The following is a 40,587-nucleotide window of genomic DNA, read 5'->3' as shown; positions in this document are numbered from 1 at the left end:
TGAATATCTACCAAAATGGAATTATCGTGCAGTTCCGACTATTTAGCAGACGCTAATGTTATTAAATTTTCATTCCTTAGAACTAGACAAGTCTGAAAAGGGATATCTAACTAAAATTATGTCATTTTTAGAGGAGCTGGGCATAGACATCATCCTCAGTATTATCCCAAACTGTATCTAGTGATGTTTGACTGGCTTGAAGCCAAAACTCAGCTTCTTCATCAGGTAAAACTGTTACTAATACTTTTGCCCCTTCGGGTAATTCTGATAACTCCAGCAGTTCAATTTTCCCTTGTCGAACAGTAGCCCAAAGTGTTTTTAGCATATCCACCTCATAAACTGTGCTTTATGCAATTTGCAGATTTCTGGTACATTGTCGCACTGAGCGACTAATTACAACCTCACACACATAGATCGAGGAAGTATTTAAGCCTGATTTAGGATCAATTTAACACAATTTCTGGCTGCTGAGTCTCAAACAAAGGACGAGTTACCTGACGCAGTAACACTGTTTCTAAACTGCCTTCTACTACATTTTCTGCTTCTATTTCCAACTCGCCCCACAATAGCCGATCGCCTTCATTTGGCATTTTACCCAAAGTGTGGATCACGAATCCGGCGATTGTTTGGTAAGCTTGGTTTGTCGGCAGGTTTAACCCGAGTTTTTCGTTAACTGCTGTCACTTCCCATACGCCAGAAATTAGTGCAGAATGAGCATCTTTTTGAAGGATAGTTGCCTCGGAAGGTAACAGCAGGGGTTGAGACTCTTTACTGGTAATCCAACCGGTCAGCAGCCGCACGGTACCGTTGAGAATTGCTAGCAGCGGCCACAGTAATTTTGAGCAGAGTTCGAGGGCCGGCATCAGCAGCAAAACGGTTCGTTCTGGGGCGTGGGTTGCTAATACTTTGGGGATTAGTTCTCCTAATACTATTTCTACGTAAGTTACTAAGATAAATGCTGCGGGAACTGCGATCGAATGAGCAGTCAGCACGGCCGGCAAATGACCGATCGGCAATTTGTCGATCCACGGTTCGATCCAGTGTACAGTCGCTCCCTCACCTAACCAACCCAACAGCAAACTCCCTGCTGTTGTGCCAGTTTGAGTCACAGACAAATAATGCGGTATGTTGTTCTGAGCTTGGTGGACGAGTTCGGCGGTTTTAGCGGTTGGGCGATCGTCCAACTGGGCAAGTTGGCGGATTTGATGGCGATCGGCTGATACTAATGCTAGTTCTGACGCCACAAAAAAGGCGATTAAAAGTGTTAAGCCCACCAACATTGCTAATCTCAGCGTTGTTTGAGCGACTTCTATTTCCAGGCAAGTAAGGTTGTTCAAGATAGATATCTAATATGATAGAGGTTTTAGGTTAATTCTTTTATTTTAGCTTGGGATTCAGATAGGTTTATCCCCCCACATTTCGGATATCCCCACTACCCTTATTCGTAGGTGCGCCTAGGCGCACCTTACCCATAGAACTTGTGAACTCTTTCTCTTCTCTTATCCTCCTTCGCAATAATAGGGCTAACGCGAGTTTCATCGGTTCGTTTAAAAAAAATCTAATTCACAACACCGGAACTCATTGCTGTATCAACTCTCCCTTACTCCCCGGAGCGAGTTAATTTCCGTAAAAGTCTGCACCGGATCGGACTTCAACCCGCCTTGAATGTAATTCAACTTCACTTCTTCTAACAAATCCGACAGCAGCGATTGCAATTCACCGAGAGTTTTTTCATCTTGCAATTCCCGCCGCAAACTTTGATTAAATTCTTGGCTGAAATTATCGAGAATTTTTCGACCTTTATCGTCTTCATAAGTAGTAGCTACCACATCCACAGCAGTTTGAGCCAAATAATTCGCTAGCTGTTCCGTCATCTCAGTAGGCAAAATATTAATCGGAGAGAAAGTTTGCAGGATTTGATAGAAATCCGACTGTTTGATTGTTGTTTCCAAATTGTGGTGCAGCAATTCTTCCAAATCCGGTTGCACCTGCGGCAAAACTTTGTAAATTGTCAGATCCAAGATCCGTTTGGTAATTTGTTCGATCGTATTTTCCTGATTGACGTGAAGGTACGGCTGCTGCGCCAGCAACATCTGCGCCGCGTCGCCCTGTTTTATCGAACTTTTAGCTTGATTGATAAACCGCACCATCATGTATTCCGACATCGTATTGGCTAAATAAGCCACCGGTTCGTAGGTAATTTGAGTAAATACGCGATCGAGATTCACCAAACCCGACTTGTGCAGTCGCACCAATACCGGCAGAATCCGCCACCCCTGCCAAATCGGGAGCACCAGAAACACCTCGTACCAGCGCCTCAGCACAAAATCAAACCAAGTTACCCCCGGCTTGCGGCGGGTGTGGAACAGACTTTTAATCAAAAACTCCGCCCCAAAAAAACCGATAAACAACGCATCAATTCGCCAAAACTGGTCAGCGCTTTTCAAATATTCGGGATTTGGCAAACTCGAATCAATGCCTTTAATCGGGTCATAAATTTTAACTAAACCCGGAAAATAGCTCTGATAAACAGGGCGCAACTGCAGGTAACTGAAATGGAAAATTACCAGCAAAAAATTGACCGCCGCTACTAATGCGCTCAGTTTTGCCCAAGAAATTGCTTTTTTGGACAACTTTACATCGGTGCTGTTAACAGTTGTGTTGGAATCTGACATAAAAGTAATTTTCCCAGTTTGCTAATCGATAAATCTATCTTGTGGCCGACGCTAAAAAACTCTTAACCTATTATAATCCCTTGGTGGACAACAAGTATAAGGAAACCAAATGCCGTGAACTTAAAAACAGTCATATCGCTGCTCAAACAAACTTTTACTGAATGGCAAGAAGATAAAGCGCCAACCCTAGCCGCGGCCCTAGCCTATTACACAGTCTTCTCCCTCGCCCCGCTGCTAATTATCGTAATTGCGATCGCCGGTTTAGTCTTTGGTCCAGACGCAGCCCAAGGTCAAATCGTCGCCCAACTCCAAAGTTTAATCGGCAAAGATGGTGCCCAAACCGTCCAAGAACTAATCCTCAAAGCCTCCGAACCAAAGTCGGGAATGATTGCTACTCTAGTCGGCATCGCTACACTTTTGTGGGGTGCTTCCAACGTGTTTACTAATCTTAAAGAAGCCCTCAATACTATTTGGAATGTTTCACCTCCTCCAGGACGCGGAATCTGGGGATTTTTGCAAGACCGCGTATTGTCTTTTGCGATGATTTTAGGCATAGGATTTCTCCTGCTAGTATCTTTAGTAATTAGCGCAGTTTTAGCAGCGGTTAGCTATTGGTTGAACGGCTGGCTGCAATTACCAATCAACATTTGGCAGATTGTGGACTTTGCTCTCTCCTTTGGCGTAGTTACGCTGCTTTTTGCCTTAATTTACAAACTTTTGCCCGATGTCAATCTTGCCTGGAATGATGTTTGGATCGGTGCCGCCATCACCTCAGTGCTGTTTACGATCGGCAAATCCATAATTGGAGTTTACCTCGGAGGTAGCGGTATCGCCTCTACCTACGGTGCTGCGGGATCGTTCGTGATTATCCTGCTTTGGATTAATTATTCCGCTCAAATTCTCTTCTTAGGTGCCGAGTTTACCCAAGTTTGGGCTAACCGATACGGCTCCAGAATGCCAGGTTCGCGAAACAATATCCTCAACAGCGAAAACGGGGAATCAGTAGCGCGCAAACAGCGGAAGAAATCTTAACATTAGACAAACGGGAAATTTGAGGTTAAACTCGCACTCCTAGTTTGACAGAAGAAGGCAGAAGGAAGAGGGAAAAAGGCAGAAGGCGGAAGGAAAGAAAAATTTTGAATGCAATAATTTTGCTTTTTTTTTCGCTTGCCCTGTAACATTGAGTCTTCGGGACGACCGACTTCTGCTTTCTCAAAAGCCCTACTTATTTATCCAGAGGCGTAAAATTCTACCGTCGGCTGACCTCGCATCTCTAGCAGCAAGCTGAAAGCAGGCTCTAGTTAGATATTGCTAGGAGGTGCGAGTTTGACACCGGGCAGAATACGGAAAATTATTCCCTTCACCCTCGTTCATTTATATTTAGATTATCTAGAGTTTGAGCTGCTGCACGTCTCTGCCAGCAGAAGGAACTCGTCTTTCAATTTTCCCCTACAACTTATCCCTGAAGGATGATTGATCGCTCCCGAATTTTGACTTTAATAAAAATGAGCTAGAAGATGCGAGTCCCGGCGCCGCAGCCAAAATTACACTTTCAATCTTCTCCTGAAATATTTGTAATTTTTGGTAAACAATCATGATTTCATTTACTAAAAAACGCATCGCTCTCATCTCCGTACACGGCGATCCCTCTGTGGAAATTGGCAAAGAAGAAGCGGGCGGGCAAAATGTTTACGTGCGTCAAGTAGGGGAAGCTCTGGCTAAACAGGGGTGGCAAGTTGATATGTTCACCCGCTCATCCGATCGGCAACAAGCAAGCATTGTACAGCACAGTCCCAATTGCCGGACAATTCGGCTAGTAGCAGGGCCGCAAGAATTTATTCCTCGCGACGAAATTTATGAATATTTACCAATCTTTGTTCAAGAATTTCAGAAGTTTCAGTTAGAGTCAGGCTTTGAATATCCCTTAGTTCACACAAATTACTGGCTGTCTTCTTGGGTGGGGATGGAGTTGAAAAAATCGCAACCCCTGCTGCTAGTTCACACTTACCATTCTTTGGCAGCAGTTAAATACAAGTCGGTTTCGACAATTCCCAGGATTGCCAAAACGAGGCTGCAAGTAGAAAAAACACTTCTGGAAACAGCCGATCGCGTGGTGGCTACCAGTCCCCAAGAAAAAGAACACATGAGGTCTCTGATTTCCTCAAAAGGCAATATTGACATCATTTCCTGCGGCACCGACATTGAAAGGTTCGGCTCGATCGCCCGATCGACCGCCCGCCGCGAGTTGGGAATAGCCCCCGAAACCAAAGTCGTGTTGTACGTCGGCAGTTTCGACCCCCGATCGGGCATCGAAACCTTAGTCCGCGCCGTCAGTCTGTCGGCCGTGTCCAAAGCCGATTTAAAACTCGTAATTGGCGGCCGGTGGCGTGCGGGGGAAAGCGACGGCAAAGAGCGCGATCGTATCGGCAGCATCGTTGAAGAACTCGGTATTAGCGACATTACCATTTTTCCCGGCGCCTTGAGCCGAGAACTTCTCCCCGCCTACTACGCCGCCGCCGATGTGTGCGTCATTCCCAGCCACTACGAACCCTTCGGTTTAGTGGCCCTTGAAGCGATGGCCTGCGGCACGCCCGTAATCGCCTCCGACGTGGGAGGGCTGAAATATACTGTAGTGCCGCAAGAAACAGGTTTGCTGGCGCCGCCGAAAAATGAAGCAGCCTTTGCCGATGCGATCGATCGCTTGTTAGTTGACTCAGTATGGCGCCAGCAACTCGGACACAGAGGCCGCCAGCGCGTCGAAACCTATTTCAGTTGGGACGGTATCGCCTCCCAACTCAGTCAACTTTACACTCAACTGCTCGAACAATCGGCCCTTGAGCTTGACCCCGTGAGCGCTTAGTAGTATCACTTAGTATAGTTGAAGCCAGTTTCCCTCGATCCCTGTTGCACTCATCCGTTCTAACTGGGAACCTTCAACTATAAGTGATATCAGGAGGTACTATTGTACGCGCCAGAACATCTGGGAAGCCATCTGCAACCCATTTCAGACATCGAGCTAATTCGCCTGTGGGTGGAGCGCAAATCCCCCCGCAGCAAGCGCTTTAGCTCGCAGGCGGCCAACCGTTTTCGGCTGTTTGTAGCAAAACCGCTGGCAGAAGTGACTCTGACTGATGTCGAGACTTTCGCTGCAGCAATGAGATCTCGAAAACTTCCACCCGGTTTCTACAAGCAAACTTTGCTAGCGCTGAAATCGCTGTTCGCCTTCGGCCAGCAAACGGGAATCTTGCCCGCAGCCATCCCCCTGCACGGGTGGCCGATGCGGCAGCGCAGGCAACTGTCCAAACGCCTCCGTTTTAGAATTTCTTGGACTTTGTTAATCTGTTTGTGCTTTTTCTTAGGTCGAATGACGCCGAGGCTGCTGTGGGCACAATCGGTCTCGCCAGAAAGCTCGCCCGCCTCGAAACGCCTGCCGGAAGTTGCGGCGATCGATTCACCAGACAAAGGAGAGGATAACATTGAGCGCGATCGATCGCCCGAAACCACAACTCTGAATTCACCAGAGCCCATACAGGATAAAAGACTCGATAGCATCGGTCCCGAACGTCGAGTGAAAGCCTTTCTCGACACGATTGCCACCGCCGAAGGAACCGCTAGCCCCGACGGCTACCGCACCCAGTACACCGGCACGAAATTTGTCAGCTTTCAAGATCATCCCAGGGAAATGAGGTGCGGCCGCCGCTACGGCAAAAAACTCTGTTCCGACGCAGCGGGGCGATATCAGTTTCTGAGCACAACTTGGGACAGATTTGCCAAAAAATTTGGCGTCCGCGATTTCAGCCCAGAAAATCAAGATTTGATGGCTATAGAGTTAATCCGAGAAAAAGGTGCATTAGAAGATATAGAAGCGGGTCGATTGGAGTCAGCAGTGAGAAAACTCGCTTACATCTGGCCTTCTTTTCGCCGTTATGGCGGTTCTGTAGAATCCTCTATGCCCACACTCGAAGCAATGTACCTGCAAAATTTGGGGATTTACCGGCAAGGATTGGTTGTTAGCAATTAGTCAACTGTTCAAGGACGAGTGGAGATTCGAGTTTGGGAATTTTGGATTAAATTTTGACATCCAAAATTGAAAATGGGGCCGTTATGGGTGATGTCTATTCTTCAGAAATTTAAAAATTAGGCTAATTTTCCATCTTCCATGTGAAGGATGCGATCGGCAATATCCAAAATTCGGTTATCGTGGGTTACTAACAAAATAGTACAGCCCTGTTCTTTGGCTAGTTGCTGCATCAAATTCACCACTTCGCGACCGGATTTGCTGTCCAGCGCGGCTGTCGGTTCGTCAGCCAAAACAATTTGCGGTTGACTTACCAAAGCGCGGGCGATCGCAACTCTTTGTTTCTGTCCTCCCGACAAGTCATCTGGATAATAGTTAATCCGCTGTTCCAGTCCTACTAACTCTAGCATTTTTGCAGAGCGATCGCGCATTTGGGAACGCGACAAATTGCCATGAACTTCCAAACCCATCTGCACGTTTTGCAGCGCCGTCAAACTGCGGTGCAAGTTGTGCGCCTGAAAAATATAGCCTATTTTGCGCCGCGCCTTTACCAATTGGTCTGCACTCGCTTTGCACATTTCTTGACCGAGAATCTTGAGACTTCCCGATTGACCGGATCTCAGCCCGCCAATCAAAGTCAAAAGCGTAGTTTTTCCAGAACCGGAAGGCCCCGTCATCAGCACTATTTTACCTGCATTAATTTCGAGATTAATGTCAAAAAGTACCTGTTTTCGCAGTTGACCTAGACCGAAGTAGTGGTCTAGTTGGTGCAGAGAAATTACCGGATCAGAAATCGGTAATTTGTTAGTTGTCGTGCTGATATTAGTGGATTTCCTAAGTTAAAAGTGAGGTTGGTAGTGATGACTAAAGTCCTCAATCAACATTTATCTGCGTTAATCTGCGTATATCCGCTACCATCTGCGGTAAAAATTCCCAACTATGCCATCTGCAGTAAAAATTCCAACGTAACTAACTGAGCAATTTCTTCCGTTGGAAAACCTAAAGCCATTGGTTTTTGCGCTGCGGGAATTATTTGCACGTCATAGAGTAATGATTTGGTTATTTTTATCTACTGCGATATCGTGAATGTCGATATCTCCTGTAGTATAGCCGATTCTTGGAATATATAGGCGATCGTAACCTGGATGTTCCCCACCCGCAGCTAGCACATTGTCTAGCCAAAGTTGATATTTTGAGCTTAAATAGAGGGGTTCGTACAGTAAAGCCCCATTGTGCGATCGAAGATTCGCCAAACAGCCTAGATTCTGTTGGTTTCTGGCTGAGCACCTATGTTTTGCTCGCATTGAGAAAATCCGAGAATTAATCACCGCACCCAGCCGCCAACCGCTCCCTTTCCCTCCGGTGCGATCGTCATTGTTGAACACCAATGGATTAATATTTACAAAATCTTTTAAGATCATTTAAATTTCATTAATTTAAGTAAACAAATCACTATTGATTTTGTAGTAAATGCTTGAATAGCAGTATAGGATAATTATTTACTGAGTCGGCAAAAGTTGTGAAAGATTGGATAAAATTATCATCCGGTAAGCAAAAAGTTTTGCCGTGAATGAGTTAGAACTTACGCACTAATCCGAGATTTCGTTGTTCTCGGCTTTTGGTATCACCAAAAGCCTCATCTCTTGTTGGTAATTGCGCTGAATGCCTAAGTCCTAGAATTAACAAAAACCAATAAGGTGATTAGCATGAACAAGGAAATCATTTTCGTTGACTCCTCTGTACAAGATTATCAAAGCCTGATTCAAAATGTCAATTCCGCTGAAATTGTCCTTTTAAATGAAAATTCGAGCGCGATCGCACAAATTACTCAAGCCTTGGCAGATCAAAAAGATCTTGCAGCCGTGCACATCCTTTCCCACGGTAGCGAAGGTAGTTTAAAACTCGGTGCTGACATACTTAATGGGAACAACCTAGAAAATTGCAGCAGTCAGATAAAACAGTGGGGAAATGCCCTAACTGAAAACGGCGATATCCTATTTTATGGATGCAATGTCGCCGCAGGAGAAACTGGCCTCAATTTTGTCAAGCATCTCAGCGAAATAACAGGCGCAGATGTAGCAGCTTCTAATAACATAACGGGTTCTGCGGCCTTTGGCGGCGACGTGGAGCTAGAAGTGAAAGTTGGGGAAATTGAAACCCAACCCCTGAATTTTGCCAATTATAACTACACTTTAGCCGGACTCACTGGCACCGCAGATAGCAAAAGCATCAATTTTAGTGCTACCCCTACTTCCACCGCGATCGATGTTTTAGCGAACGATACGGGAACCGGCAGACTCAGTGTTGATAGTATCGTCACCGGCCCTGCCCACGGCACCGCGACTATTGGTGATTCGATCTATGTCGCTGGCGGCTACCGTATCCGCGACCTGCCTCGCACCGGCCTTATCAAGTTAAACTCTGACGGGGCTGTTGATACTGCCTTTAACCCAAATGGGTATACGTATAGTGAGGTCAATGTGATCGCTCTCGATAGCAGTGGCAACCTCTATGTCGGTAGTCGCGGATACATTGCGAAGTTAAACCCGACGACTGGGGTTGCTGATACTACCTTTAACCCAAATCCGAATGGTTATCGTGTCTCTGCGATCGCCATTGATAGCAGTGGCAACCTCATAGTTGGTGGCAACTTCACCAGCATCGGCGGCCAAACTCGCAACAACATTGCGAAGTTAAACCCGACGACTGGGGCTGCTGATACTACCTTTAACCCGAATGCGAACCAAAATAGGCCAGCTCCGGGGACACCTTATGATAGGTATGGGAATCATGTCTCTGCGATCGCCATCGATAGCAGTGGCAACCTCATAGTCGGTGGCGACTTCAACACCATCGGCGACCAAACTCGCAATTACATTGCGAAGTTAAACCCGACGACTGGGGCTGCTGATACTACCTTTAACCCAAATGCGAGTGGTTATGTCCATGCGATCGCCATCGATAGCAGTGGCAACCTCATAGTCAGTGGCGACTTCAACACCATCGGCGGCCAAACTCGCAATGTAGTTGCGAAGTTAGACCCGACGACTGGGGCTGCTGATACTACCTTTAACGCAAATGCGGATGGTTATTTCAGTAATGTGCATGGTTATGTCTATGCGATCGCCATCGATAGCAGTGGCAACCCTTATGTCGGTAGCTGGTTCTCGGAGGCCGGGCAAAAGAGCATTGTGAAGTTAGACCCGACGACTGCGGTTGCTGATACTACCTTTAACCCAAAGCCGAACACTTCCGGCGGGTTTATGAATTCTGCTCGAATCAATGCGATCGCTATTGATAGCAGTGGCAACCTCATAGTTGGTGGCTACTTCAACACCATCGGCGGTCAAACTCGCAACCATATTGCGAAGTTAAACCCGACGACTGGGGCTGCTGATACTACCTTTAACCTAGATCTGGATGCTCCGGGTATGGTCGGTGCGATCGCGATCGACCCGAAAAGAAACATCCTTTACACCCCCAACGCCAACTTCAACGGCGTAGACACCTTCACCTACACCGCCAAAGACAGTAGCGGTGTCAGCACTCCCATCACCGTCACCGTCAACGTCAACGTCAACCACTCCCCCGTATTAGATAACAGCGGCACCCCCGCCCTCACCGCCATCAACCAAGGAGACAGCACCAGTACCGGCACACCAATTAGCACAATTATCGCGAATCTGGGGGGAACAAAAATCACCGACAGTGACACCGATGCCAAACAAGGCATCGCGATCACCAACTTAGACACAACTAACGGCACTTGGCAATACACCACCGACGGCACTACCTGGATAGATGCCCCCTGGCAAAATGCCCTCTGGCAAAATGCCCCCGACCGCACTGTGATCTCCAGAGTTAGTGCCACAAAAGCCTTACTTCTGGCCAGTGATGCCAACACCAAAATCCGGTTTGTCCCCAATGCCAGTTACAATGGCACAGTTAATAACGCCATTACCTTCAAAGCTTGGGACCAAATCACCGGCACTAACGGAGGCACAGCAGACGTAACAGCAGACTTAACTGCCAACGGTACATCAAGCGTTTTCAGCACCGCCAACGAAACCGCCAATATTACCGTCAACCCCGCCCCCGCACCCGCCATCACCAGTGTCAGCGCACCCACCAATAGCACCTATGGAGTTGGACAAAACCTGGACTTTACCGTTACCTTCAACGAACCGGTAACCATCACTGGCGGTGCCAACTTACCGATTACCCTAGATACTGGTGGCACTGTCAACGCTACCCTCAACGGTACAGGAGCCTCTGCCACCACCCATACCTTCCGCTATACTGTTGCTTCTGGCAACCTAGATACCGACGGCATCACAGTTGGTACGGCCTTAACTTTACCCACGGATGCTACCATTCAAAATGCCACCAATGCCAACGCGATCCTAACTTTAAATAGCGTCGGTAGCACCACAGGTGTATTAGTCGATGGGGTTGCTCCCATCGTCACCATAAGTCCTGTTGCTGATATTACGACAGCCGGAGGAACCAGTCAAAGTTTGACAGTTACTTTCAGCGATAATAATGCTGTCGATGTTTCAAGTTTGGACAGTTCTGATATTTTGATAAATTGGTCTGGCGGTGACATTCCTGCAAAATTTGTCAGTGTCGATACTAATAGTAATGGTACGCCTCGGACAGCCAATTATTCGTTTATTCCGCCTGGGGAAAGTTGGGATAATACTGACAATGGAACTTATACTGTTAAGTTGCAAGAAAGTCAAGTTAAAGATAGTCTTGGCAATTTCAATGTTGCTGGTAGTTTAGGGACTTTTAACGTTAATATTGCGGTGCCGGTTCCCAAACCAACCCCAATTCCAATTCCACCGGTAACACCGACACCAACGGTGACACCAACTCCCACAGAAACACCGACAACACCAACAGAAACACCGACACCAACACCAACGAAAACGCCGACACCGACACCCATAACGATCGCAATTAATACACCACCCGTCGGTAATATCGATCGCGGTGAACCAACTAATTTGCCACAAAATCAAGAAGTAAATGGCAACTATCTACTGACTGACGAAGATGATACCAGTATCCCACAATCAGCCTTTGGCAAACCGATATTCGCGTTATCAGGTAATGATAACTTGACGGGAAGTGACGAGAATGACACCATCTATGGCAACCAAGGTGCTGATACCATTGATGGTGGTAATGGGAACGATAACTTGTTTGGGGGTAAAGAATCGGATCAATTGTCTGGTGGTAATGGTGATGACTTCTTGAGTGGAAATAATGACAATGATACTCTCACTGGTGGCAATGATAATGATCTCTTACACGGCGGGAAGGGAAATGATGTCTTGATTGGTGGGAATGGGAATGATGAGTTATGGGCAGATAAAGGTTTCGATGTACTCACCGGTGGCTTGGGCAATGATACCTTTGTATTACAATATACGGCTACTAACCCATCTCAAGCTGATGTGATTACTGACTTCACTTCCGACGATAAAATCAAGTTGATTGGTGCCACTTTCAGTCAACTAACCTTTGAGTCGGTTAATGTCATCTTAGATGGGGTGATGCCTCTAACTGCAACGGCGATCAAATCGGGGAATGACTACTTGGGATTGGTTTATAATGTGAATCCAACTGCTTTTAAGAGTGGCTCTTTCTTGTAAGATTGCTGGGGAAGAAACTATAGGCTAGGCCATCACAGGGAGGCGATCGCACTAACCGGAGGTTTGAGCTTTGGCCAGTTAGCAATCACTCAAAATAATCAGGGAACAATTATTAAAAACCTCTTGACAGGGGAGGAGTTAGGTGTTAGAATTGTAGTGAGTGCGAATCTTCAAATATCGGCAAACTTTCGGCTTTAGGGTTTGACCTCCAAAATTGAAAATGGGGTAGTTATGGGTGATGTCTATTCTTCAGAAATTTAAAAATTAGGCTAATTTTCCATCTTCCATGTGAACGATGCGATCGGCAATATCCAAAATTCGGTTATCGTGGGTTACTAACAAAATAGTACAACCCTGTTCTTTGGCAAGTTGCTGCATCAAATTCACCACTTCGCGACCGGATTTGCTGTCCAGCGCGGCTGTCGGTTCGTCAGCTAAAACAATTTGCGGTTGACTGACCAAAGCGCGGGCGATCGCAACTCTTTGTTTTTGTCCTCCCGACAAGTCATCTGGATAGTAGTTAATCCGCTGTTCCAGTCCTACTAACTCTAGCATTTTTGCAGAGCGATCGCCCATTTGGGAACGCGACAAATTCCCGTGAACTTCCAAACCCATCTGCACGTTTTGCAGCGCCGTCAAACTGCGGTGCAAGTTGTGCGCCTGAAAAATATAGCCTATTTTGCGCCGCGCCTTTACCAATTGGTCTGCACTCGCTTTGCACATTTCTTGACCGAGAATCTTGAGACTTCCCGATTGACCGGATCTCAGCCCGCCAATCAAAGTTAAAAGCGTGGTTTTTCCAGAACCGGAAGGCCCCGTCATCAGCACGATTTCACCTGCATTAATTTCGAGATTAATGTCAAAAAGTACCTGTTTTCGCAGTTGACCTTGACCGAAGTAGTGGTCGAGTTGGTGCGCGGAAATTATAGGTGCAGGAATCTGTAATGTGTTGGTTGTTGGGTGGAAAGTAGTAGAGTTCATAACTTATTGGTTTGAGGTTTTAGATTTAATAATCAATTGCTTTAGTCGCCAAAAACGCAGAGCCCAAAGAAGAGAATGATTTTCCAGAAAATCGGTTTTTAGTCAAAAATTTATACAAATCAAGCTTTAATACCCCTTGCTTTTTTAGTTTCTCTATGCTCGAACTTCGTTTGTGTAGGATGGGGTTTTAACCAGTCTTCTAAAGGGGTTTGTCGCCCAGCTTTAGTGTATTTCCGACTCTATTCTTCATTTCCCCTTAAAACATATCTGCCGGGTCGGCTGCTTGCAGCTTGCGAGTGGCAATTGCTCCTGAAATAGTGCACATAATTACGTTCAAAAGTAATACTATAAATGCTCTAAGCAGCGTCATATAAAGGGGTAAATTTGTGGCTTTGCGAGTTAAAGAGTAAAGCCCGAAAGAGACTCCTACTCCGGGCAAAAAGCCGAGGACGGAAAGAATTAGAGCTTCTTCAAAAACGATGCCGAGTAAATAAACATTGCGGTAGCCCATCGCTTTAAAAGTAGCGTATTCTCCCATGTGGTCGCTGACATCGGTTGAGAGAACTTGATAAACAATAATCACACCAACTACAAAACCCATCGCGACGCCTAAATTAAATACAAAGCCGATCGCAGTATTCTTAGCCCAATAGTTTTTCTCAAAATCGATAAATTCTTGTTTGGTTAGTACCTTGACATCCGGCGGTAAATATGCTTTCAAAACTTGTTGAACTTCCACGGGGTCAGCACCCGGTTGCAGTTGAATTAATCCGGCATTAACACTCGCGGCGTTTTGTCTGGGAAACAGGCGCAGGTAATTTTGATCGCTAGTCATCAAAATACCGTCGGCGGCAAAAGATGCTCCAACTGTGAATAAACCGCTGACGTTAATCGTGCGTCGCTCGACCTCAGCTTTAACTGCTTTTCCTTCAGCGATTTGCGCGATCGTTCCTTGGTACTCTCCCCTAGAAGCTCGATCGAACAACACAGTATCCGGCAATTTAATCGCGCTCAAATTTTGGTTGACTTCTGGAAGCGCAAACGCAGGGCGATCCGGATTGAAACCCACAACCATCAGCGACGTTTCGCGCCGAGTTTCGGGATTTTTCCAGTTAGCAATTTTCACGTAAAGAGGCTCGGCTGATTTCACGCCCGGTACGTTCATTGCTTGATACAATCTGCGCCTGGGGAAGGAAGACAAATTAATCAAATTGCGCGCTTGGGGGTGAATCAAAACTAAGTCTGTTTGCAAGGTTTGATGCAGCCGCGTATTGCTGGTGTAAAGGGCATTTTGAAAGCCTAGCTGCATGAACATCAAAACGTCAGCAAAGGCAATTCCTGCTACTGCAACCAGCATTCGCCCTTTGTCGTGACTCAGTTGCAGCCATCCGAGGGGAGTTCTGCGTCTTAACTGTTCTAAGGGTTTTATTAGTCCAATCATAGGATTTTAGATTTTAGATTTTGGATTTTGGATTGAAGAAAGCGACTCTGCGGTTTAAGACTTTTTAATCTTTAATTTCCCGCTCAATCGATTTTAGATTTTAGATTTTGGATTTTGGATTGAAGAAAGCGACTCTGCGGTTTAAGACTTCTTAATCTTTAATTTCTCCGATCGCCACTTTGACTTGCAAATTGGTTAATCCCGCTACTTTCTGGCTGGAAGCTTCATCTAAGCGCACTTTTACTTCCACAATTCGACCATCAATATTCGCAGAAGGATCGGTGTTAACAATGTTTTGCCGCTGCACTTGCAAACCAATATGTTCGACAGTTCCCCGCAATTCGCCGGTCAAAGCATCGCTAGTAATTTTGGCGGTTTGTCCGAGGCGTACTTTGTCCACATCGCTTTCGTAGATTTCCGCAACAGCCAGCATCTCGCGAGTTTGTCCCAGTTCGACAATGCCGTCGTTTCCCACCCTTTCCCCCGGATGCGTGTGAATTTTCAGGACTTGGGCGTCTCTGGGAGCACGGATGTAAGCTAGATCCAGATTGGCTTTGGCTTGTTTGGCTGCTGAAGCGGCGGAACTAACTTCGGCGGCGGCTGCTGCTATGTCAACGGGACGCACTTCGGCGATGCGATCGAGATTTGCAGCGGCTTCATTAATCTGCTGTTGTCGAGATTCCTGAATTTGGCTGAGTTTGGCTTGGGCTTCGTTAATTTGTTGTTGGCGAGATTGCTGAATTTGATTCAATTTGGCTTGGGCTTCGTTAATCTGCTGTTGGCGGGATTCCTGAATTTGATTCAGTTTTGCCTTTCCTTCGTTGAGTTGCTGTTGAGTTGTTTCGGCGGCGAGGCTTTTGCTGTCGCTAGTTGAGGCGGAAATTGCTCCCTGTTCATAGAGTTGGGAGTAGCGCCGATCCTCGCTTCTGGCGTTGCGGAGTTCGGCTTGTAGGCGGGCAATTGCGGCTTTTTGAGTTTGAATTTCCCCTTGCTGTTCTGCCCTCAAGCGAGCAATTGTGGCTTGTTGCGCTGCGATTTCGGTGCTGCGATCGACTTCTAGCCGGCTGACGATCGCCTGTTGCGCTGCGATCTCGTTGCTGCGATCGGCTGATAAACGGCTAATAGTCGCTTTTTGGGCTTGAATTTCGCCATTTTTAGCTCCTGCTTTCACTTTTGCTAGATTTGCCTCGGCGACGCGCACTTGTTCTTGAGCTTGGTCGAGGGCGGCTTGCAGGCGATCGCGGCTGTCCAAAATTGCGATCGCTTGGCCTGTTTTCACCCTGTCTCCCTCTTTGACTAAGAGTCGATCGATCCGGTTTCCTTCCGCCGTACCGGAAGCGGAGACTTTAATTACTTCTCCTCTGGGTTCCAGTCGCCCCAAGGCTGTAACTGTGCTTAATTGCGATGCTGCGACGGCTGCTGCTGCGGCTACTGCGTTGGGATCGGGTATGCGCGATCGCCAGATCCTGTAGCCTGTTCCCCCAGCAGCCACGGTTGCTACTGCTGCCACAACTAGGAGTTGTTTAACTAGGGATGGATTTGAGGATAAGCCGTCCGCTGTTGCTCGGTGTACCATGACACACCTCATCTTTTAGGTTGATAAAACTAAACGGTTTAGTTCTTATTCAAGACTAAACCGTTCAGTATAATAATGTCAAGACCCCAAGCAAGAATTACAAAGACAAGCGATGGCCAGGACAAAACCCAGCGAACCAGACAGCGCCGCAGCAAGTGACAAAACCGAGCAAATCCTGCAAGGTGCGATGCAAGAATTTTTAACCCACGGCTACGCGGGGACGAGTATGGACAAGGTAGCGAAGACGGGCGGAGTTTCCAAAGCCACGGTTTACAGCTATTTTGCAGATAAAGAAGGATTATTCGCGGCCTTGGTACAGCGGCTGGCGCAAAAAAAAGTCCATTTTACACTTCTGGATGAAGAACCGGCCGTAGCGCTACGATTCGTTGCCACCACTGTATTAGAGCAGGTGACGCAGGAACCTGAATTTCTCAATTTTGTGAGGTTAGTGATTGCGGAGTCAGGGCGTTTTCCCCAGTTAGCGCAGACTTTTGTGAAAAACTTAGCTAAACCGGGTATCGAGCGGCTTACTCAATATTTGGCATCGCATCCAGAGTTAAAATTGCCCGATCCGGAGGCAACGGCGCGGATTTTTATTGGATCGCTGGTATATTTCCAGTTAACGCAGCATATGATGCACGGCAAAGATATTATCCCAATGGAGTGCGATCGATTGATCGAGGGTCTGCTGCACTTGATTTTAGGCCCGCAGTCCAATTCCTAAGTGCGATCGACAGAATCTAGGAATTTTATTGGATAATTATTTAAATGCCATAAAGAGCGAGATCCCTTTATGGCTGCGATCGCAGGTTTTAGTCAGGTGTTTTTCCTAACCTTTCCCTCAATTCATCAGCCGATAACTGTGGCAGTTGTTCTACAAACAATGTCAATTCTGCCACAGGCAATGCCAATAAATTAGTAACGGCTGCAGGCAGAATATCGCCCAATTCAGGCGAGCGAATTTGCAACGCACTTTCAGCTAACAATTTAACCGCTGTTTCGCGCCCTGTTTCATCAACGGTCAGCATCGATATTGCCAGCAACAGCACCGTAAATTCCGCCGCCTGCAACTTGGATATTGGAGATAGAAAAACAGTCATTTTTGGACTTAATTCTCCAAATCGGACTTGCAGAAAGTTTTCTAAAATTAAGCGCTGTTGTTCTTGTCTGCCTCGTTCTAGTCCCTGTTCTAGTCCTTCTTCTCTAGCTTGTTGCTGTGCTGCTTGTATTTGTTGTTGAAAAAGTGGTGCAATGGCCATAATTAACTCCCGCTCTTCTGGCTCTAATTCTTGTGGCGCATCGGTTACTAAATTTGACTGTAACCGATACAGCAATTCTAGCGCGATCATCCGCAACGGATCGTCCGTTGCTAAAGCGCTCAATTGGGAAATAGCCCTTTGCTGCACTCCCCCTTTGCCCAAAATCCTCAACCACAGAGTTTCTGGAGTTTCGGGCAACTGGTGAATCGCCACAATTGCCGATCGCAAAGATTCCCCCAAAAAATAAATTCCCTGCATCCAATTCTCTGTATCGGGTACCGCATTAAAGCTATCTACCAATGCTTTCGATGCTGTCGGCATCAAAATCCACAGTTTGGGTAACTGAGCGTCATCATAGCGAGTATTTTCTCTCCTAAATTTTCGCTCCAATTCACCTCGCACGTCCAATAACTTGCCCAGACAGCTACAAATTTCGCTGACGTTTGCCGGATTGCGAAAGGGTTCAAAAATTGCTGTTGTGTTTGCCATCTTTCCCAACAATCCCAGGGTTTCTGAGTATTCAGGAATTGCGGTGCTGGGAGTGAAGTAAACATCGATTTCTCGGACTTCGGAAGTTACATCGCGGCCGATATTAACCGTTCCGATCGGCGAAAGCAATTCTTCCAGAAATTCTTTGGCAAAGCGATCGTGAATAAATCGCGTCATAGAAATTAGGATGAGTTTTATGAGTGAATCCTAGCATACCTACACGCTTTTGATTTAGGTGAGTAAGCCTAGGCGCATCTAAATTTTACAGTCAAGTTTGATGAAATTCTTGTGGGGTGAGATCTCGTAGGCTGCCCAAAAAATACAACGCAAGGTGCGGGACAGCTTATGGTAAGGTGCGCATTACGACCCTACAGAATTAATTGATGCGTCCAGGAATGTTTAGGTTAATTTTCACTTTCCACACTAAATAGATCTTTGAGCCGTTTCCTTACCCACTCTATAGGATTTTCATCGTCTTCCGCTGCATCTACCAATTCCATTTCTCGAAGTTGCTGTTGCCTCTCGCTTAGTTCTTCTTTGTGTTTCACTATCTCTTGAATAATTTGTTCAGATAAATCCGGCTGTTCTGTTAAAATTTTTTGGAATCCTTCTTTATTGATAGCAAACAAAATTGTTTCTTCCAAAGCTCTCACCGAAGCAGTTCTAGGGATTCCCAACATCAAAGAAAGTTCCCCCAAAAACTGACCCGTACCGAGGTTATTCAGATGTTTGTCAATAGCTTCCACAAAAACTTCGACTGAACCTGAAAGAATCATGTAAAAAGCATCTCCAGGGTCGTTTTCGCGAAATAAAAATTCTTGCGATCGCAGCCGTTGGCGGTATCCAACTTCAATCAATTGCCGCAATTCGAGATCCGTGAGATTTTCAAAGTATTCCACCTCTCGCAGCAAACAGCTAAGGGACGATTGCTTTTTCATTCCCTCTGCAATAATCGGCCTTTTTTGCTTGTTTTCAGAGGAAGTGTTCGTGATGTCAATTCCACTTTTTTTGTTGTTGAACATTGACAAAATAACTTCGGGATTTTGCAAATAAATTTCTCTGTCGTTGAACGGAAATTCTATTTTATGCTGGCGGAAATTGTACTCAATCGCAAAATTCAAAGAACTTTTAATTACTTCTCTGTCTGTCGGCCTGTCCGTCCAAACTAAAAGTTCAAATTTAAAACTATCATCGCCAAACTCGACAAACAATACTTTCGGATTCGGTTCGCAAACAACTCCCGCCTCCGCGTAAGCAATATTTAACAGAGTTTCTGTCACTAACAGCGGGTTACTATTCTCGGCTACTTCTACGGGAACTCGCAGACAGAGTAGCGAGTTTTCGTAACTCCAGTTAACAATTTTGTTGCTAATCATTTTGCTGTTGGGAACTATGACGCTGGAGTCGTCATTGGTTTGGATGATGGTCGATCGAATCGAGATTTTTTTGACGATTCCCATTAATCCTTCTAATTCCACAAAGTCTCCGACTTTCACAGGTCTGTCTAAAAGCAGCGTTAAGCCGCTGACGAAATTAGTTGTTAAATCCTGGATTCCAAAACCAATTCCCACTCCCAATCCCCCCGCAACTACTGCAAAAGAAGCGAGGTTGAAGCCTATACTTTGGATGGCGACTATCGCTCCAAAAGCTACTATTAAATACCCAATAATTACTGCGATCGCTTCCCGGTTTCCCTCGTCAATTCCCAGTCTAACTAGCAAGCGTTCCTTAAGAAAGCCAGTAAAAGAACGCGATATGATGAGGATAGCTATGAACAATACAATCAGTTCCACAAGTGACTGCAGCGATACAGGACTCTCACCTATTGTAAATAAAGTCGCTGTAAACATTTGGGAGATTTTTATCAATAATTCTTCGGGTATTGTAGTCACTTTAGTTCCAGTTAATAATAAGTTTATTAAAGGTTAAACCTTTAATAATAAAGACTAAAATCCTTATTTTCAAGTAAAAAAAACCAGAAAAAAAGTCTTTTTTACGAGATTTGTATTTTTTTTGAGTATCCGAACAAACTGATTTTTTACAGAGCAGATATGGGGTTATTCAGACTACGCCGTTATGCGTATTGGCAATTTCTCGGATATATGGTCTTCCCCTGCCTGCGGTTAGTGTGCCACTTTTTCGCCATAGCGGAATCATCTATTATTCATGCGAACCCTCTACTAGCTTTAGTCAACTTTAACTGTCTTGGATTTTATCATACTTTCCGCTGATTTTTGGTTTAAGTCCCGTTATAAACTTAAGCAGGGATTATTCAATGACTAATTTAAGTAGACAAGTCAAAGATTGCAGTATTACAATGAGTTTAACTGGTGGGAGAGAGATTGCTATCACTGTGCCAGTTGCGTCCGTCTTGTGTATATCTAAGAATGTCTAGCTGAAAATTTAACGGATTTAGCTAAAATTGAGAACGTTCCAAGAATACTTGGCATTCTACCGACATTGGGAAAAAATTAAAACTTAATGGCATTTGTCAATCAGTAAAATTACTTAAAACACTGTTTGTTTAGGAGTGGAAAATGCGCGATTTGGGGGTGGGTGGGCATAAATATGGCGTGAGGCATGATTCCTCGATCGCCCAAATCTAAGTTTTCTACCCCCAACCTGAGTAAATGCTGAGCATAATTGTTGATTGACAAATGCTTTCCTAGCTTAAGTTGTCACCAATGTTCTAGCGATAGGGTTGATTAGCAATACAATTGATGAACAATAGAACTGCTTGGCGATACATCCGAAGAATTAACGGAAATAATGTCGCAAGGGATACATATATCGCCGATTGAAAACCTAATGGTCGCCCTACTGAACGTTTTCTTCAGTACCCAAATAGGAGAAAACGAAAACCTTGCGATCGCGTAATTGGAAAGAAGTTCTAGAATTATAGCTGAAAAGCACGATTTAATATGAGCAAATTGCCGCCAGATAAAAACCAACCGCCACAGCAAGAGAGCACAACAGCACAGATATTGCCACAGGATCGCTTCGACGCTTTTTTTGCAGGTGCCAACGCCGGAATGTTGATTTTTGACCGCCAACTCCGGTATGTCCAAATTAACGAAGTTTTGGCCCAGATGAATGGCGTTTGTGTGGCAGACCATATTGGTAGGTCACTGCGTCAAGTGCTGCCAGAATTGGCTCCGACTGTGGAACCGATGCTGCAAGGTATTCTGGACACGGGCAAGCCCATTCTGGATTATGAATTAGTGGGTGAAACGCCGAAAGAACCAGGTATTATCCGCTACTGGCAAGCATCTTACTATCCTTTGTTGGATGAAAATGGCATCGTTTTTGGTCTTGGTGGGATTGTAATTGAAGTTACCGATCGCAAGCGGGCAGAACAAAAGCAAGCACGACTGACGGCAATTTTGGAAGCAACTTCCGACTTAGTAGGAGTTTCTGATGCGGCTGGGCATAGCGTCTATCTCAACAAAGCCGGACAGGAAATGCTGGGGATGTCCCCAGAGGAAGCACGATCTCCGTTTACGATAGATTCTGTATTAGCTCCCTCGGCAAAAGCAAAGTTCCACAACGAAATAATTCCCACCGCCTTGCGAGAGGGTAGGTGGGCTGGTGAAATCCTATTTTTGTCACGCGATGGGGAAGAAATTCCAGTCTCCCAGGTTTTGATCGTCCACAAAACCGAAGCGGGTGAAGTCGAGTTTATTTCGACTATTGTGCGAGATATTAGCGATCGCAAAAAAGCAGAAGAAGAACGGCAATTGCTTGCTACAACGATCGAGACCAGCCGTGACTTTATTGGCGTTGCCTCAATGGAGGGTCGTCCAATATTATTGAATCAGGCTGGTCTGGATTTAGTTGGACTGAGTAGTTTGGACGAAGCTAGAACCAAACACATTACCGACTTCTTCATGCCAGAAGATCTGAACTTCGTGCAGCAGCGCGTTCTGCCTACTCTAATGCAAGAGGGGGGTTGGCGGAGCGATTATCGCTTCAGACATTTCGTAACAGGTCAACCCATCCTGTTAGATTACACTCTATTTCTGGTCAAACACCCGCAGACTAACGAACCCATAGGGATTGCCACTGTATCGCGGGATATTCGCGATCGCAAAAAAACCGAAGAAGCTCTCAAACAAAGTGAAGAACGATTTCGTTCTTTGATGGAAGCCAGTGCTCAAATTATTTGGAACTGCAATGCCGACGGCGAAATGGCGATCGAGCAACCTACTTGGAGTGCATTTACAGGACAGACATTTGATGATTACAAGGGAGGGGGTGGGATCAACGCTATCCATCCAGACGATCGCTCGTCTATGTTCACTGCCTGGTCAACTGCTGTTGCTAATCGCTCGTTCTATGAAGTTGAATTCCGTATGCGCCGCCATGACGGGGAATACCGCTACATGAGTTGTCGTGGAGTGCCTATCTTAGAAGCTGATGGCACGATTCGCGAATGGGTGGGAGCAAATACGGATATAACAGAGCGCAAACAAGCTGAAGAAGCTCTGCGCGAACAGCAAGCTGCGCTGCGCGATCGCAACTTCTTACTGAACTCTATTTTGGAAAGTACGCCAGACATCATTGTTGTTAAAGATCTAGAAGGGCGTTATGTTGCCATTAACTCCAATGTGGCAAACTTTTTGGGCAAGTCAATTGAGGAAATCATCGGCAAAGATGATTTAGAATTAATGTCTGCTGACAGTGCTCGTGAACTTATGGCAAAAGATCGCCAAGTCATGGCAGCAGGAATCACTGAGACTTTCGAGGATGAAATCTCTGCTGATGATGAAACCCCTACAACCTTTTTAACGACAAAAGCTCCTTGGCGGGATGCTAATGGCAATATTCTGGGCATCATCGCCACAAGCCGAGATATTAGCGATCGCAAACAAGTCGAAGCGGATCTGCGCGATCGCAATGCACTTTTAAACTCTATTTTGGAAAGTACGCCCGACTTTATTATGGTTAAAGATCGGGAAGGGCGTCATGTTGCCCTTAACTCTAATCTGGCAAACTTCTTTGGCAAGCCAATTGAAGAAATCATCGGCAAAGACGATTTGGAACTACTGCCGCCTGATATTGCCCGTGAAATTATGGCAAAAGATCGCCAAATTATGGCAGCAGGAATCACTGAGAGTTATGAGGAAGAAGTATCTAATCATGAAACCAGTGCGACCCTTTTGACTACCAAGGCTCCTTGGCGGGATGCTAATGGCAATATCTTGGGTATCGTCGCTACAACGCGAGATATTAGCGATCGCAAACAAGTCGAAGCGGATCTGCGCGATCGCAACGCACTGCTAAACTCTATTTTGGAAAATACACCCGACTTCATTCTCGTTAAAGACCGGGAAGGGCGTTATGTTGCCCTTAACTCCAATTTGGCAAACTTCTTTGGCTTGCCAATTAAAGAAGTCATCGGCAAAAATGATTTGGAAATACTGCCGCCTGACATGGGCCGTGAAGTTATGGCAAAAGATCGCCACATCATGGCAGCCGGAATCATTGACACTTACGAGGAAGATATCTCTTCTTATTCTGAAACTACTAGGACCTTTTTCACTACCAAGGCTCCTTGGCGGGACAATCAGGGCAATATTTTGGGCATCATCGGCATAACACGAGATATTAACGATCGCAAACAAGCTGAAGAAGCTCTGCGCGAACGCAACGATCTGCTGAACTCGATTCTGGAAAGTACGCCAGACATCATTGTGGTTAAAGACCGGGAAGGGCGTTATGTTGCCATGAACTCCAATTTGGCAAAATTCTTAGGCAAGCCAATTGAGGAAATCATCGGCAAAGATGATGGGGAATTACTGTCGCCTGAGAGTGCTCGTGAAATGATCGCAAAAGATCGCCACATCCTGGCAGCAGGAATCACTGAGATTTACGAGGAAGAAGTCTCTCAGGGTGAAACCACTAAGACGTTTTTGACGACAAAGGCTCCTTGGCGGGATGCTAATGGCAATATCCTCGGCATCATCGGCACTACACGAGATATTAGCGAGCGCAAAAAAGTCGAGCAAACACTCCGTCAAACCCTAGAAATACTGGACTTAGCTAGCGATAGTATCATTATTAGAAATATGGACGATCGCATCATCTACTGGAACCAAGGTGCAGAAAAGCTCTATGGTGTGACAAAAGCGGAAGTAGCCGGGGAGTACATTCACGAATTCTTAGAAACCATCTTCCCTAAACCATTAGAAACCTTATTGGCAGAGTTTTTCGAGCACGGAAGTTGGGAAGGAGAACTGCACCACACTACCCGTGACGATCGGCATATTATTGTCGCCAGTCGCTGGACATTACAACGCGACGCAGAAGGAAAGCCTTGTGCCCAACTCGAAATTAATACCGACATTACCGATCGCAAACAAGCGGAAGATGCTATAAAAAAAAGCGAAGAACGCTATCGTTCGCTAATCCTTGCTACGTCCCAAATGGTCTGGACAGGCGATGCTGAGGGGCGATGCCCGGATATGCCGGCTATGAGAGCTTACACCGGACAAACCGAAGCTGAGGTTGTTGGTTTTGGCTGGTTAGATGCAATGCACCCGGACGATCGCGAACGAACGGCTCAGGTCTGGATGGAAGCAGTGCAAACGAAAAGCCTGTATGACATAGAATATCGAATTCGCAGAGCAGATGGAAACTATCGCTATTTCCAAGGTAGAGGCGTACCCATTCTGGATGAAGATGGCAGCATCCGGGAGTGGGTTGGCACTTGCAGCGATATCCACGATCGCAAACAAGCGCAAGATGCTATAAAACAAAGCGAAGAACGCTATCGTTCGCTAACCCTTGCCATCTCCCAAATTGTCTGGACAACCGATCCTGAAGGAAGATGCCAGGATTCACCGAGTATGAGAGCTTACACCGGACAAACGGAAGCTGAGGTGGTTGGTTTTGGCTGGTTAGATGCAGTTCACCCGGACGATCGCGAACTAACAGTTCAGGTGTGGATGGAAGCAGTGCAAACGAGAAGCCTGTTTGACATACAGTATCGAATGTGCGGAGCGGATGGAAACTATCGTTATTTCCAAGCTAGAGGGGTGCCAATTCTGAATGAAGATGGCAGCATCCGGGAGTGGGTTGGCACTTGCAGCGATATCCACGATCGCAAACAAGCCGAAGATGCTATCAAACAAAGCGAAGAACGCTATCGTTCGCTAATAGTTGCCACATCCCAAATTGCTTGGACAGCAGATGTTGAAGGAAGATGCCCGGATCTACCGAGTTGGAGAGCTTACACCGGACAAACCGAAGCTGAGGTAATTGGTTTTGGCTGGTTAGATGCAATTCACCCGGACGATCGCGAACGAACGAATCAGGTGTGGATGGAAGCAGTGAAAACGAGAACCCTGTATGACATAGAATATCGAATCCGGGGAGCCGATGGAAACTATCGTTATTTTCAAGCTAGAGGGGTGCCAATTCTCGATGAAGATGGCAACATCCGGGAGTGGGTTGGCACTTGCACCGATATCCACGATCGCAAACAAGCCGAAGAGGCTATCAAACAAAGCGAAGAACGCTATCGATCGCTAATAGTTGCTACGTCCCAAATCGTCTGGGCAATGGATGCTGAAGGAAGAGGCACGGAGCTACAGAGTTGGAAAGCTTACACCGGGCAAACTGAAGCTGATGTGCTTGGTTTTGGCTGGTTAGATCCAATTTATCCGGACGATCGCGAACGAACGGTTCAGGTGTGGATGGAAGCAGTGCAAACGAAAACCCTGTTTGAGATAGAATATCGAATCCGGAGAGCGGATGGAAACTATCGTTATTTTCAAGTTAGAGGGGTACCCATTCTGAACGAAGATGGCAGCGTCCGGGAGTGGGTTGGCACTTGCACCGATATCCACGATCGCAAACAAACAGAATTCGTACAGGCAAAAGCCAGGGAAGCCGCAGAAGCAGCTAATCGGGCTAAAAGTGAATTCCTTGCCAACATGAGCCACGAATTGCGGACTCCGCTTAATGGCATCATGGGATACGCGCAGATTCTTCAGCGTTCCAAAGTCTTGAATGAAGAAGAGCGATCGCGCATTGATGTCATTTATCAGTGCGGTTCGCATTTACTGACGTTAATCAATGATATTCTCGATTTGTCGAAGATTGAAGCGCAGAAAGTCGAACTCATGCCCACGGATTTTCATTTCCCGGCGTTCCTGCAAGGTGTAGCAGAGATGTGTCGCATTCGAGCTGAACTTAAGGGAATTCACTTCCATTTTCCATCAAGCCCCGAACTCCCGATCGGTATTCGTGCAGATGAAAAACGCTTGCGACAAGTATTAATTAATCTTTTGAGCAACGCTATTAAATTTACGGATGAGGGCAGTGTCACTTTTATAGTCAGTTTTGCAACAGAAGGAAAAATTCGCTTTGAAATACGCGATACAGGTACCGGCATTGCACAAGATCAACTCCAAGCTATCTTTGAGCCCTTCGAGCAGGTAGGCGATCGCAGGCGGCAGACGGAAGGTACGGGATTGGGACTGGCAATTAGCAAAAAAATTGTAGAACTAATGGGCAGTACCATTCAGGTTCAAAGTGAGATGAATGTTGGCAGTATTTTCTGGTTTGATGTCGATCTGTCTCCAGCCGACGAATGGGTAAAAACGTCTCAAATCGACAATCGCGGGCAGATTATCGGCATCAAAGACCGCCAACCTAAGATTGTGGTTATCGATGACAAATGGGCTAACCGTTCGGTAATTAGCAATTTGCTCAGTCCGATCGGCTTTGAGGTGTCTGAAGCCAACGATGGGCAGGAAGGCTGGGAAAAAATTCTGGAGGTACAGCCAGATTTAATCGTTACCGACTTACTAATGCCCGAACTAGATGGCTTCGAGCTGATTAAGCGGGTTCGAGAATCGGAAAATTTCAAAGACATCATCATTATTGTTTCTTCTGCCAGCGTATTTGAAACCGATCAATACAGAAGTTTAGAGGCAGGAGGCAACACCTTTATTCCTAAACCTGTTCAAGCAACGGAACTCCTGCAAAAATTACAACAGTATCTTGATTTGGAATGGGTTTACGAAGGTAATGAAGATCCACTGGCGATCGCCTCAGACACCAATGAGCTAATTGCCCCGCCTGCTACAGAAATGGAAATGCTATACGAGCTGGCTCTGAAAGGAAATTTCCTAGAAATAGTTAAGCAGGCGTCATTACTTGAAGAAATAGACCCAAAATACATTCCCTTTGCTAAAATATTGCATCAAATGGCAAAAGACTTTCAAGACGAAGAGATTTTAACTTTTATTCAGTCCTACAAGTAAGGTTTATGAATTCAGCAATTCAACCAAAGAGTACGATTCTAATAGTTGATGACAATTCAGCTAATCTAGGTGTCTTATCTGATGCTTTAAGTCAGGCAGGATTTGAAGTTCGGGTCGCCAAATCTGGAAAAATGGCACTAGAGCGGGTCAAATATGCTCTACCAGATCTAATCTTACTAGATGTCATGATGCCCGAAATTGATGGATTTGAAACCTGTCGTCGATTACAGGCTAATCCAGAAACTAAACAGATTCCCATTATATTTATGACTGCTCTCTCGGATACGGCTAATAAAGTTGAGGGATTTCAGGTTGGGGCTGTAGATTATATTACCAAGCCCTTCCAACAGGAGGAAGTATTAGCTCGCGTTAAACTGCATTTAAAGCTTCATGTTCTTACAGACAAGTTAGAGGAAAAAAATACATTATTGGAGCAAAAAGTTGAAGAAGTCAGCCAAGCCTATGATGCTTTGCAAAAAATGCAAATTAAGTTAATCCAAAACGAGAAAATGTCGGGATTAGGGCAAATGGCGGCTGGGATTGCTCATGAAATCAATAACCCTATAAATTTCATCTCGGGGAATCTGGGTTATGCCCAAGAGTACGCTCATAACTTACTAAAAATTATACACCTCTATCAAGAAGATTATGTAAATCCCACCCCTCGGATTCAAGCAGCAATGGATGAAATAGAACTGGAATTTTTGGAGGAAGATTTTATAAAAGTTCTTAACTCAATCAACTTAGGAACGCAGCGCATCCAGGAGATTGTCAAGTCTATGCGAATTTTTTCTCGCCTGGATGAGGCAGAGGTGAAAGCAGTAAATATCCATGAAGGAATTGATAGTACACTCACCATCCTGCATCATCGTTTAAAAGCAAAACCAGACCATCCAGAGATTGAACTAATAAAAGAGTACGGTCAGCTTCCACCAGTAGAATGCCATGCCGGACAACTCAATCAAGTGTTCATGAATATTCTTTCCAATGCCATTGATGCTTTAGATGAATCGAATCAGCAGCGTTCCTTTGCAGAAATCAAACAAAACCCGAACCGCATTCAAATTTCTACAAAAATAATTGACGATAATTGGGTTGCTATTCATATTAGTGACAACGGTCGGGGAGTTTGCGAAACTTTACAAGCGAAACTATTTGACCCTTTTTTTACCACCAAACCTATCGGTAAAGGAACGGGGTTGGGGTTATCTATCAGTTACCAAATTATTGTTGAAAAGCATGGGGGCAGATTATACTGCCAGCCTATACCAGGAAAGGGAATAGAATTCGTCATTGAAATTCCAATTCGGCCACAAGCTAGTCAAGCTGCTTAGTTTCCCGGTGCAATGTCTCTTACGAACTTTGCTTAATTTCTCGCCTATAGCGCGGATGACAGGGATTACCCGTACAAACAAAGCCGGCAGGCATATTTTTAAAGACACTACTGCGAGCTCCAATTAAAGCGTTGGCACCGATTTCGACACCTGGGCCAATGAAGCAGTCGGCGGCAATCCAAACGCCGTTATTAATGAGAACAGATGCTGTTATTAAGCCAAAGGCTGGGTCTTGGGGGTCGTGAGTGCCGGTGCAGAGGTAACTTTTTTGAGAAATGACGCAGTGTTTGCCGATCGCAATTCGATCGAGACTGTACAATACAACATCATCTCCGATCCAACTGTAGTCGCCGATTTCAATTTTCCAAGGATAGGTAAAACGAGCCGTAGGGCGGATAATCACACCACAACCTATTTTCGCTCCAAATAACCGCAGCAAGCCGCTTCTGATGCCGTTAAAAGGGTGTGGAGTGAGGGAAAATGCGATCGCCTGCACGAACCACCAAACCAAAATTAGCCAACCAGGTCTTCCCCGATCGAAATTTGATTGGTTGTACAGCCGCAAATCAACCAAAGATTCCCCTGTTAAAGTATTTGGCTGATTGTCGCTAATTGGACGATCGTTTATTTCAGGATTTTGGGAATTTGCGATCGGCTTTTCCGGTTCTTGGTTCGGATTTGGTATATTATAAGTCATTGATAGTTAATTTAATGTTTAATTAAAAATCGAGTTTAACCTGAAGGACTGCTGCATGACATTTCCAGTTACGGACAATTTTGAATCTGAAAACGCCAAAGAGCTCGTACATTGCGAGAATACAAATCCCAGAATTGGCAAAGTGCGACTTTTACAAACAGCATTGGTACTGCTTAGCAGCTTTTTTGTCGCAGAGTTAATCGCCGCACTTAATTCTCATAGTTTGTCCCTATTAGCAGATGCGGGTCACGTTTTTTCAGATGTAGCAGCTTTAGCAATAACTTTGACAGCGACTTGGTACTCCTCAGTCAAACGCAAAAGTAAATCCGTAGATTGTACGATCGCACAATCGCCAATCCCTGAACGAGGAGAAATCATTGCTGCTTTAATTAATAGTATCAGTTTAGTAGCGATCGCCCTTTGGATTGCCGCAGAGTCGATCGACCGCTTGCAGTCCCCAACTCCCGAAGTAGAAGGGCTCCCGATGTTAATTACCGCCATAGTCGGTTTAAGCATCAACTCAATCAATGCTTGTTGCTTGCATTCCTGCTGTCACGGCGACTTAAATCTCAAAAGCGCCTTTCTGCACGCAGTTGCCGACATATTTTCCTCGGTTGGAGTAATTTTAGCTGCGATCGCCGTGGCGTGGCTGCACTGGAATTGGGCGGACGGCTTAATTAGCTTGCTAGTTTCGGCATCAATTATTTTATTAACTCTACCATTGCTAATCGAAAGCATCCAATTGCTGCTAGGAAAAGTATCAGCAATATCCGCAACTCAACAGCCTTGCGACTGCGAAAAAGTGAGCGCAGAAAAATTGCTTTTTCCATCCCTCGAAGAACTCATCAAATAACATCTCTTCATCTGCGTCTATCTGCCACCATCTGCGGTAAAAATCAAAATATTGTGAAGTGTTCGGGAGAACCAGCCCCTAATTATGATAAGATAAAGAGCGGTGTAATTGACAACTCCTCACAATAAAATAAAACCGCGCTCAAGCCTATCTGCCATTAATTCATACCCTGCTGAATTGCCTCAACGGTGAAGAAACCCAGATTTGACAGGCAACTCAGAACGGCTGGATTGGGTGGGGGTTTCTGCAAGTTTCAAGAAAGTAGCGGCACAGTTGGCAGAGACCGGAAAGGAAAAGCCAAGAACGAGCAGTAGAGGTGAGATTACAGGGCATTGTGATAAACTAAGAATTATAGTCCATATATAATATTTCCTATGACCAACGACCGCCTGGAATCCTTCCGAACAGCCTTCCAGAATCTTCAGTTACTTCCTTTGATCACCCCCGAGCAACTGAATAAATTTCATGTGGAATATGGTACTGAGATTTTAGAAGAATTGGAGCATTTGGTTGAAGATTGCTCACAGGACAATAACAAAATTATTTTTACGGGGCATCGTGGGTCAGGTAAATCAACATTGCTGGGTCAGTTTTGTCAGCACACGCAGAATCGCTACTTTGTCGTGTTCTTTTCCATCTCTGACCTGATTGAAATGTCAGATGTGAATCATGTCAATATTTTGTTTGCTATGGCAGTACAGCTTATGGAAGCAGCAGAAGAACGCCATATCAAAATCGGTTCTCAAACAAAAAAAGCTTTTTATAAGTGGTTTAGTAAGCATACTCGAACTGAGGGAAGTTCACTTGATTCTAGCATTGAGCTAGAAACAAGTGGAGAAGCTGGTGTAAATGCTTGGTTTGTGAAATTTTTTGCTAAGTTGAAAGCAACTTTGAAGGCAAACTCTGTGATTCGTGAGGAAATTACGACTGAGTTTGCGAGACGGATTTCAGATTTGGTCGATCGCATTAACGAGATCGCTAGTGTGATTGAAGCGGCGTGCGGACAAGAAATTATGGTCGTGATTGACGATCTTGATAAACTCGATTTAGAGATAGTAGATCGTGTTTATAGAAATAATATCAGTGCGTTATTTCAGCCTCAGTTTCGGATTATTTATACAATTCCAATGGCAGCGACACGAGATATGTCGTTGCGAGGAATTATTCATAATGCTACCAATAATAAGATTCAATCCATGTGGGCGACAAAGTTGTTTCCGCGTGGAGAAGATAGAGTTCCAAATGCTTCTCCTGTCCAAGAAGCTGTAAAAGTATTTGAACAAATTCTTTACAAGCGACTTCCCAAGCATTTGATTGAGCCGGAAGCAACTCAGATGATGATCGTCAAAAGTGGTGGGGCATTGCGGGAATTTATTCGTTTGGCTAGTCAGTCCTGTGGGTTATGTTTGAGGCAGTTACGTCGCACACCTGAGAAACAACATTTGATAATCACGTCTGAAATTTTAAAAGATGCTATTACCGAATATCGGATTAATTTAACAGAACCTCTTGGACAAAACCGTTATCAAGTTCTAGTGGATGTATACCAAAATTATTTACCAAACGATGGGATGGATCAGGATTTCTTAGATTTATTACATAACCTCTACATCCTAGAATATCGCAATGCTGATTTGTGGTTTGGAGTCCATCCAGTAGTTCAGGAAATATTGCAGAAACGTGGGTTAATCGGAGTGACAGGATAAATGCTCAACAGTGAGATCGCGGACGATCGATCGATCAATGAGGATAGTTACGATGGCCTTGTCTCTTTAATTGAAGCAAGTCAAGGTGTATTGTCATTGTTAATTGCCTCCTGTAAACCGGGAGATTTTCAAACCCAGATTATTAATCGTTACGAGGCAGAACTTGCTCCCCATATCCCTTGTTATCGCGCGGTTTTGAATCAAAAGGAACCTAGCCTGAGAGCGGCGTTGGAGCAACTTGTCAACGATCGCCCAGAGTTAAAAGCGCCCCAGGCATCAGCCGCAATTACTGTAACGGGAACGGAGGCTTTGATGGATAGTGTGTCACAAGCTGACTCTAACCATCAGTCGGAGTTAAGCCGTTTTTTCGGCTATTTGCAATGGACGCGGGAGGGGTTGCGGGAGTTTCCTTTTCCGATCGTACTTTGGATAACACCAAGTATTCTGAGTCGCTTGAGTCTGGAAGCGCCGGATTTTTGGAGTTGGCGGAGTGGCGTATTTCGATTTGTGTCGCCTGCGGTGCTAGAAACCGGTGTGGTTAACACCACTGGGGAAAGTTCTCTGCTGATTGAACCAGAGAGAAGACTGAGTTTACCCCTAGATGAACTGTTAGAACAGGTGGAAAATCTGGAGCAACAAGCTAGGGAAACTCCTGCATTAGCAACCGTATACAATCGAGTTGCTAATGCTTATGCAAATCGGGTAAAGACGCGCCAAGCACAGGATTATTCACAGGAGATCGAGCGGGCAATTCATTTCTTTGACAAGTCACTTGCCTTACAAGAAAAATTGAACTTACGGCAGGCGCAATCTGACACTTTGTTACAGTTAGGTGATATTTACCGTGACTTAGGATTGTGGGAACGGGTATTTGATCCCTATCAGCAGTCTTTAGAAATTGCTAGGAATTTGAAAGATCGCCTGCGAGAGGCGGCTGCTTTGGGGCGACTGGGGAATCTTTACCAACAATATCGTCAAGGCGATCGTGCGAATAACTTGGAAAGGGCGATCGCATATTTCACTGCTGCATTAACCGTCTACACCCGCGATGCCTTTCCCGAAGATTGGGCCCTGACGCAAAATAATCTGGCAATTGCCTACAGTAACAGAATCAGGGGAGAGAGGGCTGATAATATCGAACTGGCGATCGCATCTTTCACTGCTGCATTAACCGTCTACACCCGCGATGCCTTTCCCGAAAATTGGGCTATGACGCAAAATAATCTGGCAATTGCCTACAGTGACAGAATCAGGGGAGAGAAAGCTCAGAATATCGAACTGGCCATCGCATTTTACACTGGTGCATTATCCGTCCTCACCCGTGATGCTTTTCCCGAATATTGGGCCCTGACACAAAATAATCTGGGAGAAGCCTACCGTAACAGAATCAGGGGAGATAAAGCACAGAATATCGAACTGGCCATCGCATATTTCACTGCTGCATTATCCGTCCGCACCCGTGAGGCCTTTCCCGAAAAATGGGCCCTGACGCAAAATAATCTGGCAATTGCCTACAGTGACAGAATCAGGGGAGATAAAGCACAGAATATCGAAAATGCGATCGCATTTTACACTGGTGCATTATCCGTCCTCACCCGTGATGCTTTTCCCGAATATTGGGCTATGGCGCAAAATAATCTGGGAGAAGCCTACCGTAACAGAATTAGGGGAGATAAAGCAGAGAATATCGAACTGGCGATCGCATTTTACACTGCTGCATTAACCGTCCGCACCCGCGAAGCCTTTCCCGAAAAATGGGCCCAGACACAAAATAATCTGGCAACAGCCTACTTATACAGAATTAGGGGAGAAAAAGCAGAGAATATCGAACTGGCGATCGGATATTTCACTGCTGCATTAACCGTCCTCACCCGCGAAGCTTTTCCCGAAAAATGGGCTGCGACGCAAAATAATCTAGCAACAGCCTACCGTAACAGAATTAGGGGAGAAAAAGCAGAGAATATCGAACTGGCGATCGCATCTTTCACTGCTGCATTATCCGTCCGCACCCGCGAGGCCTTTCCCGAACAATGGGCTAGGACGCAAAATAATCTAGCAACAGCCTACAGTAACAGAATCAGGGGAGAGAAAGCAGAGAATATCGAACTGGCGATCGCATCTTACACTGCTGCATTATCCGTCCTCACCCGTGATGCTTTTCCCCAAGATTGGGCCCTGACGCAAAATAATCTGGGAGTTGCCTACTTTGACAGAATCAGGGGAGAGAAAGCAGAGAATATCGAACTGGCGATCGCATCTTACACTGCTGCATTAACCGTCCGCACCCGCGAGGCCTTTCCCGAAAAATGGGCTCTGACGCAAAATAATCTGGCAAATGCCTACTGTGAAAGAATTAGGGGAGACAAAGCAGAGAATATCGAACTGGCGATCGCATCTTACACTGCTGCATTATCCGTCCTCACCCGTGATGCTTTTCCCGAATATTGGGCTCAGACGCAAAATAATCTGGGAGAAGCCTACCGTAAGAGAATCAACGGATTCGGTTCTGTGAAAACATAAAAACTTTGTCAACCGTTACTGCTCTCAATGAGGCACAACAATGGCTGCGGAATCTGACCTCAGAGAAGCTGGAAGCCGTCTTACAAGACCTCAAACCCGAAATCGCTCAAACATTTGAGTAAGTGCCCCCAAAGGAACGAACTCACAATCAAGCTCCTCTGAATGGCCCACAGGATCGCAAGCCCTTTTCCTTTGCTGAACCTCATTACTGGGCTGGCTTTACTGCGATCGGTCTTTAGCAATCCTGACAACAATTGTCCTGTTTTTTCGTGCTGATGTAAATAAGTACCCCTGTTAATGGTACTCCTTGGTAAATGGCAAAGGATAGCCATTGGGATAAGGGCGATTGATTAAATGAGTAATTCTTATTTTGCCATAATTATTGTACTTCTTTTGTCCAGAAACCCGGCGGTTGAAACTCCGGCTGCACAAACTTTCGTCCACGCGGACTAACAGATATTCTCACGGCAATTTCACTTCTGTCTCCTGACTGATAACTACTGGCGGCGACAAAGGCGGCTGAGATTCGGCCACATTCAACTGACCGCCACAACAACGCAACTCGTAAAGTTTGGCATTAATTTGATACTCGTATTGGCTCAATAGCCTTGCATAAATATAGCCAGCTTTTCCATCCAAAAAGCCTAACTGAATGAAGTAAAATAAAATAAATCTGAGCATTGGTTTAAAAGGCAGCCACACCCAAACTTTTTTGAGAAATCGCTTCCGCTGTACGGCATCTCCAAATAAGTTAGCACCAATAGTGCCGCTGTCATCGCGCCCTTCAATAATATTGTAATAAACGCGAGCTTCCCAATTAGAATAGCGGTTGTGCCGTTCTATCCAGTGAAATAAATCGCGGTAATCTTCGTGGACCATGTCATTTTTTAAGTAGCCGACTTGACCGGATAAAATGACGTGTTCGTGAACTTCGTTGTCGCCAGTATTGGGGACGGATTCAGTGCCGAGATTTTCGTAACGGCCTTTTTGATGTTTGAACAAACGCAAATTCCAGTCGGGATATCGGCCGCCGTAACGCAGCCACTGACCTAAAAATAAGACTTTGCGGTTGAGGTAGTAGCCGTCAAAATTGGGGTCTTCGATCGCCAGCGCGATTTCGTCCCAAAGTTCCGGGGGAATGCGCTCGTCGCAATCGACAATTAATACCCATTCGTTGCGAAAGGGTAGATTGTCTAAAGACCAATTTTTCTTTTTCGGCCAGCGTTTGTCGAAGTAGAATTGCACTACTTTTGCGCCGCTACTGATGGCAATTTCTACCGTGCGATCGCTGCTTTGGGAATCAACCATGAAAACTTCATCCGCCCTGGCAATGCTGGCCAGACACGCAGGTAGATTAAGTTCTTCGTCTTTTGCCGGAATGAGAACTGAAACCGGAATCTTGGATGAACTAGATGTCATAATCGAGTGCTTGAACCTGAATGCGGTAGAGTTTTTGTGGATCGAGTGCGATCGGCACAGCCGCGCCGACGACTTGAGCAGCGAGGGATATTGCCTATAGCCTAATGCCTAGTGGTCGATTTCGGTGCAAAAATCAGGCCGCGGATGGCTGCGCTCAAATAACCGATTTGACCCCAGGCAAAAACGAAATTTTCAAAGCGCAGCGCCGGATCTCTAATATATTTAAAAGACTTCCAGACACCCCTCAAGATTCTTTCACCTCCTCGCCCAAGCTGAGCAATACCCGCTCGATCGGACAATTGTTCCCGATAACACTCGCTGATGCCTTGCCACCACCCGCGCTCTAGAAACCAAGCTTTGTTGAGCCGTTCTGCAGCGACATTGTGAAGCACCACGGCCTCGGGCAGATAAACTACTTGCCAACCTAACTCTAAAGCTAATTCTGTGGCCCGCAACTCTTCATTTGACAACAATTTTGTGCCGACTCTACCGAGTTTGACATCGAAGCCGCCAATTTTTTCGAGAAACGTGCGCCGGATTGAGTAGTTTACACCCCTGGGAGTCAAACCGGCAGCAGTCACGTCAACGCAACTTTCCCCCAAATCGTAAACTCCCAAGTTCTGGGCCAATCCCGGTGACAGCCATTCGGGCGGGGAGACTCCACAAGGCCAGATCAAGTTGACTTTGCCGCCTGCTACGGCTAGTTTTTGATTGCTTTGATAAGCCGCGTGCAGCACCCTGAGCCATTTAGGGTCAGCAACAGCGTCGTCGTCGAGATAAGCTAATATTTCGCTGCGAGCTTCTGAAGCGCCGGTGTTCCGGGCTACAGACAGACCGATTTCGGGTTCCCAGACGTACTTGAGGCGGCGATCGCCCAGTCTTGCTTCTACCACCTCGCGGGTGCGCGAAGTGGAACTTTCCGGACTCGCATAATCGCTAGAGGCGTTATCCACTACTACTACTTCAAAGTTGTCGGGAAAATCCTGTACCAGCAAGCTGTCGATCGCCCCACCTAAATAGGCGGCGCGATTGTGGGTGCAAATTATCGCTGATATCTGAGGATGATCTGGCATAAATAACAGCTTGGGAAATACGGGGGTTCTCGATCGACTTACTGTTAAATTGTCTCAACAATGCTATTATCGCTTAAAAAGCATTTGGTAGTTGGCAGTTTAAATCATAATTGGTAATTGGTAATTGGGAATTGGCAATTGGGAATTATGTTTAATCCTTTGTATGTGACCCCGCCCAAAGAACGGAGACAAGCCCGTGACATTAGTCGCCAGCAGCCCAAAAATTTTAACCAAACTTCAATCTCCCAAAATCATTTGTTGTGGAGTAAATCTAAAATCTAAAATCTAAAATCTAAAATCGACTGACTAATGACTAACTCACAACCCCCGGCATCCAGACAATTAATTTTAGTAACTGGGCCGGCCCGAAGTGGCAAAAGTGAATGGGCCGAAACTCTGGCTGCGGGTTCGGGAAAACAAGTAATCTATGTGGCTACCGGCCGGGTTGATGAAACTGATTTGGAGTGGGTTCGTCGCCTCGAACAGCACCAAAATCGCCGTCCAGTTGATTGGACAACTCTAGAAGTGCCGATCGAATTATCGACCGCTGTGCGATCGGCTCAATCGTCAGAATGCTTGTTGATTGATTCCCTGGGAACTTGGACGGCGAATCTTTTGGAACAAGAAGCGGCTGTTTGGGCTAATGCGCAGCACGAGTTGCTGGCTAGTTTGAAGTCGGCGGCGGCTGATGTGATTTTGGTAGGGGAAGAAACCGGATGGGGCGTTGTGCCTGCTTATCCGGCGGGGCGGCTGTTTCGCGATCGCCTCGGCACTCTCGTGCGCCAGATCGGGGCGATCGCCGATAATGTTTATCTCGTCACCGGAGGTTACGCCTTGGATCTGAGCGTTCTGGGTACGCCGCTGCCGCCTGCTGCGAAAAATTAACAGCCGGATTCGCCATTGACAAGCGAGAAAAAATCTCGGTTTCCCGACGGACAATTTTAAGTAAAAATCAGGTATAATTTTAACTGAGATTGAAAACTCAAGACTCAGATAAATGAGTCAAAAAACATACTCCCTCGGGCAACCCGCACAACAATTTGACACGAGGAATAGCAAAATTTTCAAATAATGTAAAATATAAAATGTCTCTTTAGAAAGAGTGCCAATTTCAAATTGAAAGTCTAAAATCACCAATTAGTTGACAGGTTGACTAAAAATTATGGCATCAGAGAGTGAAGTGAGAAAATATATTGCTTACTGGTTTCAGTTAGGCAAAAAAGTATTAGTTCGCAACGGTTCCGAAGTGCTGCTGCCCAAATCGGTAATTGCGGGCGATCGCTACAGCCAGGAATTTGAAGACTGCTGGCAAAAAATTATCTCCCCTGACAGCGGAGACTGTTACCTGCAAGGCACAAACGAAACAATTGCCCAACTGCTGACACCAGCTTGGGACATCAGCCCCTGCGCGCGCTGCGCGATGCCCGTAGTGTTCCAAAAAACCGGAATGCCCCCGGAGTTCTGTCCCTGTAACGACTTACCGAACTGGCCCGATACCGAACTGCCCCAACCTCGATCGCCAGTCAGCACAAAATCGCAACTCTCAGGAATTCGCGATCGACTCAAAAGATCCAGCGGGGAGTAAGTATATAAGAAGGAAGAAGGGTCTTCTTCCTTAAATTGTTACAATATATTTACAATGCTTCACACTAGGTCTGATTTATGAATGTCAAGACGGTATCGCCACCCTCCCCGCAAACTTATACAAATTCAGGGACTCAAGCTGTACTAAGCAATCTTAAAGATGCAAACACAATTCCCCTGCAAGCAGTACCAGTATCATTAGAGACGGAGGTCGTAACGGACGATCGGCTAAAATCAGCCAGAGACATAGCTTTCGAGTTAGCCGGAGATACTGTGCGCTACGATCCAGTGGCGATCGCAGCGCTGTACCGAAAGCGACCTCTACAAGTCTGGGGAAGGCTGTCGAGCGTTGTTTGGACATTTTTTAGCTTTGCCTTCAGTGTGTGGTTCGACGGCAAAACAGGTCGTACCGCCACCAACCAAAAGCGTCGCGCCGTCCGACTGCGAGAAATTCTGGCCCAACTCGGCCCAGCTTTCATCAAAATCGGACAAGCACTCTCAACACGGCCTGACTTAGTACCGCCAGTATATTTAGAAGAACTAACAACGCTGCAAGACCAATTGCCAGCATTTCCGAACGAAGTAGCATATCAATTCATCCAAGAAGAATTGGGCGCCCACCCCAAAGACATCTACGCAGAAATCACCCCCGATCCGATCGCCGCAGCTTCTCTCGGACAAGTCTACAAAGGCAAACTCAAAACCGGGGAAACAGTCGCAATCAAAGTGCAGCGACCAGATTTAGCCGAGAACATCGGCTTAGATATCTACATCCTGCGGCGCGTTGCAGTTTGGGCACAAAACAACTTCAAAATAATTCGCAGCGACCTCGCAAGCATTATGGACGAGTTGGGCGAGCGCATTTACGAAGAAATGGACTACACCCACGAAGGTCAAAATGCCGAACGGTTTGCCCAACTATACGGCCACATCAAAGACATTTATGTTCCCAGCATCTACTGGGAATATACCCGCCGCCGCGTCTTAACAATGGAGTGGATCACCGGCGTCAAACTGACTAATTTAGAAGCAGTTAAAGCTCAAGGAATCGACGCTCCTTACTTAATTGAAGTGGGGGTGCAGTGTTCTCTAAGACAACTGCTAGAACACGGTTTCTTTCACGCTGACCCGCATCCCGGCAATCTTTTGGCAACTCCTGACGGTCAGTTGGCTTATCTTGATTTCGGGATGATGAGCGAAGTTAAACCTTATCAGCGATACGGCTTGTTAGAAGCTGTGGTGCATTTGGTGAACCGCGACTTTGAAGGTTTAGCAAAAGATTACGTGAAGTTGGAGTTTTTAACGCCAGACACCGATTTAACCCCAATTATTCCAGCTTTGGCCAGCGTGTTTAACAATGCTTTGGGTGCTAGTGTTGCCGAACTAAATTTCAAAAGCATTACTGACGAGCTTTCGGCGGTGATGTACGAATATCCTTTCCGAGTTCCAGCTTACTATGCTTTGATTATTCGATCGCTCGTTACGTTAGAAGGGATTGCCATTAATGTCGATCCCGAATTCAAAGTGTTGAGCAAAGCTTATCCTTACGTAGCGAAACGGCTGTTGAGCGACCCGGCACCGGAATTGAGAGCATCCCTGCAAGACTTGCTGTTCAAACAAGGGGAATTCCGCTGGAACCGCTTAGAAAACTTGCTCAAAAATGCCCGCGAGAGCGAGGATTACGATGTCAGCAAAATCTTGAACCAAGCTTTAGAATATTTATTTTCCGAAAGAGGAGATTTCATTCGCGATCGTATTGTTCTGGAATTAGTCAAAAGTCTCGACACACTTTCCAGCAACGCCTTTGCTAACGCCAAAGCTGTAGTCGGCGAATGGTTTGGAGTCAAGGCAAATCAACCTGTGGTTTCACAAACTGAACAAAAAAACTTAGAGCACATCAAGCGGATTTGGGATATTTTGCAATCAACTCCCGGTTTTGACACGATGAAAGTATTGCAGCTACTTCCGCAGTTGTTGGTGAAACCGGAAGTGCAGAATATGGGCCAGAAAGTAGTCGGCGGTTTAGCTCA

Annotated in this window: 27 protein-coding genes (1 of these 27 only partly in view); 14 read left to right on the top strand and 13 right to left on the bottom strand. The window is 45.8% G+C overall.

Annotated elements, in window-relative coordinates; translation table 11 throughout:
* Positions 1-127: 127 nt before the first annotated feature.
* The 3 genes from QUA20_RS09480 to QUA20_RS09470 form a co-directional block, all read right to left on the bottom strand.
* Positions 128-325, bottom strand: a complete 198-nt coding sequence (locus tag QUA20_RS09480; protein ID WP_006633633.1) for a hypothetical protein — start codon at positions 323-325, stop codon at positions 128-130.
* Positions 326-443: 118 nt separating this feature from the next.
* Complete coding sequence (locus tag QUA20_RS09475) at positions 444-1,337, bottom strand: CNNM domain-containing protein (protein ID WP_333188061.1); 894 nt, start codon at positions 1,335-1,337, stop codon at positions 444-446.
* A gap of 252 nt (positions 1,338-1,589) precedes the next feature.
* Complete coding sequence (locus tag QUA20_RS09470) at positions 1,590-2,675, bottom strand: hypothetical protein (RefSeq protein WP_333188058.1); 1,086 nt, start codon at positions 2,673-2,675, stop codon at positions 1,590-1,592.
* A gap of 114 nt (positions 2,676-2,789) precedes the next feature.
* Here QUA20_RS09470 and QUA20_RS09465 point away from each other — a divergent pair, with 114 nt between their 5' ends.
* The 3 genes from QUA20_RS09465 to QUA20_RS09455 all read left to right on the top strand — a co-directional run bounded on the left by QUA20_RS09465 (position 2,790) and on the right by QUA20_RS09455 (position 6,696).
* Complete coding sequence (locus QUA20_RS09465; RefSeq protein ID WP_333188055.1) at positions 2,790-3,707, top strand: YihY/virulence factor BrkB family protein; 918 nt, start codon at positions 2,790-2,792, stop codon at positions 3,705-3,707.
* Positions 3,708-4,269: 562 nt separating this feature from the next.
* Positions 4,270-5,535 carry a glycosyltransferase family 1 protein gene (locus tag QUA20_RS09460; protein ID WP_333188053.1) on the top strand — a complete coding sequence of 422 codons (1,266 nt, stop codon included), beginning with the start codon at positions 4,270-4,272 and terminating at the stop codon, positions 5,533-5,535.
* 102 nt (positions 5,536-5,637) lie between these two features.
* Positions 5,638-6,696, top strand: a complete 1,059-nt coding sequence (locus QUA20_RS09455; RefSeq protein ID WP_333188051.1) for a glycoside hydrolase family 104 protein — start codon at positions 5,638-5,640, stop codon at positions 6,694-6,696.
* A 116-nt stretch (positions 6,697-6,812) separates the two neighbouring features.
* Here QUA20_RS09455 and QUA20_RS09450 read toward each other — a convergent pair whose 3' ends face one another.
* Both QUA20_RS09450 and QUA20_RS09445 read right to left on the bottom strand, forming a co-directional pair.
* Complete coding sequence (locus QUA20_RS09450; protein ID WP_445304656.1) at positions 6,813-7,514, bottom strand: DevA family ABC transporter ATP-binding protein; 702 nt, start codon at positions 7,512-7,514, stop codon at positions 6,813-6,815.
* 219 nt (positions 7,515-7,733) lie between these two features.
* Positions 7,734-8,114 carry a DUF4915 domain-containing protein gene (locus QUA20_RS09445; protein WP_333188048.1) on the bottom strand — a complete coding sequence of 127 codons (381 nt, stop codon included), beginning with the start codon at positions 8,112-8,114 and terminating at the stop codon, positions 7,734-7,736.
* Between the two features lie 285 nt (positions 8,115-8,399).
* On the opposite strand from QUA20_RS09445, the gene QUA20_RS09440 reads away from it, so the two are divergent.
* Positions 8,400-12,353 (top strand): DUF4347 domain-containing protein, encoded by a 3,954-nt coding sequence (locus QUA20_RS09440; RefSeq protein WP_333188045.1) that lies wholly within the window; start codon positions 8,400-8,402, stop codon positions 12,351-12,353.
* A 264-nt stretch (positions 12,354-12,617) separates the two neighbouring features.
* On the opposite strand, the gene QUA20_RS09435 is transcribed toward QUA20_RS09440, so the two are convergent.
* The 3 genes from QUA20_RS09435 to QUA20_RS09425 all read right to left on the bottom strand — a co-directional run bounded on the left by QUA20_RS09435 (position 12,618) and on the right by QUA20_RS09425 (position 16,351).
* Positions 12,618-13,334, bottom strand: coding sequence for a DevA family ABC transporter ATP-binding protein (locus tag QUA20_RS09435; protein WP_333188043.1), 717 nt, complete (start codon positions 13,332-13,334; stop codon positions 12,618-12,620).
* Between the two features lie 256 nt (positions 13,335-13,590).
* Positions 13,591-14,775 carry an ABC transporter permease DevC gene (devC, locus tag QUA20_RS09430; RefSeq protein WP_333188041.1) on the bottom strand — a complete coding sequence of 395 codons (1,185 nt, stop codon included), beginning with the start codon at positions 14,773-14,775 and terminating at the stop codon, positions 13,591-13,593.
* Positions 14,776-14,926: 151 nt separating this feature from the next.
* Positions 14,927-16,351, bottom strand: a complete 1,425-nt coding sequence (locus tag QUA20_RS09425) for an HlyD family efflux transporter periplasmic adaptor subunit (RefSeq protein ID WP_333188038.1) — start codon at positions 16,349-16,351, stop codon at positions 14,927-14,929.
* Between the two features lie 112 nt (positions 16,352-16,463).
* On the opposite strand from QUA20_RS09425, the gene QUA20_RS09420 reads away from it, so the two are divergent.
* Entirely contained in the window at positions 16,464-17,075 is a 612-nt protein-coding gene (locus tag QUA20_RS09420) for a TetR/AcrR family transcriptional regulator (RefSeq protein WP_333188035.1), read from the top strand.
* An 88-nt stretch (positions 17,076-17,163) separates the two neighbouring features.
* Here the strand turns inward: QUA20_RS09420 and QUA20_RS09415 are convergent, their stop codons facing one another.
* Positions 17,164-18,276, bottom strand: a complete 1,113-nt coding sequence (locus tag QUA20_RS09415; RefSeq protein WP_333188031.1) for a flagellar assembly protein H — start codon at positions 18,274-18,276, stop codon at positions 17,164-17,166.
* Between the two features lie 227 nt (positions 18,277-18,503).
* Positions 18,504-19,991, bottom strand: coding sequence for a mechanosensitive ion channel domain-containing protein (locus QUA20_RS09410; protein WP_333188029.1), 1,488 nt, complete (start codon positions 19,989-19,991; stop codon positions 18,504-18,506).
* 1,029 nt (positions 19,992-21,020) lie between these two features.
* On the opposite strand from QUA20_RS09410, the gene QUA20_RS09405 reads away from it, so the two are divergent.
* Complete coding sequence (locus tag QUA20_RS09405; RefSeq protein ID WP_333188027.1) at positions 21,021-27,371, top strand: PAS domain S-box protein; 6,351 nt, start codon at positions 21,021-21,023, stop codon at positions 27,369-27,371.
* A 5-nt stretch (positions 27,372-27,376) separates the two neighbouring features.
* On the top strand, positions 27,377-28,705 hold the full coding sequence (locus tag QUA20_RS09400) for a response regulator (RefSeq protein ID WP_333188025.1): 1,329 nt from the start codon (positions 27,377-27,379) through the stop codon (positions 28,703-28,705).
* A 19-nt stretch (positions 28,706-28,724) separates the two neighbouring features.
* Here the strand turns inward: QUA20_RS09400 and hpsU are convergent, their stop codons facing one another.
* The gene (hpsU, locus tag QUA20_RS09395) at positions 28,725-29,402 is read right to left on the bottom strand and encodes a hormogonium polysaccharide biosynthesis acetyltransferase HpsU (RefSeq protein ID WP_333188024.1); all 678 of its coding nucleotides are present in this window, start codon (positions 29,400-29,402) and stop codon (positions 28,725-28,727) included.
* A 55-nt stretch (positions 29,403-29,457) separates the two neighbouring features.
* On the opposite strand from hpsU, the gene QUA20_RS09390 reads away from it, so the two are divergent.
* The 3 genes from QUA20_RS09390 (at position 29,458) to QUA20_RS09380 (ending at position 34,481) form a co-directional block, all read left to right on the top strand.
* Positions 29,458-30,255 carry a cation diffusion facilitator family transporter gene (locus QUA20_RS09390; protein ID WP_333188021.1) on the top strand — a complete coding sequence of 266 codons (798 nt, stop codon included), beginning with the start codon at positions 29,458-29,460 and terminating at the stop codon, positions 30,253-30,255.
* Between the two features lie 374 nt (positions 30,256-30,629).
* The gene (locus QUA20_RS09385; protein ID WP_333188017.1) at positions 30,630-31,961 is read left to right on the top strand and encodes an ATP-binding protein; all 1,332 of its coding nucleotides are present in this window, start codon (positions 30,630-30,632) and stop codon (positions 31,959-31,961) included.
* Positions 31,962-34,481: a tetratricopeptide repeat protein gene (locus QUA20_RS09380; protein WP_333188015.1), complete on the top strand. Its 2,520-nt coding sequence runs from the start codon at positions 31,962-31,964 to the stop codon at positions 34,479-34,481. It abuts the gene before it with no gap.
* 462 nt (positions 34,482-34,943) lie between these two features.
* Here QUA20_RS09380 and QUA20_RS09375 read toward each other — a convergent pair whose 3' ends face one another.
* A complete protein-coding gene (locus QUA20_RS09375; RefSeq protein ID WP_333188069.1) occupies positions 34,944-35,861 on the bottom strand; it encodes a glycosyltransferase family 2 protein in 918 nt (305 codons plus the stop codon).
* Here QUA20_RS09375 and QUA20_RS09370 point away from each other — a divergent pair.
* The gene (locus QUA20_RS09370) at positions 35,788-36,000 is read left to right on the top strand and encodes a hypothetical protein (protein WP_333188074.1); all 213 of its coding nucleotides are present in this window, start codon (positions 35,788-35,790) and stop codon (positions 35,998-36,000) included. The two genes, QUA20_RS09375 and QUA20_RS09370, sit on opposite strands and share 74 nt — an antisense overlap.
* 1 nt (position 36,001) lies before the next feature.
* Here the strand turns inward: QUA20_RS09370 and QUA20_RS09365 are convergent, their stop codons facing one another.
* Positions 36,002-36,973: a glycosyltransferase gene (locus tag QUA20_RS09365; protein WP_333188012.1), complete on the bottom strand. Its 972-nt coding sequence runs from the start codon at positions 36,971-36,973 to the stop codon at positions 36,002-36,004.
* A 309-nt stretch (positions 36,974-37,282) separates the two neighbouring features.
* On the opposite strand from QUA20_RS09365, the gene cobU reads away from it, so the two are divergent.
* The 3 genes from cobU to QUA20_RS09350 form a co-directional block, all read left to right on the top strand.
* Positions 37,283-37,858, top strand: a complete 576-nt coding sequence (gene cobU, locus QUA20_RS09360; protein ID WP_333188009.1) for a bifunctional adenosylcobinamide kinase/adenosylcobinamide-phosphate guanylyltransferase — start codon at positions 37,283-37,285, stop codon at positions 37,856-37,858.
* Between the two features lie 277 nt (positions 37,859-38,135).
* On the top strand, positions 38,136-38,558 hold the full coding sequence (locus QUA20_RS09355) for a hypothetical protein (RefSeq protein ID WP_333188008.1): 423 nt from the start codon (positions 38,136-38,138) through the stop codon (positions 38,556-38,558).
* 77 nt (positions 38,559-38,635) lie between these two features.
* Positions 38,636-40,587 carry the 5' portion of an AarF/ABC1/UbiB kinase family protein gene (locus tag QUA20_RS09350; RefSeq protein WP_333188006.1) on the top strand. The gene runs 118 nt beyond the window's last position, so the window shows 1,952 of its 2,070 coding nt (coding positions 1-1,952); the start codon lies at positions 38,636-38,638; its stop codon lies off the right edge, out of view.

Source organism: Microcoleus sp. Pol7_A1 (genome assembly GCF_036701085.1).
GTDB classification, from domain to species: Bacteria; Cyanobacteriota; Cyanobacteriia; order Cyanobacteriales; family Microcoleaceae; genus Microcoleus; species Microcoleus asticus.
This window is presented reverse-complemented; position numbering and strand designations above follow the sequence as displayed.

Bases quoted from the DNA above. Each gene is read 5' to 3' on its own strand.
- QUA20_RS09480 (WP_006633633.1), bottom strand. From the start codon at position 325: ATGCTAAAAACACTTTGGGCTACTGTTCGACAAGGGAAAATTGAACTG.
- QUA20_RS09470 (WP_333188058.1), bottom strand. From the start codon at position 2,675: ATGTCAGATTCCAACACAACTGTTAACAGCACCGATGTAAAGTTGTCC.
- QUA20_RS09460 (WP_333188053.1), top strand. From the start codon at position 4,270: ATGATTTCATTTACTAAAAAACGCATCGCTCTCATCTCCGTACACGGC.
- QUA20_RS09445 (WP_333188048.1), bottom strand. From the start codon at position 8,114: ATGATCTTAAAAGATTTTGTAAATATTAATCCATTGGTGTTCAACAAT.
- QUA20_RS09440 (WP_333188045.1), top strand. From the start codon at position 8,400: ATGAACAAGGAAATCATTTTCGTTGACTCCTCTGTACAAGATTATCAA.
- QUA20_RS09435 (WP_333188043.1), bottom strand. From the start codon at position 13,334: ATGAACTCTACTACTTTCCACCCAACAACCAACACATTACAGATTCCT.
- devC (WP_333188041.1), bottom strand. From the start codon at position 14,775: ATGATTGGACTAATAAAACCCTTAGAACAGTTAAGACGCAGAACTCCC.
- QUA20_RS09425 (WP_333188038.1), bottom strand. From the start codon at position 16,351: ATGGTACACCGAGCAACAGCGGACGGCTTATCCTCAAATCCATCCCTA.
- QUA20_RS09420 (WP_333188035.1), top strand. From the start codon at position 16,464: ATGGCCAGGACAAAACCCAGCGAACCAGACAGCGCCGCAGCAAGTGAC.
- QUA20_RS09415 (WP_333188031.1), bottom strand. From the start codon at position 18,276: ATGACGCGATTTATTCACGATCGCTTTGCCAAAGAATTTCTGGAAGAA.
- QUA20_RS09405 (WP_333188027.1), top strand. From the start codon at position 21,021: ATGAGCAAATTGCCGCCAGATAAAAACCAACCGCCACAGCAAGAGAGC.
- QUA20_RS09400 (WP_333188025.1), top strand. From the start codon at position 27,377: ATGAATTCAGCAATTCAACCAAAGAGTACGATTCTAATAGTTGATGAC.
- hpsU (WP_333188024.1), bottom strand. From the start codon at position 29,402: ATGACTTATAATATACCAAATCCGAACCAAGAACCGGAAAAGCCGATC.
- QUA20_RS09390 (WP_333188021.1), top strand. From the start codon at position 29,458: ATGACATTTCCAGTTACGGACAATTTTGAATCTGAAAACGCCAAAGAG.
- QUA20_RS09385 (WP_333188017.1), top strand. From the start codon at position 30,630: ATGACCAACGACCGCCTGGAATCCTTCCGAACAGCCTTCCAGAATCTT.
- QUA20_RS09380 (WP_333188015.1), top strand. From the start codon at position 31,962: ATGCTCAACAGTGAGATCGCGGACGATCGATCGATCAATGAGGATAGT.
- QUA20_RS09370 (WP_333188074.1), top strand. From the start codon at position 35,788: ATGAAAACTTCATCCGCCCTGGCAATGCTGGCCAGACACGCAGGTAGA.
- QUA20_RS09365 (WP_333188012.1), bottom strand. From the start codon at position 36,973: ATGCCAGATCATCCTCAGATATCAGCGATAATTTGCACCCACAATCGC.
- cobU (WP_333188009.1), top strand. From the start codon at position 37,283: ATGACTAACTCACAACCCCCGGCATCCAGACAATTAATTTTAGTAACT.
- QUA20_RS09355 (WP_333188008.1), top strand. From the start codon at position 38,136: ATGGCATCAGAGAGTGAAGTGAGAAAATATATTGCTTACTGGTTTCAG.